The 47708-nt window shown below is 49.6% G+C and carries 37 protein-coding genes, 1 tRNA gene and 2 pseudogenes; 22 read left to right on the top strand and 18 right to left on the bottom strand.

Features of this window, described 5'->3' with window-relative positions:
* Window positions 1–55: 55 nt before the first annotated feature.
* Both NGM62_RS01925 and NGM62_RS01930 read left to right on the top strand, forming a co-directional pair.
* A complete protein-coding gene (locus NGM62_RS01925; protein WP_262245499.1) occupies window positions 56–433 on the top strand; it encodes a DoxX family protein in 378 nt (125 codons plus the stop codon).
* A gap of 2 nt (window positions 434–435) precedes the next feature.
* On the top strand, window positions 436–885 hold the full coding sequence (locus NGM62_RS01930) for an SRPBCC family protein (protein ID WP_262245500.1): 450 nt from the start codon (window positions 436–438) through the stop codon (window positions 883–885).
* 323 nt (window positions 886–1208) lie between these two features.
* Here NGM62_RS01930 and NGM62_RS01935 read toward each other — a convergent pair whose 3' ends face one another.
* Entirely contained in the window at window positions 1209–2639 is a 1431-nt protein-coding gene (locus tag NGM62_RS01935) for a Gfo/Idh/MocA family protein (RefSeq protein WP_262245501.1), read from the bottom strand.
* Between the two features lie 119 nt (window positions 2640–2758).
* Here NGM62_RS01935 and NGM62_RS01940 point away from each other — a divergent pair, with 119 nt between their 5' ends.
* The gene (locus NGM62_RS01940) at window positions 2759–3190 is read left to right on the top strand and encodes a hypothetical protein (RefSeq protein WP_262245502.1); all 432 of its coding nucleotides are present in this window, start codon (window positions 2759–2761) and stop codon (window positions 3188–3190) included.
* A 226-nt stretch (window positions 3191–3416) separates the two neighbouring features.
* Window positions 3417–4832 (top strand): sensor histidine kinase, encoded by a 1416-nt coding sequence (locus tag NGM62_RS01945; RefSeq protein WP_262245503.1) that lies wholly within the window; start codon window positions 3417–3419, stop codon window positions 4830–4832.
* 178 nt (window positions 4833–5010) lie between these two features.
* Here the strand turns inward: NGM62_RS01945 and NGM62_RS01950 are convergent, their stop codons facing one another.
* On the bottom strand, window positions 5011–6030 hold the full coding sequence (locus NGM62_RS01950; RefSeq protein ID WP_262245504.1) for a GntR family transcriptional regulator: 1020 nt from the start codon (window positions 6028–6030) through the stop codon (window positions 5011–5013).
* A gap of 403 nt (window positions 6031–6433) precedes the next feature.
* Here NGM62_RS01950 and NGM62_RS01955 point away from each other — a divergent pair, with 403 nt between their 5' ends.
* The 6 genes from NGM62_RS01955 to NGM62_RS01980 all read left to right on the top strand — a co-directional run bounded on the left by NGM62_RS01955 (window position 6434) and on the right by NGM62_RS01980 (window position 19592).
* Entirely contained in the window at window positions 6434–9628 is a 3195-nt protein-coding gene (locus tag NGM62_RS01955; RefSeq protein ID WP_262245505.1) for a SusC/RagA family TonB-linked outer membrane protein, read from the top strand.
* Window positions 9629–9645: 17 nt separating this feature from the next.
* Window positions 9646–11250, top strand: coding sequence for a RagB/SusD family nutrient uptake outer membrane protein (locus NGM62_RS01960; RefSeq protein WP_262245506.1), 1605 nt, complete (start codon window positions 9646–9648; stop codon window positions 11248–11250).
* A 128-nt stretch (window positions 11251–11378) separates the two neighbouring features.
* Window positions 11379–14060, top strand: coding sequence for a hypothetical protein (locus NGM62_RS01965; RefSeq protein WP_262245507.1), 2682 nt, complete (start codon window positions 11379–11381; stop codon window positions 14058–14060).
* 31 nt (window positions 14061–14091) lie between these two features.
* A complete protein-coding gene (locus NGM62_RS01970; RefSeq protein ID WP_262245508.1) occupies window positions 14092–15576 on the top strand; it encodes an SGNH/GDSL hydrolase family protein in 1485 nt (494 codons plus the stop codon).
* A 63-nt stretch (window positions 15577–15639) separates the two neighbouring features.
* Complete coding sequence (locus tag NGM62_RS01975; protein WP_262245509.1) at window positions 15640–17937, top strand: FAD-dependent oxidoreductase; 2298 nt, start codon at window positions 15640–15642, stop codon at window positions 17935–17937.
* Complete coding sequence (locus NGM62_RS01980; protein WP_262245510.1) at window positions 17934–19592, top strand: sodium:solute symporter family protein; 1659 nt, start codon at window positions 17934–17936, stop codon at window positions 19590–19592. The genes NGM62_RS01975 and NGM62_RS01980 overlap by 4 nt, the downstream gene beginning before the upstream one ends.
* Window positions 19593–19635: 43 nt before the next feature.
* Here the strand turns inward: NGM62_RS01980 and NGM62_RS01985 are convergent.
* Window positions 19636–19821: pseudogene (locus tag NGM62_RS01985) on the bottom strand (IS982 family transposase); the annotation flags it as partial.
* Window positions 19822–20285: 464 nt separating this feature from the next.
* Here NGM62_RS01985 and NGM62_RS01990 point away from each other — a divergent pair.
* From NGM62_RS01990 to NGM62_RS02005, 4 genes are all read left to right on the top strand, one after another.
* Window positions 20286–21389, top strand: coding sequence for an FUSC family protein (locus tag NGM62_RS01990; protein ID WP_262245511.1), 1104 nt, complete (start codon window positions 20286–20288; stop codon window positions 21387–21389).
* A 109-nt stretch (window positions 21390–21498) separates the two neighbouring features.
* Window positions 21499–22473, top strand: coding sequence for a Gfo/Idh/MocA family protein (locus NGM62_RS01995; RefSeq protein ID WP_262245512.1), 975 nt, complete (start codon window positions 21499–21501; stop codon window positions 22471–22473).
* Entirely contained in the window at window positions 22466–23701 is a 1236-nt protein-coding gene (locus tag NGM62_RS02000; protein ID WP_262245513.1) for a Tm-1-like ATP-binding domain-containing protein, read from the top strand. Before NGM62_RS01995 ends, NGM62_RS02000 begins: the two co-directional genes overlap by 8 nt.
* 83 nt (window positions 23702–23784) lie before the next feature.
* Window positions 23785–24645: a phosphoenolpyruvate hydrolase family protein gene (locus NGM62_RS02005; RefSeq protein WP_262245514.1), complete on the top strand. Its 861-nt coding sequence runs from the start codon at window positions 23785–23787 to the stop codon at window positions 24643–24645.
* On the opposite strand, the gene NGM62_RS02010 is transcribed toward NGM62_RS02005, so the two are convergent.
* Complete coding sequence (locus tag NGM62_RS02010) at window positions 24623–25654, bottom strand: SMP-30/gluconolactonase/LRE family protein (RefSeq protein ID WP_262245515.1); 1032 nt, start codon at window positions 25652–25654, stop codon at window positions 24623–24625. The genes NGM62_RS02005 and NGM62_RS02010 overlap by 23 nt on opposite strands.
* 392 nt (window positions 25655–26046) lie before the next feature.
* On the opposite strand from NGM62_RS02010, the gene thrA reads away from it, so the two are divergent.
* The 3 genes from thrA to thrC are packed head-to-tail and all read left to right on the top strand — an operon-like array spanning window position 26047 to window position 30770.
* Window positions 26047–28494, top strand: coding sequence for a bifunctional aspartate kinase/homoserine dehydrogenase I (gene thrA / locus NGM62_RS02015; protein WP_262245516.1), 2448 nt, complete (start codon window positions 26047–26049; stop codon window positions 28492–28494).
* 13 nt (window positions 28495–28507) lie between these two features.
* A complete protein-coding gene (locus NGM62_RS02020) occupies window positions 28508–29449 on the top strand; it encodes a homoserine kinase (protein WP_262245517.1) in 942 nt (313 codons plus the stop codon).
* A gap of 13 nt (window positions 29450–29462) precedes the next feature.
* Window positions 29463–30770: a threonine synthase gene (gene thrC / locus NGM62_RS02025; protein ID WP_262245518.1), complete on the top strand. Its 1308-nt coding sequence runs from the start codon at window positions 29463–29465 to the stop codon at window positions 30768–30770.
* An 8-nt stretch (window positions 30771–30778) separates the two neighbouring features.
* On the opposite strand, the gene NGM62_RS02030 is transcribed toward thrC, so the two are convergent.
* Window positions 30779–31384 carry a hypothetical protein gene (locus NGM62_RS02030; protein ID WP_262245519.1) on the bottom strand — a complete coding sequence of 202 codons (606 nt, stop codon included), beginning with the start codon at window positions 31382–31384 and terminating at the stop codon, window positions 30779–30781.
* 27 nt (window positions 31385–31411) lie between these two features.
* Window positions 31412–31591, bottom strand: coding sequence for a hypothetical protein (locus tag NGM62_RS02035; RefSeq protein WP_262245520.1), 180 nt, complete (start codon window positions 31589–31591; stop codon window positions 31412–31414).
* Window positions 31592–31815: 224 nt separating this feature from the next.
* Here NGM62_RS02035 and NGM62_RS02040 point away from each other — a divergent pair, with 224 nt between their 5' ends.
* The 4 genes from NGM62_RS02040 (at window position 31816) to NGM62_RS02055 (ending at window position 34269) form a co-directional block, all read left to right on the top strand.
* Complete coding sequence (locus NGM62_RS02040; protein WP_262245521.1) at window positions 31816–32832, top strand: sensor histidine kinase; 1017 nt, start codon at window positions 31816–31818, stop codon at window positions 32830–32832.
* 18 nt (window positions 32833–32850) lie between these two features.
* The gene (locus NGM62_RS02045; RefSeq protein ID WP_262245522.1) at window positions 32851–33567 is read left to right on the top strand and encodes a LytR/AlgR family response regulator transcription factor; all 717 of its coding nucleotides are present in this window, start codon (window positions 32851–32853) and stop codon (window positions 33565–33567) included.
* Between the two features lie 59 nt (window positions 33568–33626).
* Window positions 33627–33700 (top strand) — tRNA-Pro (locus NGM62_RS02050).
* Between the two features lie 353 nt (window positions 33701–34053).
* The gene (locus NGM62_RS02055) at window positions 34054–34269 is read left to right on the top strand and encodes a dodecin family protein (protein ID WP_262245523.1); all 216 of its coding nucleotides are present in this window, start codon (window positions 34054–34056) and stop codon (window positions 34267–34269) included.
* Window positions 34270–34362: 93 nt separating this feature from the next.
* On the opposite strand, the gene NGM62_RS02060 is transcribed toward NGM62_RS02055, so the two are convergent.
* The 4 genes and pseudogenes from NGM62_RS02060 to NGM62_RS22150 form a co-directional block, all read right to left on the bottom strand.
* Window positions 34363–35106, bottom strand: a complete 744-nt coding sequence (locus NGM62_RS02060; RefSeq protein ID WP_262245524.1) for a carboxypeptidase-like regulatory domain-containing protein — start codon at window positions 35104–35106, stop codon at window positions 34363–34365.
* A 23-nt stretch (window positions 35107–35129) separates the two neighbouring features.
* Entirely contained in the window at window positions 35130–37100 is a 1971-nt protein-coding gene (locus tag NGM62_RS02065; RefSeq protein WP_262245525.1) for a M1 family metallopeptidase, read from the bottom strand.
* Window positions 37101–37121: 21 nt separating this feature from the next.
* Window positions 37122–37466, bottom strand: a complete 345-nt coding sequence (locus NGM62_RS02070; RefSeq protein WP_262245526.1) for an ArsC family reductase — start codon at window positions 37464–37466, stop codon at window positions 37122–37124.
* A gap of 62 nt (window positions 37467–37528) precedes the next feature.
* Window positions 37529–38070, bottom strand: a pseudogene (locus NGM62_RS22150) (outer membrane beta-barrel protein).
* Window positions 38071–38187: 117 nt separating this feature from the next.
* Between NGM62_RS22150 and NGM62_RS02080 the strand changes: the two are divergent.
* On the top strand, window positions 38188–40032 hold the full coding sequence (locus NGM62_RS02080) for a DNA polymerase III subunit gamma/tau (protein WP_262245528.1): 1845 nt from the start codon (window positions 38188–38190) through the stop codon (window positions 40030–40032).
* A 14-nt stretch (window positions 40033–40046) separates the two neighbouring features.
* On the opposite strand, the gene NGM62_RS02085 is transcribed toward NGM62_RS02080, so the two are convergent.
* The 8 genes from NGM62_RS02085 to NGM62_RS02120 are packed head-to-tail and all read right to left on the bottom strand — an operon-like array spanning window position 40047 to window position 47670.
* Complete coding sequence (locus tag NGM62_RS02085; protein WP_262245529.1) at window positions 40047–41789, bottom strand: ABC transporter ATP-binding protein; 1743 nt, start codon at window positions 41787–41789, stop codon at window positions 40047–40049.
* A complete protein-coding gene (locus tag NGM62_RS02090) occupies window positions 41786–42529 on the bottom strand; it encodes an LOG family protein (protein ID WP_262245530.1) in 744 nt (247 codons plus the stop codon). The genes NGM62_RS02085 and NGM62_RS02090 overlap by 4 nt, the downstream gene beginning before the upstream one ends.
* A gap of 8 nt (window positions 42530–42537) precedes the next feature.
* The gene (locus NGM62_RS02095; protein ID WP_262245531.1) at window positions 42538–43371 is read right to left on the bottom strand and encodes a restriction endonuclease; all 834 of its coding nucleotides are present in this window, start codon (window positions 43369–43371) and stop codon (window positions 42538–42540) included.
* A 54-nt stretch (window positions 43372–43425) separates the two neighbouring features.
* Window positions 43426–44544 (bottom strand): ABC transporter permease, encoded by a 1119-nt coding sequence (locus NGM62_RS02100; protein WP_262245532.1) that lies wholly within the window; start codon window positions 44542–44544, stop codon window positions 43426–43428.
* Window positions 44541–45725, bottom strand: a complete 1185-nt coding sequence (locus NGM62_RS02105) for an ABC transporter permease (protein WP_262245533.1) — start codon at window positions 45723–45725, stop codon at window positions 44541–44543. The genes NGM62_RS02100 and NGM62_RS02105 overlap by 4 nt, the downstream gene beginning before the upstream one ends.
* Complete coding sequence (locus NGM62_RS02110) at window positions 45664–46410, bottom strand: ABC transporter ATP-binding protein (RefSeq protein ID WP_262245534.1); 747 nt, start codon at window positions 46408–46410, stop codon at window positions 45664–45666. The genes NGM62_RS02105 and NGM62_RS02110 overlap by 62 nt, the downstream gene beginning before the upstream one ends.
* The gene (locus tag NGM62_RS02115; protein WP_262245535.1) at window positions 46407–47378 is read right to left on the bottom strand and encodes an ABC transporter ATP-binding protein; all 972 of its coding nucleotides are present in this window, start codon (window positions 47376–47378) and stop codon (window positions 46407–46409) included. The genes NGM62_RS02110 and NGM62_RS02115 overlap by 4 nt, the downstream gene beginning before the upstream one ends.
* On the bottom strand, window positions 47335–47670 hold the full coding sequence (locus tag NGM62_RS02120) for an HlyD family efflux transporter periplasmic adaptor subunit (RefSeq protein ID WP_262245536.1): 336 nt from the start codon (window positions 47668–47670) through the stop codon (window positions 47335–47337). The genes NGM62_RS02115 and NGM62_RS02120 overlap by 44 nt, the downstream gene beginning before the upstream one ends.
* Window positions 47671–47708 lie beyond the last annotated feature (38 nt).

The following is a 47708-nucleotide window of genomic DNA, read 5'->3' on the forward strand; positions in this document are numbered from 1 at the left end:
TTTTAAATGAATCAATGCGAAATGGCTTGTTTATAAATAATTAATAACCAATGAAATGAGAAAGAATAAAATAATCTTTTGGGTGGCCACCATCATCATCGTGGCTTGGGAAGGCGTTATGCCACTTAGTGCACTGATTTTTTCACCGGATCAAGCCACTGTAGGTACTAAACCTTTGGGCTATCCCGATTACTTTGCGTACACCCTGATTATCTGTAAAGTACTCGGTGTTTTTGCCATTTCTTACCGTAAGACACCCCCTACGTTGAGGGAGTGGGCTTATGCCGGCCTTACATTCAATTTAATTTTTGCTTTTATCAGTCATGCAGTGGTCGACAAGAACTTGGGCTTTATGATCATGCCGCTTGTCGTGTTGGGCGTCCTGATGGTTTCTTACATTTATAGTAATAAAATTCGAACGGAGGAAAAATAACAATGGAAAATCAAACTATTTCATTACATCGGGTCATCAAGGCAAGCCCGGAAAAGGTATTTCGGGCATTTGCGGATCCATTAGCGCATGCTACCTGGCTGCCGCCTTATGGTTATATATGCACGGTACAACATATGGATTTCAAGGTAGGTGGAACGTATAGCATGGCATTCATTAATTTCAGTACAGGGAATAAGCATTCCTTCGGTGGGTCTTATCTCGAAATAAAACCTAATGCGTTTATCAAATACAGCGACAGGTTTGATGACCCAAATATGCCCGGAGAAATGACAACCACGGTATGGTTGAACGCGGTTTCGTGCGGTACGGACCTTAAAGTGGTACAGGAAGGTGTTCCAACGTTTATACCGGCAGAAATGTGTTACCTTGGTTGGCAAGATTCATTGGATAAGTTGATCAAACTGGTGGAACCTGAAATCCCAGACGCTTGATGTGGCTTGTATTGAATAAAAGCAGTTATTTAACAACTTTTAACACTTGCCTTGTAACAAAACGGGGCTTGGTGCGTTATATAGATAAACATTAGTAAAGTTTGTCTTTTCATAATTAGGTTTATAATTGGTTAGTTTGAAGGCCCCGATTCTCCCCGTTTCGGGGCTTTTCATTTCCCGCCTTTTGTTTTTCCACGAAACCATCAAAAAATGATTTCCGGTTAAGAAAAAGAATATTACCTTTGTGTTAGGTTTAGGTTGATGGTCCCAATCCCTTGGGGCGGATTCCCGTCTAGTTTTAAACGAGACGGGTTTCTTTTTTTCTAAAACGCCCTGTACTCGCCCGTCAGATACTGATTTGCTTTTTCTTCTTTGAATCTTGCGTTTTTTGCATCCCAGTGCAAGGTTTCGCCAGGAAAACGCCCGGCAATGGTACCCAAAAGGATAGTCTCTGTCAACTTTGAAGCATATTCGAAGGGTGCGGAGCACTCCCCTTTTCCCAGGCACGCATCTACAAATTGGTGGTAATGCTTTGGCCCCTCTGTGTCGTAGTTACGGATAGGCTCACCCAAACCATGCTCTTTGCTCACCTTTTCAATTTCAGACGAAATATCGACATACTTTCCCTTCACAATTTTACGGGGCAGTTGCATGAAGTGGGGCAGCAATAACCGGCCTTTGCTTCCGACGAACATAGCACCCTGGTCGGGCAACTCATAATCACCGGCTATCTTCGGGTCTAGCGAGACTTTGCCAGGGGTTTCTGTATTTGCGTTTGCTTTTTTCTTGTCCCCTTGGCTATCCATCCCCGGCAGCACAAGGTCCTCATGCATTGGTGGGGCACCTGGGCCATCGTACCAGATCCATTTTAGCGACTTGGCGGTGTATTTGGTGCCTGGAAACTCATAGGTTACCGTATTGTGTTCGGGGAAGCCGAAACCATTTGGAGGGCGGCATTCATTACTGACCGTGCGCGGTACATCCAACTGAAGGGCATTGTAAGGGGTGTCAAAAATATGAACACCCATATCGCCTAGGGTGCCGCAACCATAGTCCATTAATTTCCGCCAGACTCCGGGATGGTATACCCCCGCTTTGTAAGGTGGCTTGGGTGAAGTGCCTGCCCAAAGGTTCCAGTGCAGTTCTCTCGGAATCGGGTCTTCGCCTTCCGGAGGGGGGCCGTCATAGCCGTGGTTTTTAGGCGACCAGGCATGAACGGTATGTACTTTCCCGATAATGCCCGACTGAATCAAGAATGTGGCCAGTTTGTAGTCATAAAAAGAATGCACCTGGATGCCCATTTGCGTAACCAGTCCTTTTTCGGTAGCAACTTTCTTCATTTCCCGAGCTTCAGAGACATAGTGACTGAGTGGCTTCTGGCAATAAACAGGTTTGTTCATCTGCATGGCCAGCAAGGAAGCGGGAGCGTGGGTGTGGTCTGGCGTGGATACGATGACTGCGTCAATTTCATCACCCAGCTCGTTTAACATTACACGGTAATCAAAAAACACACGGGCCCCGGGGTGGAGTTTGTGGGCGGCTGATAAATTCAGGGCGTCCACATCGCAAAGTGCCACCACGTCTACATCGGGATGGGATGAAATGGCCTTCAGGTCTTCTGCCCCCATGTTTCCTACACCGATATGGGCAGTGCGCAAACGCTTCCCTGCGGGGAAAGCTTTCAATAGTGAGGGGACCAGCATGGCACCCAGAGCACCCAGCGTGCTCGTTTTTAAGAATTCACGTTTATTCATAACTTAGTATCAATCTTCTTCTTTAATTGTAGCCGAAAGTAAAACTATTGTCGGTTTATTCCAAGCCATTTTGAATAAAGATGTCTAGGTGGCACGTTTTTGGCGGGATTTTACCTGCTATGGAAAGAAAAACCATTACACATCTGTTGTTAAGCATCATGCTGCTGATTGGAGCAGGGGCTTGTGAAAAGAAAGAGCAGATCCTTACCGGGACGAAGGAAGGTGACGAAGAAAAGCTCCGGGAGCTGCGGGAGAAAATAGATTCGCTCTCACTGATGTATCCTTGCAGTGATGCGGCTGAGTGGCGGTTCACCGCGGTCGGTAAGAAAGCTTGCGGCGGCCCTACGGGGTATGTGCCTTATTCGACCAGATTGGATACGGCAGCCTTCCTGAAAATCGTGGAAACCTATACCGAGCTTCAAGATGCATATAACCGTGAATACGGTGTCGCGTCGGATTGTGCCTATGTAACCCCACCCAGTGAGGTAGTCTGCGAAGACGGCAAACCGAAGTTGGTGTGGGAAGGGCGTGCGTTCGAGCCATTAAAGTGAGCTGACAAGATTTTTCAGGCATTGGCTGACCTGGGGCAGGTGGGAGGACGGTCCGAACCGGCGGGCCCGTTAGTGCAGGAACCTATGACTTGGCTGATGCGCAGCAAACCCTACAGCCTTTTCTTGGCCGAATCTCCTGTTTTACTTCGTCTTAATTTGTTGTCAGGTATTTAAAAATTGATGCTTTTAAGTTATATTTGTATTTCCTTGTAAGCTGGGTGTTTTGTTGAGAAATAAATTATTGGATTCGATTGCCAGCGCACGCTGGCGATATTGGAATAGCCTGGTAGGTAAACCTGATGAACTGCCGCGACAAAACCGTGGGTTTAATGTGGTGTCGACACTCGCATTCCTGCTGTTGGCGATTTTAATACCGCTCGACTGGTATTTGGGGCTGACGGAAATCGCCATGGTGCTCCTCGTTACCGAAGGGATGCTTCTCGTGATGTATTTCCTTTCGCGGTATCGCGGATGGTACCAAACGGGCCTGCAGGTGTACATGGCTTGGAGTTACCTGCTGATCACGTTTGTTTTTCTGTATAACGGCGGGAGTGATGGACCTGCACTTTATTTTTTCCTGCTTTCTTACCAGCTCATCATCGTTTTTGCCAGTGAACGCCTGCAAGCGGTAGGCATGATGTTACACCTTATTTTTCCGGTTGGCCTGTTGGTGCTCGAGTACGTCCATCCAGCTATTGTTATGGCTGGTTACGAATCCGAAAGCGCGCGATACATCGACCTCATCACTTCGCTGCCCATTATCGTGGTTTCTATTTTTCTAACCACACGGTATCTCCGGAGAGCATACGACCGTGAGCGGACGGCGGCCGAGGAACGAGCCAAGTTGATTGAACACCAGAGTGAACGCATCAAGAACCAAAACCGGTTGCTGCAGGAAGCCAATCGCGAAAAACTGGGGCTAATCTCTATTTTGGGTCACGACCTGCGGAATCCCCTGAGCGCGATTACAGGCACGCTTGAAATCCTATCGGAAGAGGAGCTCCCGGCTATGGAGGAGCGGAAGCTGAAGGAGGACTTGTTGATTACGGCACGAAATACCTCTGACCTGCTGAATAATGTGCTTTCTTGGGTACTCGCTCAGGTAAAAGGAATTCATCCGGTATTTACTGCGGTGGAACCGATGGCCGTGATCGATCGCGTATTGGCCGTACAGCGGTTTATCGCCGAAAAAAAAGGAATAGCCATTCGAGTGGATGCAGCCGGTGATGCACCGGTGGTTGCCGATATGGAGATGCTGGAATTGATTATCCGCAATCTCGTCAGCAACGCCATTAAATTTACGGGGCAGGGTGGTGTGGTAACGGTGGGTGTAATCGAGAATGCCGATGGGGAAGAATGCACCATCTTTGTGCGCGATAACGGCGTAGGCATGACAGACGAAGACATCAAGGAGATTTTCAACGGGCAAATCCAATCGACCTACGGCACCGAAAGCGAAAAAGGAATCGGCTTGGGGTTGTTCCTGTGCCGGGAATTGACCCACCGGTTGAACGGAAGAATAAGGGTAGAAAGTGTGCTAGGAGCGGGTTCTACCTTCTATCTCACGTTGCCGGGGGCTCAGGCGGCGGAAGCCGATAACGAAGAGGCTACCGCTGTATCCAATGGCGAAGCTTATGCGTAGGTTGGGAAAAACTTCTTTTGCCATGCGCTGGTTGACGGCTTTGGAATATGGGGAGTGTGTCTGATCCCATGGCCTTTCGGATTTTTCGGTCAATGTGGTGGTATTGCTTTTGGGCTGCTTTGATGGGCAAACCAGTTTGCATGCCTGGTCGGCATTGGCCATTGCGAACGTTAACGAGTCACAATGAATTACGAACGATAACCCGCGTCGGGTTCCGTAATACAGTTGTTTCCCGGTTGATGATGGCATGGCTGACGGCCTTTCCCATAGCTTCGAAATCAGTTGAAATGACCGTAATGCCGTCTTCCAAAATTTCCTTAACAGCCGTATCGTTGTAAGAAATCAGACCGATGTCCTTGCCAAGCTTATAGCCTTTTCCCCGCGCCAGTTTGATCAGCGCCACATCATCCGTGTCGTACCGGCTGAACGTGATGTAAGCATTGCCTTTCTTGAAACTTCCGGCCTCCACTTCATGCTCAATGGCATATCGGTATCCATGCTCCATGCAAAATCGCAGGAAACCATCTACCACGTGGCGGGCATGAGTGGCCTCATGGGGCGCGATAAGGACCAATTTTTTATATCGGGAAAGTCGATCTTTCAACTGGCTTAGCCCATCAAAAAGATCGTGCTCATAATCTTGGAATATACATGAATATTCACCTTCAAGCTTTGGCTCGTTATAATCGATGATGATTCGCTTTTGTTCCGGTATAAGGTTGAGCACTTCGCTGGGGTCCTCTTTGAGGAAAGTGGCGATAACGAAATGGGTATAGTTGTGCAGGTTTTCGCGGATGAGGTTTTCAAACACCTTGAAGTTGTGATGATGAAAGTATATATCCACGTCAGCCATATCCCGCAGTTCATCGAACAGCGTGTGGTAAAACCGATCGCGCATCACGTTCATCTTGTCGAGTAGCAAGAATACGCGATAGGTGTGGTCTACCGATTTCTTTTTGACGTAATAGCCCTTGCGGTACACGGATTCGATGATGCCTTTTTCGAGCAGGTGGTTGAGCCCCTTGAGCAAGGTCTCTTTGCTCATACCTAGGTCCTTTTCTAGCTGTTTAAGTGAAGGTAAGCGGTCACCGATGTGGAGCTGGTCCGATTCGACAAGGCGATTGATGTGGTCGACTAATTGCATGTATTTCATGCGGTGGGTTGTTGGCCCGTTATTTTCCAGGAGCGCTGTTTGCATATGTCTGCAAAAATAATCTAAATACCATAACAAACCAAACCAGTGAAGTGCGGATTGAAATGTGATTAATGGGTATTAGTCGTTGATAATCTTATTTTTTTCAAAAAAAAGTAGTTAATATTAAGATAATACTGTATACTTGCAACGTGGTTTGTAAACCAGACCAGACCATACCAGATGTATTTGAAACCAGTTAGGTAGTCATCACAACATGAAGTTTGTTAAACACCGTATGTGAAATCGATTGTGATGGACTTAACTACCGGCAAGAGGATGCGAACGGCATGGGAAAGGCATACCCTTCGGTTTGTGATGGAAGCCGGAGCACCATTATGTGATTGAGTAATTTTTTTTCAGCAAAATAAAGTAGTAGATCAATTATCAATTTAACCAGAAACAAGTTATGAAGAATTATCGAGCCGTTTTTAGACGGGTATTATTAATTTGCCCTCCTGTGTTGAGGGCGCTGGTTATTAAATGTGTGCCGATTGTTTTTTTATTGGCGCATGTGCACTACGCCGCAATGGCGATGTCGCATTCCGTGGAACCGTCGTCAACCAACATCGTTCAGGCTAAACGAATCGAGGGGCGTGTGACGGACCAGGACGGAACGCCATTAGCTGGTGTAACGGTTGCGGTGAAAGGTACGTCTGCCGTTGCCATCACTGACGACACAGGCGTTTATCGTATCGTTGTGCCAGAGGGTGGAACCGTTTTGGTTTTTACCATTGTTGGGTTTGCATCCATTGAACGAACAATAAGCAATAATGCAATCGTCAACGTTTCGATGACCACTTCGATTAGCGATCTGGAAGAAGTGGTGGTTGTGGGGTATGCCACTCAGAAAAAAATTAACCTGACCGGTGCAGTAGAAAACATCAACCTCGAGGATGTACAGGATCGGGTGTTAACGGATGCCAGCCAGATTCTTCAAGGAAAGTCATCTGGGGTGCTGATTACGCAGGTTTCCGGACAGCCGGGAAGGGACCAGGCGGATGTCCGTATCCGTGGTATTTCATCTATTGACAATAATAGTAACCCGTTGATTATCATTGACGGCGTAGAGTCTTCTTTAAGTGACGTGAACCCGAATGATATCGCATCCATTTCGGTACTGAAAGACGCGTCTGCGGCATCTATTTATGGAAACCGTGCCGCGGGCGGTGTGTTGATTATTACCACAAAACAAGGGCGGAGCGGGTTGGACGTTAATTATGTGGGGACAGTTTCCGTACAGGAACCTACGCGGATTCCGGAGGCTGCTAGCGCTACTGAGTTTGCCAAGGCTTACAATGAGGGGCGGTTAAATTCTGGATTGCCAATAGGTTACACGGAAGAGGAAATTCAGTTGTTTGAAGAGGCGACGTTACCCGAATATAAAGGTGTTAATTTATATGATGAATATTTTTCAAACGCGCTGACCCAAAACCATTACCTCAGTGCCCGGGGAGGGCAGCCGAATAAGTATAACTTTTCAGTATCCGGCGGATACCTGGATCAAGATGGGATTTTGGTGGGTACAGATCAGCGTAAGATTAGCTATTCGGCGAACGTGAACACATTTTTCCTTGATGGCAAGCTCAAGGTCAGCGGCCGGTTGCTTGGATACGAGCGCAAGATGAACGAGTTGGATAAATCTACCGAGGGAATTTTACAGACGGTTGGTACAACACGTTCCACCGCATATTTCAAATCAACGACTGGTTTATATTCGTATCCGGCCATCAACTACAGCTCTTATGTGAACGGGGGCGGGACGTTTCGTAGCAATGGTAATTTAAAGTACCAACTGGGCCTCGAACTTAAGCCGGTAGAATCGCTGACTTGGACAGCGATGTATGCCAGTACGGGAAATTCACTGGATTTTACAAGATTCTCGCCCAATCAGTATACGGCGGGGAGCGTATTTGATGAAGACGGCGTGTACCGACCGTCGTCAATCAATCTGCAGCGGAGCTATTCGACCTTAAGAACATTTAATTCTACCCTGAGATTTGATGAATCGTTCGCAGAGACGCATAACTTTTCGGCGTTATTGGGTTATGAAGCGATTGCGTTCAAGACAGAAGGGTTCGGTGCCCAAGGGACAGATTTGTCGGCAAACTTGCCAATCCTGTCGTTAGCCGATCCAGCTTCTATCGCACCGATAGACATTGCCAATGCGCAGCGGACGTCATTGTCTTTCTTTGGCCGGATTAATTACAATTACGACGAGAGGTACCTTTTGGAAGCGAATATCCGTCGGGATGGTTCGTCGCGTTTTATGGCAGGCAAGCGTTGGGGTACATTCCCGTCGATTGCAGCGGGATGGGTAGTTTCGAAGGAATCGTTCTTGTCGTCAGTGGATTGGCTGGATTTGTTGAAAATCCGGGGCTCTTGGGGGCTCCTTGGAAACTCGGGAATTGGAACAAACTATGCGGCTTCGGATGTCTTGTCTGCTGGTCTGGATTACAATTTCGGAGGTACCATTGTGCCCGGAACGGCCATCTCTTTGCTGGCCAACAGGAATACCACATGGGAAACCACCGAGCAACTTAATATCGGGATCGATGTATCCGTTTTAAACCGGCTGAATATCAATGTCAATTACTTCGACAAGAAAACCTCCGATATTCTGGCCCGTATCACGATTCCGGGATCATTGGGTATTTCCGGTACGCCGTACCAGAATGTGGGCACCATGACGAACAAAGGTGTGGAGTTGGGTGTTGAGTATAACAGCGACCCCGCGAAGGCGTTTCAATACCGTATCAATGGCAATGTTTCCTACCAGAAAAACCGGGTGGTTGATATTGGTCCTTTACCCTATATTTTCCATAGTGCAGTATCTGGCTACGCGCCCCCGGCAGGGGTAATCCGTTCCGTTGTGGGCGAGTCATTTGGGTCCTATTTTGGGATGGTAGCGGACGGGATCTATCAGGTTGATGACTTCACTTGGCAAAACAATAGCGACCCTAGTATCGATTTTTATGATCGGGAGTTCGAATTGAAAGAAAATTATGCCGATCCGTCTGGCATTATGCAAAACCCGATGCCGGGGGATATCCGCTTTAAGGACCTCAACAAAGATGGCGTAATCGATGATGGCGATCAACAGATAATCGGTAAACCAATGCCCGACTATATTTACTCGCTAAACCTCAATGGGCGCTTTAAGAATTTCGAACTGAATATACTCGCGCAGGGTGTGCTAGGAGCCGATGCGTATATTATGGGGGCTATGGTGACACCTTTTTGGAACGGGACCGGCAGTATCTCGAAAGAGCTATATGAAAATCGCTGGACACCCGACCGACCCAGTGAAACCTGGCAGCGACTGTACGACGATCGCACCCGTTCTGGCCTGATATCTTCTTATTACCTGCAGAACGCTGCCTATTTGAGGTTGAAGAACATTACCTTGGGGTATGCAGTTGATCCGGGCCTGTTGCATCGATTGAACGTGAAATCATTAAAATTATTTCTTAGTGTCGAGAACCTCTTCACGGTTACCCGGTTGAATAAAGGTTTTGATCCCGAGAAAAGCTTTAATCGGATTACTTCTGATTTTCATCCACAAATACGAACCACCGCATTAGGATTGAACATTGGTCTATAAACCCGTTTTTAACCAACATGATTAAGATGAAAAGCAAAACACTAACTATAGCCCTATTCGTTGGCATATTGTCTTTTGGAGGATGCTCTGATTTTTTGGAAACCGAGCCTATGGATTTTGTAAGTCCGGATAATTTCTCCACTGAAAATGATATTATTTTGGCCTTGAATGGCAGTTACCAAGCACTAATGGCTGATAAACGAAGTCCAATCAGTATCGATTTTATCACCGACAACGGAATTGTAACGTTGGCGAACACTGGAGAAATCGAATTCTGGGACCAGACCCAGACACCTATTTCGGCTCCGGCACTCCGGAAGTGGGAACAGAATTATGCCGGCATATTGCGGGCTAACACCGTACTCAAGTATATTGTTAATGTGCCTATTGAGGAGAGTAAACAGCAACGGTATACAGGCGAGGCGCTTTTTTTACGTGCTTATTTTTATGCGGACCTTGTCGATTTTTATGGCGATGTGCCTTTCCGGACCGAGCCCGAGGGTTTAGAGAAAAAAGATTCTCCCCGTGTGGATAAGTCGATTATTGTAGATGCTATTCTGGCAGACCTGACGCAGGCAGCGGCATATCTTCCCAATCCGGGGACCTACAGCGGTAGCGACGTTGGCAGAGCAACCAAAGGGGCTGCATTGGCGCTGAAAGCTAAGGTAGCGTTGTACAATGGACTTTGGGAAGAGGCCATATCGGCTTGCCAACAAGTAGAAGAGCTGGGGTATTACTCACTATATCCCGATTTTTATGCCATGTTTAGTGGCGAAGCCGCTGAAAACAACCCGGAGGTCATTTTTGACATCCAATATATGCAAAACCAGGCGAGCAAAGGGATGTCTCATCAGTGGAAAACGTTTTTTAACAGTTGGAGCTCATACATGGCCCTACAGAACTTGGAGAAAGAATACTATATGGCCAATGGAAAACCCATTGACGATCCTTCTTCGGGATACGATGCTAGTCGCCCGTGGGAAGGGCGCGATCCGCGTTTGGGTTATACTTTTGTGTTGCCGTATTCGATGGATGGGCATACTGTTGCTGGCGCGGTAAAGTATTATTTCCCCATCCAAAAACGATCCGCTAATTTTTCGAGTTTACGAATCCGGAAATGGGTTGACTACTCCGACGGAAGTGTCAATAGCATTTCGGGTAACAATATTATACTGCTCCGGTATGCCGACGTACTGTTGATGCATGCGGAGGCATTGTTGGAGTCGGGTACTTGGGCGAATAATAAGGCGGAAATCTTGCGTTTGGTTAACCTGGTCAGGCAACGACCGGGCGTAGAAATGCCCACCATTGAAGAATCGGAAGGCGAGGATGTAGGCCGGTCCGAACTGCGGGATATCATCCGCCATGAACGGCGGGTGGAATTTGCTTTCGAAGGGACCCGCCTGAGTGATATACGCAGGTGGGAAATCGGAGCGGAAGCATTTACGGACGCGATAGGCTATCGTCCTGAACTTCTCACTACTAACGAAAGCAACGCGGTCTATGAAACGTACGCTTTTCGGAATCGCAACTTCAACACAAATAAGGGGTATTTGTGGCCTATCCCTGAAGAAGAAATACAGGCTAATTTGGCGTTAACAGGTAATAACCCGGGGTATTAGGGGTTCTATGCGAGCATCGGTAAATGCTGAATACATTAAAATTGATGATTATGAGATTGAGAAAGTTAGGCGTTGTATGTGTTGTTTCTATGCTTCTTTGTCCCGGTTGCGCCAATAGCCAGGACATAATGAGTGGCTTTCTGCCCCATTTCACCGTTTTATACAGCCCGGATGACCCTAACCTAGCTATGCGGTCTGCGGGTATAACCGATGTCAACTATAACGTGGCCACATGGAAGACCTATCCCGGAAAGGTCTCGGACCTCCCGGTAAGCCAAAAGAATGTGGCAACGGCCGGCGATGGCTTTGACGACCGCATCTTGGAAGCCAAATCATCTGGGCGAACCGTGAGCCTGAGCCACGCTGCGGCTGAGGTGATCGAAGTGCGGGCTACCGACAGCGAGCGGCGTGGAGATACCTTGTTCTATCATTTTCCATCGACCGACGGCTTTGCCCTTAAAGCTTACCTCTTAGTGGAGGATAAGCCATATCCTAAATTGCACTTTGACTTTCAAGCGAAACAGGATGGCTGGTATACCGTCGGGTATACCGGTGCGCCGGCCAAGGGATTGGATGAGGTGGAAGAAATATGGCAACCACTGATCTGGCAGGAGAAGCGTTTTCCGGATAAGCCCTATTTGACGCTTGCTTATCGTTGCCCCATCCCGTCGGCGTTGGTTGAGGCGGATGATTGGACCGTGGGTGTTTTGGCCGCTCCCGAGGAGTTCCCCTTCGATCCACTGCCATTATTGCAAAACAGCCGATTCGGTATAGCTGTGAGAGATAGTCGTGGAAATGCGCAGCCGCAATTGTGGGCACCGGTATTCGGAGGGGTAGGGTCCGAGATGAAAACGGGTGATCAGTTTGGGTTTACGTGTTTGCTGCCAGCTATCAAGCAATCACTCACGTATGCCTATGAGGATATTGCCCGTGAGGCTTTCGGGTTTCAGGCGATGCGTAAAAATGAGATTAGCTCGTTGAATCAGGTCATCGACAGGATGACAGACTATGCGCTTTCGGAGTATGCTTGGTTCATCGACTCGCTCAAAGGATGTGCCTATTCGACGGATGTGCCTGGGGCTGTAAAGAATGTTTCCAGCCTGAGCCCCTTAAACGTTGCTACCGTGCTTGATAATCCCCGGATGTTTGAGGAACGGGCGTACCCAACGATGGAATATATGTTATCCAGAGAAAAGTTCTTGTTTGCCCTCGATAAAGAACAGAAGATCCAGAACCCCTCACGAAAATTGGCGGGACCGGTAGCGCCCATATCCGAGCTCACTGCGTTATACACCGTATTCGGAAAGCGTAACCCATTTTTACTCTCGCTTGCCGAACAAGAGTTTGGTAGAAGCCGCATTCGCAATCTGGATGTGGCCGAAAAGAGCGATAATTGGATAAATGCGATGTACTTATATCGGGCCACAGGAGATGAACGATACCTACAGGCCGCCATTAGCGGTGCCGATCAGTACATAAAAGACCGGATAGATGAGAAACAACGGAAGTTCGATGACCCGTTTGCAGGTGGCTTTTTCTTTTGGCCTGCTTTTACGAATCGCTGGATCGAATTGCTGGAGTTATACGAAATAACCCAGAATCAGGCATACCTCGAGGCGGCGCATGATGGCGCCCGTCATTATGCGCAATTCTGTTGGATGTCACCGGCGGTACCCGATCATGGGGTTACCGTTAACGTAGGTGGCAAAGCACCCATGTATTGGTATCTGAAATCGAAAGGGCATAAACAGATGTACTTCCCCGAAGAAACCGTACCGGCCTGGCGGGTCTCGGAGATCGGTCTCACACCCGAATCGTCAGGGACTTCAACTGGCCACCGCGCGATATTCATGGCGAACTATGCACCCTGGATGCTGCGACTGGGATATTACGCAAAGGATAATTTTCTACAAGAGATAGCGAAGGATGCGATTGTAGGCCGTTATCGGAATTTCCCGGGTTATCATATGAATACAGCACGGACAACGGCCTATGAAAAAGCGGATTATCCGCTGCGGCCACACGAAGAGCTCAGCGTTAACTCTTTCCATTACAACCATATCATGCCCATGATTTCCATGTTGTTGGACTATTTGATTACGGATGCCTACGTGAAATCCGAAGGCCGGATAGATTTCCCCTCGGAGTATATCGAAGGGTATGCCTATTTACAGAATAAGATGTATGGCCACCACCCCGGGAAGTTTGAAAACGAAACCTGCGTTCAACTTTGGATGCCTTCGGAGTTGCTCGAAATCGATGAGGTTGAACTCAACTACCTCTCTGCTAGAAAAGGCAATAAGTTATACCTGGCATTCATGAACCAATCTGATCAGCCTGTTTCTGCACGCGTGCTTGTCAATGATGCGCTCGTCCGCTGCGACGAGCCTGGCCAATGCAGTTTTACCGTTGAGGTAGGACCATCGGGCATTGAAACGGTGGTCTTGGAAAATGTGGAAATAAATCCAGCGATCCAAGATAAGATCATTGCGAAAACTGATGGTGAGGTGGGAAATGACTACCTCGAGATACGACCCGGGAATGCCAAAGCGATGTTGATGCGTTTAAGTGACGTGGTAAATACGGTATACTTGTACCTGTCTGACGATGAAAGCAGTGTCCGGTCTGCGCGCGTGACCTATACAGACGTCGCCGGTAAGGAGCAGACGATTGTCGATCATAGTTACCCCTATGAGTTTACGATTCCGCTTGATATGCAACAGAAGGGCTTGCTTTTCTGTCTTGAGGTAACGGATACGGATGGACGTGTAACGCGTGCTGAGAACTTAAGGTTGGGACGTTCGAAGTAAGCACAGGCACCCGTTAATTAACTAAAACTAAGTGAAGAGAGAAGGGAAAGGAATGAAGGTTAACGCGTTGAAAGTGCCTGTGCAGTTCGTTATCGGATACTTAGTCTTGACGAACTACTGTTTTGCGCAGATCGAAAAGCCTATGACGGGCGATAGTAATGATTTCGTTAAAATTGCTGCTTCTCAGGGGAGCAGTTCACCCTTATTATTCACGGTTCCCGAAACGGGGGTTCCTTTGGTCGGCATGGGTTCTTTCTACCGTGAAGATGAATGCACTACGCGGGATGGAATACCTAATTTCCTAGATAAAGCTGGCAAAGGCGGGCAGGTAACCGTGGCATTTATTGGCGGAAGTATTACCCAGGGTAAACTTGGCTATCGTATGCAAGTGGCTCGGTATATGCAGCATTTATTTCCTGAAACCGAGTTTCTTTGGGTGAATGCCGGTGTGTCGGGTACCGGCACGGATCTCGGGGCATTCCGTATCAAAGAACATGTACTTCGCCATCAGCCCGATCTCGTTTTTATTGAGTTTGCTGTCAATGGAGCATACCAAGCTGGTATGGAAGGTATGATTATGCAGATTATCGAAAATAACCCTTATACAGATATCTGCCTCATCTATACCATAAAAAATGGTCAGACTGCTAGTTACCAGCAGTTCAAAATTCCCGACAATATCTTGGGATTGGAGCGTATTGCACAACATTACGCGGTTCCCTCTATTCATTTGGGAATGGAGGCTGCAGAATTAGAGGCCCAAGGTAAATTAATTTGGAAAGGAGACCCGCGACAGAAAGCCGACGGGTTGTTGTTTTCTAAAGATGGCATTCATCCACTTGAGGCTGGTGGTAACCTCTATGCTGCAGCCATCGCGCGGGGTCTTCGAAAACTGAGCGCGAACACTTCACCTTGCCCACATCATCTTGTTGATCCGCTATTCGGTGATGAATGGGACTATGCGAATATGTATGCTCCGTGGCAGATTGCCTCATTCGATAGAAACTGGAATGTAAGGCCCATTCAGCAATCGCACCTCACAAAATTTGAAGGGTGGTTTGACTCCCTGATGACCGCCGATAAGCCCGGTGCAACGTGCACATTCTATTTTGAGGGTGACATGTTCGGCGTTTTCGACATCGGCGGACCGGAAGTTGGCCAGCTTACGATTTGGGTTGATAATCAATTGGTCGCTTTAGAGACAGTAGATGATCGTAATTATCGCCTTTACCGGGTTGCCGATAATAGTGGGGACACGACATTGAATCGATTTAATGGCTTTTGTAACAACCGCTATCGCGGGCAGTACGATGTCATTCAATTGCCATTTGGCCGGCATGAGGTGACCCTGAAAGTCTCTTTCGAGAAAGCGGATAAGCACGCGATTCTGGGGCCAAAGAGGTTAGATGATATTATGGCAAACCCGGCGAAATACGATCGGTCGGCAATTTATCTAGGTAAAATCTTGCTACGCGGAATACCAGTTACCATAACCGAGGATGCACAACCGGAGTAAATAAACAAGTGGAACAAATAAACCGGACTGTTTTTATATAGCTATTTTTAACATATAATATTTATGAAGTTACTAGAGGGGTTTAGGAAGGAAGGAAGAAATAGTCGTCTAGAGATGATAACCGCCGATCTCGTCATCACCGGCGGCGGCCTATCGGGTGTATGCTCGGCCATCACCGCCGCACGCCAAGGTTTAAAGGTAGTACTGGTTCAGGACCGTCCCGTACTCGGCGGCAACGCCTCCAGTGAGGTGCGCCTATGGGTATTGGGCGCCACCTCGCACATGGGCAACAACAACCGATGGGCCCGGGAGGGAGGAGTAATCGATGAACTATTGGTGGAGAACATATACCGCAATCCCGAAGGCAATGCCATCATATTCGATTTGGTGTTGCTCGACAAAGTGATCCAGGAGCCGAATATTACGCTGTTGCTTAACACGGCCGTGTACGAAGTGGAAAAAGATGGTCCGGAACGCATACGCGCATTGCGGGCTTTCTGTAGCCAGAACTCCACGGAATACCGCCTGGAAGCACCCCTTTTTTGCGATGCATCGGGCGATGGGATCGTAGGCTTCCTCGCCGGTGCAGCGTTCCGAATGGGGGCCGAAACGCGAGAGGAATTTGATGAGCTGATGGCTCCTGATGCGGACTACGGCGAGCTGCTTGGCCATTCACTGTATTTTTACAGTAAGGACACGGGCAAACCGGTACAGTTCATCCCACCATCGTTTGCCTTGGACGTGTCCAAGGAAATCCCCCGGTTCCGCAATTTCAAAGCCAACGAGCACGGCTGTCAGTTGTGGTGGGTGGAGCACGGTGGCCGCTTGGATACGGTGCACGACACCGAACGAATCAAGTGGGAGCTTTGGCAGGTGGTATACGGCATTTGGGATTACATCAAGAACTCCGGGGAATTTCCCAAAGCGGAAACGATGACGCTGGAATGGGTGGGGATGATACCGGGCAAGCGGGAGAGCCGACGGTTCGAAGGGGATTACATGATGTCTCAACGCGACTTGATCGAACAGCGTGAACATCCCGATGCAGTAGCCTATGGTGGCTGGTCCATAGACCTACACCCTGCCGACGGCGTATTCAGTGAGCGGCAACCCTGCAACCAATGGCATAGCAAGGGCATCTTCCAGATACCCTATCGGACATTGTATAGCAAAAACATAAAAAACCTGTTCCTCGCCGGGCGGATTATCAGTGTGAGCCACGTGGCTTTCGGCGCTACGCGGGTAATGGCAACCAGCGCCTACACCGGGCAGGCAGTGGCGGTAGCGGCATCGATTTGTAAACAATACGGTATTGCACCGGCCGAAATCTATAGCGAGGGACATATTGTCCTATTGCAACAGGAATTGATGAAAGCGGGCCAATACATTCCGGGGCTTGTGCTCCGAGATGACGCGGATAAAGTACAGCAGGCGACAGTTTCCGCGTCCAGCGAGTTGGCGTTTTCGGGCTTCGACAACGCGGACACCACATGGCGTCCACTCGATATTTCGGCTGCCCAGCTGATTCCGCTACCCGCAGGAAAAGTGCCAACCTTCACACTGACCCTCCAAGCTGAACGGGATACCGGACTGCAGGTAGAACTTCGCGTCAGCAGCCGGAAGGGCGGGTTTACGCCGGACACCATACTTGCCACAAAGGCCGTCGCGCTGATAACGGGCAATACGGAAATCCAGCTGGATTTCAATGTTGAACTTGGTGAAGCACAGTATGTGTTCTTGACATTCCTGAAAAATGAACACGTGCGCCTCCCCTATACCGAACAGCGGATCACCGGACTGCTCTCGGTATTCAATGGCGTGAATAAAAAAGTGTCTAACAACGGGCGGCAACGCCCCCCCGCTGATTCGGGCGTGGATGACTTTGAATTCTGGTGCCCACAGCGGCGGCCACAGGGGCAGAATATCGCCATTTCGATTTCCGAACCGGTAAACCTGTTTGGACCTGAAAATGTACGGAACGGGGTAGACAGGCCAACAACCGCACCTAATGCATGGGTAGCTGACCCGGGCGATGAAACACCGCAATTGACCCTTTCGTGGGAACAACCGCAGTCGATCAGTCGTATCGACTTGGCGTTCGACACGGATTTTGACCATGCGATGGAATCGGTGTTGATGACCCACCCCGAGCGGGTGATGCCTTTCTGCGTTCGCAACTATCGGATAGTGGATGCGAACGGCCGGGTTGTTTACCAGCAAACCGACAATCACCAAACCCGGAATGTCGTTACCTTTGACGAACCCATGATGACAGACAAGTTGACGATTTATGTGGAGCATCCTTCCAAAGAAATCCCGGCGGCATTGTTCGCCGTACGATGTTATGGAGGTGACCAATGACCACGCTTGACTACTGGGTAATCGCCATTTTTTCCGTCGGCATACTGGTGGCGGGGCTCTCGATGAGCGATCGCAAGGCGGATATGAAATCGTACTTCGGAGCTAGCGGCGCCCTCCCTTGGTGGATGAGCGGCCTATCCCTTTACATGGGCTTTTTTTCGGCCGGAACCTTCGTGGTATGGGGGGCGATTGCCTATGAGCAGGGCTGGGCGGCGGTCACCATCCAATGGACGATGGCCATTGCCGGGTTCCTCATTGGGCGGTTCATTGCGCCACGCTGGCGGCAAACCGGCGTATTGACGGGCGCCGAGTTTATGCAGCAACGTTTCGGTAGTACCGTACATAAGTTCTACACCTACGTGTTCTTGTTGATGAGCTTTGCCTATAACGGGGCATTTCTGTACCCGGTGGCGAAGTTGGTGAACGTCTCTACCGGCATGCCCTCGCATTGGGCGATCATCCTTTTTGGCCTGATGGCGGTGCTGTACACCACATCGGGTGGTCTGTGGGCGGTCATCGTGACCAACGTACTGCAGTTTGTGGTACTTACTGCAGCCGTGCTGATTGTGGTACCTTTGGCTTTTGACAACGTGGGTGGTATCGGCTCATTTGTGCAGTCGGCTCCCGAAGGCTTTTTCAACCTTACGGGAGGTGAGTATTCCATTTGGTTCATGGCGGCTTTTGGTTTTTACAACATGGTGTTCATCGGGGGGAACTGGGCCTATGTGCAACGCTATACGAGCGTACCCACCAAGCGGGAAGCTAAAAAAGTCGGCTACCTATTCGGTTGGCTCTATCTCATCAGCCCCGTGGTGTGGATGCTGCCACCCATGCTTTATCGACTGGTCAATTCCGATTTGGGTGGACTTGAAAACGAGGGTGCCTACCTGCTGATGTGCAAGGAAGTATTACCGGCGGGGATGATGGGCCTGATGATTACAGGGATGATCTTCGCGACCACCGATTCCGTGAATGCTTCGCTGAACGTCTCATCTGCCGTGTTTACCAACGATGTGTATAAGCGGTTGCAGCCCGCGGCATCCAACAAGTCGTTGATGTGGGTGGCGCGGCTCTCCACTTTAGGGTTCGGGGTGGTCACGGTGCTGGTAGCCTTGATGGTGCCTGCCATGGGGGGCATAGTGGAAGTGGTATTGAGTATTGGTGCGCTCACGGGCGTACCGCTATATGGACCGGCGGTGTGGGCGCTGTTTTCCAAACGGCAAACGGCGTTTTCGGTGCTGTTTGTTACCATTGCGAGCTTGGCGGTCAACGTATTCTTTAAATTTATATCCCCGGGGGTACTCGGAATTTCACTAGATCGTATGCAGGAAACGGTATTGGGCGTGTCCTTACCGATTATGTTACTGGCTATTTTTGAGGTCGTTTACCGCAACAGGTCGTATCGTGTGCCTGTAGTTGCTTCGGCAAACGAAGGTGTTGCGGATGGTGAAGAGGCCTTGCATGGTAAGCTTCAGGGAGCGTTGGCTGTAAAGACCATCGCGCTGGCTTTACTTGGCGTAGGTTCGTTGATTTTTATACTGGGCCTGATTGCCTCGCACGGCCAAGTGGCAGTGCTGATCATCGCTTCGGTAATCGTAATGCTCGGGGTCGCCTTGTTACTGTCGTTCCGAAGGGTCAAGCACATAAAAGAGTAGCTGGGCACCGAACGTGTTCGTAAAACCTAATGCGCAGCTATAGCTATTGGACTTGAACTTTCCCTGTACACCTTGTCAATATTATGGTTTTGAATCCATCAAATGATTTGGCATAATTACGGCTAACCATAAATTGGTCACATATTTGAGAAAACAATGTCTCAATCCGTTTTTTTGATTTTCTGAACAGGCTAAATTGAGGCTTGTATCCTTCGTGATTGAGTTGATTTGATGACGGAACGTAAAAAGAAGCACCTCGGGTTCAAAAAACTAAACACTGAACGGAAAAATGAGGCAAATAAGTGATTACTTCCGGCTCGCAAGCAATCGCTTGCGGGACGGAAGTAACGGTTTGCGAGTCGGAAGCAACGGTTTGCGAGCCGGAAGCGATCGTTTCCGAAGTGCAAGTAAGTTCATTTCAGTCCAAGTAAGTTCATCCTCGTCTAAAAAATTGAAGCGGTCGCTCCCCACCCTTGCAGACTGATGTCATCCAGGTAATGGGTATCATGTAGTTTGCCGGGGATAAGGGGTACCATTTGCTATAAAGTTGTTCATTCTAATTTGTTTGTAGTAAAAATAAATTACTGATTATCAGTGATATGAATAACTTTTTTCCTTTTGAAACCCTGAATCATAATGCACAGCGGGGTATGTAAATCCACTAATTTATTAGTAGCTTTGGCTGTATAATTAATGCAACGATTAGATAACGATTACGTGAAATCAGGTAGTTATTTCGCTCAGGTATTCACATTCAGAAGGACCAATAGAGCTTGGCACCTACCGCCCGTTGCGGGGCTTTGTGTGGGGGTGCCGTTGTTGCTGGGGCTCCTTGTTGATGACATTGAGGCAGGCAAACTGGCGTCGGTAGGGGCGCTTGTCATATTGTATACGCAGTCCAACAACCTGGTTAACCGCATGATGATTTTGATGGCTTGCGGTTTTGGGTTTATTTTTTCATTTACCGTAGGCATTGTCTTCTCGTTCAGCTACTGGCTGTCGCCATTGGTATTGGGCGTCTATACGTTTGGCTTGCATTATGCCTTGTTTAAGCTCGACCTCAACAGACCACCCGGTAATTTTTTCTTCACGATGATTGCATCGATGGCTATTTCGGCACCGAAAGATGTAGCTGCGATACCCACCGAGATTGGGCACGTTTCTCTGGGTGTGATGATTGCCTGTACAATTGGCTTGATATATAGCCTCCTCACATTAAAAGCGAACGAGCGGGATGAAACGCCTGCCCTCATCCATCAAAACAACTATGTGAACATCGTTGAATCGATCATCTTCGGTGTTACCGTTGGAGCTTCGTTGCTGGTGGCCAAATTGCTACAGATGGAGAATCCATATTGGATTCCGATTTCATGCATGGCGGTGATGCAGGGGATCTCCGTTAAGCACGTGTGGACACGGGCGATCCAACGGGTATTGGGCACAATCATCGGACTGATACTGGTGTGGGGAGTATTGCAATTCCCAATGACAGTATTGGGCGTCTGTATCTGCATCTTAGCATTGCAGATAGTCGTCGAATTTTTGGTGGTTAGAAACTATGCGATTGCCGCTGTTTTCATTACGATGCTCACTATCTTTTTGGCAGAGCCTAATATCGCTTTGACCCAGCAGCCCGGACACTTGATCCAAGCCCGGCTTTTGGATACGGTTATCGGTAGTGTGATTGGGGCATTAGGGGGATGGATGCTGTATCACGAGCGGATACATTTTTATACTAAAAAACACATACGTCGATCGAAGATTCTTTTGAAAAGAATGAAATCTACGATAAAGTAAGACGCAATTGGTAATTCCGAATCCCAGGGCAAAACTTATCTTTGCTTTCCCGCGGTTCCAAACTCGATTTGGCGCCGTGGGAAAAAATTGATCGTAAATAACGTGGATTATGGAAGTAAAATGGGGAATCATCGGCGTCGGGGATGTAGCCGAAGTGAAAAGCGGTCCGGCATTCAACAAGGTTGGGCATTCGCAGTTGGTGGCAGTGATGCGGCGGGATGCCGCGAAGGCAAAGAATTATGCCGAGCGGCATGGGGTGCCGAAGTGGTACGTCGATGCACAACAGCTTATTGATGATCCCGAGATCAACGCGATATATATCGCTACACCGCCCGATAGCCATCTGCACTATGCTACCGCCGCACTGCAGGCAGGAAAGCCGGTGTACCTCGAAAAACCGATGACATTGAATAGTGCCGAGGCCAAAGCGTTGGAAGCGACGCAACAGGCATGCGGGGTGAAACTATCCGTAGCGCACTACCGTAGGGAACAACCTTATTTCAAAAAGGTGAAAGAACTGGTTGACAACCATATTGGTACGCCACGGACTGCCAATTTGCAATATTATCAACCGCCGCTCACGGCAGATGTACTGCAGTCGCCGGGGATGCAGTGGCGCCTCACCCCGCAGCAATCGGGTGGGGGGTTGTTCCACGATCTGGCGCCGCACCAAATCGACCTGATGCATTATTTCTTCGGCAATGTTGCATCCAGCAGTGGTATGGCCCGCAACCAAGCGAAGTTGTATGGGGCCGCCGACGTTGTGTCGGGCCAGATTTGGTTTGACAGTGGCGTGCTTTTCAGCGGGCTGTGGGCTTTCAACGTAGCCGAGAAGCGCGACATGTGCGAGATAATCGGTTCGGAGGGGCGGGTGTCGTTTTCAGTATTCAATTACCTGCCGGTTGTATTGGCAAATGAACAGGGTACACAGCAATTTGATTTTGAGCCACTGCAGCATGTGCAGCAACCGATGATTGCTGCCGTAGTTTCTTATTTCCGCGGTATAGGCCCCAATCCGTGTAGCGTAAGGGAGGGGTGCAGTGTGATGCAGGTGTTGGATGATTTTGTAGAGGATTATGGCTGACACACGGAAATCCATTGTACTATTGGGTTGTTTTGATACAAAAGGGCCGGACTTTTCTTTCCTCCGAACCTGTATAATTAGGCATGGGGAGTCGGTGATTACCATCAATACAGGTACGTACATCAGCACGGGTGATTTTGTGGTCGATTTTGAAAGCGATCGGGTGGCAGCTGCTGCGGGCCACACCCTTTCGGAGTTGCGGGAGCGCAACGACCGTGGCTATGCGGTAGACGTGATGGGGCGCGGCGGTGCCAGCATCTTGAGGCGTCTCTATGACGCGGGAAAAATTAAGGCGGTGATGGGAATGGGTGGTGGTGGCGGTACCTACATTACGCTGGCTGCTATGCAGACCGTTCCACTGGGCATCCCGAAGCTCTGCCTCAGCACGGTGGCATCTAAAGACCTTTCGCGGCAAGTGGGCAGCAAAGATATTACGCTGATGCCATCGGTAGTGGATATAGCCGGACTGAACAGCATCAGCAGGAGGTTGATCCGGCAAGCAGCGGCAGCACTGTGTGGCATGGCTAATGCGCAGGTCGATCTCGGGATAGCTGATACCAAGGGCAGGATTGCTATCTCCATGTTCGGTAATACCACTGCCTGTGTAACTGCGTGTACCGAATTGCTGCAGGCGGGGGGATATGAAGTGTTCGTATTCCATGCCAACGGGGTGGGCGGGCAAACCATGGAGTCGCTCATAGATGAAGGGTGCTTCGACGGGGTATTGGACCTCACCACCACCGAGCTGGCAGATGAACTCTGCGGCGGAATCTGCAGTGCGGGCCCCCATCGGTTAGAAGCAGCGGTGCGTTGCAGTATCCCGCAAGTGGTAGCACCCGGCTGCCTGGATATGGTCAACTTTGCGCACCTCGACACCGTGCCGGCGCGATACAGAGGGCGTCGACTGTACAACTGGGCGCCCGATGTGACGCTGATGCGTACCGATGCCGATGAAAACCGACAACTAGGGGCGTTGCTTACCCGCAAGCTGAATCGGGCAACCGCCCCAGTAGCTATCCTGCTGCCCGCATACGGTCTTTCGCAGATCGACGCCAAAGGCGGTGTGTTTGAATATCCACAGGCGGACTGTGCGTTATTTGATGCGATACGCGAAACGGCAGCTAAGAACATCGAAGTAATCGAGCAGGCCGCCCATATCAACGATGAAACGTTTGCCAAGCAGGCGGTAGCCACGTTGCTCCGACTCATGGGGCACCGGAAGCAATAGTTACGCAGTGGTTATGCTGCCCCGCTTGCGTATGTAGGGAAACTTGCCGACCTTCGTGGCAAAGACAAAAAGCGATTTTAACTATGCCAAATCCTTGGACCGGGGTAGGTAACCCCTATACGAAGCAAGAAGTGAGGGAGCGTTTGCAACAGACGCTTGCCGAGAAGAAAGCCATCATTGCAGCCGGGGCCGGTACCGGTATCAGTGCCAAATTCATTGAGCGCGGTGGTGCCGACCTCATTATCATTTACAATTCGGGACGCTTCCGCATGGCGGGGCATGGCTCAACGGCCGGGATGATGGCGTATGGCGATGCCAATGCGGAAGCGTTGGAAATCGGCGAGTTTGAGGTGTTACCGGTGGTACAGGAAGTTCCGGTAATCTGTGGGGTGCACGGTTCTGACCCGCGCCGCCGCATGTGGCATCACCTGCTGAAAGTAAAAGACATGGGCTTTTCTGGCGTCAATAATTTCCCTACGCATTCCATCGTCGACGGGCATTTCCGTCAGGTTTTGGAAGAAACAGGGATGGGCTTCGACAAAGAAGTGGAAATGATAAGGTTGGCCACGAAGATGGATCTGTTTTCCATTGTGTATGTGGCCACGGCCGAGGAGGCCAAGCAAATGGCCGATGCGGGGGCCGATGCCATCATTTCGCATGTCGGCACTACGGTGGGAGGTTCTATCGGCGTGGTGAGTGCCACCCGTAGCATGGATTTCGCCGTGGAGCGCACGCAGGAGATCATCGAAGCGGGCCGGTCGGTAAACCCGGATGTGTTTTTCCTGGCCCACGGCGGGCCGATCAATACGCCGGAGGATGTCCGCTGGGTGCTGGACCATACTGATGTGCAGGGCTTCGTGGGTGCATCCTCGCTAGAGCGGATGGGCGTAGAAGAATCGCTCACCGAGTTGACACGTGCTTTTAAGGCGCTGACGTTAAAGTGACGCGCAGCACTTGCTGATGGTTGGTGATGTACAGCGTTTTTTCATCAGCCGATAAGGCAATATTGGATGCGGCGTCTTCCAGTTTGATTTTCCCGAGTACTTTGCCATTACGGTTGAATATCCAGACACCACCGGGGCCACTGGCGAATACGGTTCCCTTTTTTGTGATTTTCAGTCCGTCGGGCAGTCCCTTCAACCCCTCGCGCTCACCAGTCGCGCTGTAAAACAGGGAGGGCTTTGCTGGCGTATCCCCATCGATTTTGAGTAGGTACCAGTCGGCAGCGTTTGGATCCGAATTGGCGATCAGTAGGGTCTGTTCGCCGGGGAAGAAAGCAATCCCGTTCGGTCTGGTGATATTGTCGGTCAATAGGACGACATCACCGTTTTGCTTTACCTTGTATACGCCGTTGAAAGGGATTTCTTTTGTGGGGTCCTCGTCGTTTTGCGTGGGCAGTCCGTATGGCGGGTCGGTGAAAAACAGCTCACCTGAAGTATTGAATACCGCATCATTCGGACTGTTGAAACGCATTCCGTTATAGTCGTCAGCCAAAGAAGCGAATGTGGCAGCTGGTTTATCTAACGGTGCTTCCATACGCCCCATCTGCCGGTCGCCATGTTGGCATAGCACCAGGTTGCCGTTACCATCCAACAATAGTCCATTGCTGCCAGGCTCTTTACTTTGGCTGGGTTCGGTGCCGGTATAGCCACTGGGTTGGAGGTAGACCTCAGTGCCGTTTTTTTGGGTCCATTTGTAAATCGTATTTGCGGGGACATCGGAAAACAGCAACATTTGCTCACGTTCTACCCAAAGCGGTCCTTCGCTCCAAATAAAACCCTCGGCAATGATTTCAATCGTTGTGTTCGTGTCTAGTATGGTTTCTAGCGCCGGGTCGAGTCGTTCGATTGTCCCGGTAGTTTTATACGTTGTCTGATGGGATTGCTTTGTGTTGTTGCAAGCAGTAGTCATGAGGAGTGTAAGTGGAATGAATAAAGAAATTATGGCTTTCATATTCGTCAGTTTCTTCGCTAAAGGTATTAAAATTAGTTGATGATAAGTAATGGGACATCGGTAGGGGTGCGTAGGGGATTTCCGCTAAGCTACGTTGATAAGAAGTCCTAGCCAGGCCGTGGCTTGTCCTAGGCAGCTATAGGTAGAGATGAAGCTATGTTAAAAAAGGGAGATTTTTCTTGCAAATTTCAAAATAAAGGGTTTCCTTTGTCGCGGAAATATCAATCAAGGTGAATAGAAACACGACCATTACAACAACGATTACCACCGGGTATAATACACGGAGGAAGTAGTTTATGTTGTAGTCGTAACGATAAAAACCATAAGACGCCTTCCTTTAACAGAGGAGGGCGTTTTTAGTTTCAACGGCTAGGTATAGTATAGAACGAAATATGAAGGTACTCAAATTTGGCGGTACATCCGTCGGTTCCATCGAAAACATCCGTGCGGTACTCGAAATTGTGAAAAAATCACATGCAGCAGGCGAGCGGCCCATAGTGGTGCTCTCTGCCATGGCGGGGGTAACCAACCTGCTCACCCGGCTTGCCACAGACGCGTCGGAAGGCAAGGATTTCGTTGAGGGATTGAAAGACATGGAATCCCGTCATTTTTCAGTGGTGAAACAGCTTATTGCTGTAAAGCGGCAGAACCCGGTGTTTACCAAACTGAAAATCTACCTGAACGAGCTGGAGGACTTGTTGCAGGGTGTTTTTAACCTACGCGAACTTAGTTTGCAAAGCAAAGACCTCATTGTGAGTTATGGAGAGCGGTGCTCGGTGTTATTGGTCAGCAAAATAGCGGAGCAATATTTTCCGGAAGTGGCATTTGCGGATACCACAAAACTTATCCAAACGGATAGTCACTTCGGCAGTGCGCATGTGAACCAAGCAGCTTCTGAGCAATCCATCCGTATGTATGTAGCCGATAATGAATCGAAGTTGTTATTCTTTACTGGATTTATTGCGGCCAATGAGCAGGGGCGGGTGACAACCCTGGGCCGGGGTGGGAGCGACTATACCGCAGCTATTATCGGCTCGGCACTCGGGGCTGAGGCCATCGAAATCTGGACCGATGTGGATGGGATGCTGACCGCTGACCCCCGCATCGTAAAAAAAGCATTTTCACTACCCGTGCTCTCCTATACCGAAGCCATGGAATTGTCTTATTTCGGGGCTAAGGTCATTTATCCGCCGACGATGATCCCCGCATTCCTGAAAAAGATCCCCATCGTGATCCGCAATACGTTTAACCCGGAATTCCCCGGGACGGTTATCCAGCACGACAGCGGGAAAACAACACTGCCGATCAAAGGGATATCGTCTATCCCCGCCATCAGCGTGCTCAACGTGATGGGTGGGGGGATGGTGGGCCGTACCGGGTTTAGTGGCCGGTTGTTTACCATGCTTGCCCGGGAGCAGATTAACGTGGTGCTGATTACCCAATCGTCGTCCGAACATAGTATCACATTTGCGGTGCACCCGGATGACGCAAAACGAGCAAAAGCATTGATCGAAAATGAATTTGAGCTCGAATTGCAAGCCAATAAGTTATCAGAACCAGAGATAGAAGAGAACCTTTCCGTACTGGCAATCGTGGGCGAAAACATGAAGCAGACGCCGGGTATGTCGGGTAAGTTATTCCATGCCCTGGGGCGCAACGGTATCAACGTCCGTGCAATCGCCCAAGGCTCATCCGAGTACAATATTTCGGTAATCATCGGTAGGGATGATCTGGCAAAGGCATTGAATGCGGTTCACGACGCATTCTTTGCCAACTTGAACAAAACCTTGCACGTGTTCAACGTAGGCACCGGGAACATCGGGGCGACTTTGTTTAGACAGATCCGCGAACAACATAGCTTCTTGCTGGATAATAACGATATTGAAATCAAAATAGTCGGCATCAGCAATTCGCGCAAGATGCTTTTCGATGTCGACGGCATTGCATTGGACAGCTGGCAGACGCAATTGCACGAATCGGGAGAGCAGGCCGATCTAGCAGTATTCGTATCGCGGATGAAACAGATGAACCTTCCGAACTGTGTGTTTGTAGACAATACGGCAAGTGAGCAGCCCATCCGCTATTATGAAGGGATCTTCCAATCGAATATATCCGTCGTAACGTGCAATAAGATCGCCAACTCAGGCCCTTATGAGCAGTACCGGTTGCTACGGGATACGGCCCGGCGGCATGGCGTTGATTTCTTCTATGAAACCAATGTGGGCGCCGGACTGCCGATCGTAGGGGTGCTGCGCGACTTGATGATGAGTGGCGATCGGATTGTGTGTATCGAAGCTATTCTTTCGGGTACAATTTCCTATATCTTTAACAACTTTACGGGCGACTCGTCGTTTTACGACGTGGTAAAAAGGGCCCAGGAGCTTGGTTATACAGAGCCCGACCCCCGGGATGACCTCCGTGGTACCGACTTCATGCGCAAGATGCTGATACTGGCCCGCGATGCGGGTTATCCGCTTGAGCCGGAAGCGGTACAGTTGGATGCTATCTTGCCCGAGGCTTGCATCAATGCTGCATCGGTGGATGATTTCTACCGCGAGCTAAAGGCAGCGGATGCGCATTTCGATGCGCTGAAGAAAAAGGCGCAGCAGGAAAATAGTGTGCTCCGTTACATCGGTAAATTGGAGGACGGCAAGGTGAATATCACATTGGAAATGGTGGATGGCAGCCATCCTTTCTTTGCGCTGTCTGGTAGTGATAATATCATCTCGTTTACCACCGAGCGTTACAAAGAGCGCCCGTTGGTGGTGAAAGGGCCCGGCGCGGGTGCAGAAGTGACCGCTGCGGGAGTATTTGCAGATTTGGTGAATGTGGGTGCATAAACAGAGGGAATCAATGGAAAAAGATAAAGTACATGTATTTGCGCCCGCTACGGTGGCCAATATGGTCTGCGGGTTTGACATATTGGGGTTTGCGCTTGACGAGCCGGGCGACGAGGTGTACATGCGGCGGGTGGATAAGCCGGGAGTTAACCTTGTACAGGTAACGGGCGACGATGGGCGGCTACCGCGCGATACGGCGAAGAACACGGTCAGTGCAAGCGTGCTTACCTATCTGCAACACATCGGCCGGCCGGATGTTGGCGTCGAGATCGAACTGCATAAGCAGATGCCCATCGGTAGCGGGTTGGGTTCGAGCGCCGCCAGCACGGTGGCCGGGTTGTTTGCAATCAATACCTTGTTAGGCAATCCGCTGTCGCGGCAGGAACTATTGCCCTTTGCCGTGCTAGGAGAAGAGCTGGCTTGTGGCCATGGCCATGCCGATAATGTGGCTCCCGCATTGATGGGGGGGATCACGTTGATACGGAGCTATGACCCCATAGATCTGGTCAGTCTGCCGGTGCCGCCTTCCCTATTCGCGTCGGTCGTATTCCCCCATGTGGATGTGCCGACGCGCGATGCACGGCAGATGATCCGCACCAAGGTGGCACTTAAAGATGCGGTAACGCAGTGGGGAAACATCGCCGGATTGGTAGCAGGGCTATACAGTAATGATTATGAGCTCATTGGACGGAGCATGCACGATGTGCTTATCGAACCCACAAGGGCCATCCTTATCCCTGAATTTTATGAGATGCGCCGTGTCACCATGGAATCGGGAGCACTCGGATTCGGTATTTCGGGTTCAGGGCCATCGGTTTTTGCATTTTCGAGAAGTAAAGCGGTAGCCACACAGATTACGGCAGCGATAACGGAATTGTTGAACAAACACGGGATAGGAAGCAACGGCTACGTATCAGGCGTCAATGCCGACGGGCCACGCGAATTAGGTAATTAATAGGACGACAACCATGCAATTATACAGTACAAATAATAAGGAACTACGTGTGTCTTTCAAAGACGCTGTATTCAATAGCTTACCCGAAGATAAGGGTTTGTATATGCCCGAAAATATTCCCACGCTGGATGCTTACTTCATCCAAAACCTCTCACGTTATACGTTTCAGGATATTGCGTTCAGGGTTGCTTCGGCACTTATCGGCGATTCGCTACCTACCTCAGACTTACGCCGGATCATCGACGATGCGATAGATTTTGAGGCACCGGTACGTCCGCTAGACAGCGGGCTTGCGGTATTGGAGCTTTTCCATGGGCCGTCGCTGGCCTTCAAAGATTTCGGGGCCCGTTTTATGAGCCGGGTGATGGCAGCACTTTCACACGCGGATGAACGGGTGCTGGATGTGCTGGTTGCTACTTCCGGCGACACGGGCGGAGCGGTGGCGTTGGGCTTTTTGGGTGTGCCGGGTACACGCGTGACAATATTGTACCCGAAGGGAAAGGTAAGCCCGGTACAGGAGCTGCAGTTGACGACCAATGGGCAGAATATACGGGCCGTGGAAATCAATGGCACATTCGACGACTGCCAAGCGCTGGTTAAAGAGGCATTTAATGATCCCGAGCTCAAAGCTGCATTGCGGCTTACTTCGGCCAACTCGATCAATATTGCACGGCTTATCCCACAAACGTTCTATTATTTCTATGCGTACGCGCAATTACAAATTCAAGGCTTGGACGAAGTGGTTTTTTCTGTACCCAGTGGTAACTTCGGCAACATCGGTGCGGGGCTGTTGGCCTGTAAAATGGGCCTGCCCGTGAAGCAGTTCATCGCCGCTACCAATGTGAACGATACCGTGCCACGTTTTTTACAGAATGGCCGCTATGAGCCACGCCCATCGGTGCAGACGCTTGCCAATGCAATGGATGTGGGTAATCCGAGCAATTGGGTGCGTATCATGGATATATTTGATAATGATCCGGAGGCGTTGAAGCGGTTGGTTAGTTCCTATACAGTTACCGATGCGGAGACGCGGGAAGCTATCCGGTTGCTATTCGATCGGTATGGCTACGTCGCCTGCCCACATACGGCTATTGCGTGGCAGGCGGCCGACTGGTATCGGGCGGAACACGCGGGTTCCTATGCTACTGTGTTTCTATCGACGGCCCACCCTTGCAAGTTTCCCGAAGTTTTCCCAGATGATATTGCGACGCGGATTTCCATCCCTTCCCAGGTAAGCCAGTTGGAGGGCCGTGAAAAGCAGGCACGGCCCATGGATGTAGATTTTGGTGCGTTTAAACGTTACCTGCTGGATGTAAGTTAAGCATTCTTCTAATCGAATTTCATCCAAACATCTTCGTCGCGGCCGAAGAAAAACTGTTTTGGGTAGAGTATTTCGGCTAAGATTTCGATATCGTCGGCAATGAGTGCCCCCGGCTGCCGCAAGTGGTTGGGATGGTGGATGATATACGCCGGTACGGTAAACAGCCCCGGTAATGTGGCTAATAACTGTGGGATGGGTTTGTCGTTGATTATGACAATCACATCGGCGGCAGCCTCTGCTGCCGACGCGTGGGTGGCTTGGATAGGGATGCCTCCTGCAAATCGCGTAATGGTTTCGAGGTACGCATCATAGATGGGCCGCATCGGCGATACGTCTGCTAGGAATAATACGTTCGGCTTACTTTCTTCGGTGATGAATTTGAGTTTATGGGTAACGATGTTGATGCGCTCCGCTAAGTCGTCCGCTAACCTGTCGGCTTTTTCCTGAGCGTTGAGTATGTCACCTATGGTACGGGTGGCTATGTAGATGCTTTCGGGTGTATGGGCCCGCAAAAGGTCATCGCGTGCAGGCGCCTGCTCCAATAGGGGCAGGCAAGCCGCATCGAGGTCAAGAGCGGTCAATATGCTTTGGAGGGATAGCCGTGTACTTTGCATGTGGACAAAGGTACACAAGTGCTCGCATTATCGCCATAAGAATGCCTTAAAAACATTGAAGTCGGGCAGCGAGATAAAAGACGCGTTCAGTTGGATACGCTCCTGGACAACTTCAATCTGTGGTTGCTTTGCCACTAGAATCAAGCCCACAAAAAATGGAATGATAAGGAGCAGGAAGGGTGAAATGTTACTGATAAACTTCTTCATCTTTCGTTATGTTTGTAGGGTTAGCCAATCACATCAATTTCTTTTGCACAGTACAAATAAACGGAATACTGATTGGCGGCGGAAAAGTTTTAGACCAACGGTAGGATTTTCTAGACCAACGGGATATGGGCATTCGTCTGCCATAATGCGGAGTTCGCCGAGCATAAAAGGGTATTGGTCGATAAGCGCCGACTATATGGATACCTACTCCTATATTTGTAATTATGCTTAAAAACAAGGCGCTTTTGGCTCATGGACTGGTGTGGCTGGTGCTGTTGGTGGTTTTGTTTCTTGTAAATGTAAGAGATGAGGCCTATCATGCCGTTATCATTATCCTACTCTATGGTGCACTGAATATCATCATATTCTACGTGCACTATTTCCTTATCAATCCGCTATTGATCGGTACGGGTCGATACTGGCGTGCGGCGGCATACATCGCTATTGTTTTGGTTATTTCGATGGTAGTGAAATATGGGATTGCCGTTCATTATGACGACATCATCCTGCAATACCGCGATAGCGACAACCAGCAACAAACCCTGACACCCATACGGTATATGTTTGCAGCGTTGATTACGGGCTTGTTTTTCATGTTATTAAGCACCGCGGTGTACGTGATTTCGTCTAACGTCAAGACCCGGGAGGACCGTAAGAACCTGGAAACGGAGAAGCTCAACGCAGAGTTGGCATTCCTGCGATCGCAGATCAATCCCCATTTCCTGTTCAATTCGCTGAATAACATTTATTCGTTAGCTTACAGGAAATCGGATAAGACCCCTGAAGCAGTCCTCAAGCTATCGGAGATTATGCGATATATGCTGTATGAAAGCAACGAAGAATGGGTGCTATTGGAAGAAGAGATAAACTACTTGAAGAATTATATTGAATTGCAGAAGCTGCGGTTTAAGGAGAAGGTCTACGTGGATTTACGTGTGGACATCGAGGGAGAAGGCCACGTTATCATGCCTTTGCTGCTTATCTCGTTTCTCGAAAATGCATTCAAACACGGAGTATCTACGGATGTAGAAAAGCCTATCCGGATTGATATCAGCGTGCAAAAGGGGCGACTGCATTTCAAAGCTGAAAATGCCAAAAACCAGCAAAATAAGGACGATACGAAAGGTGTGGGTCTTGCTAATCTTAAGCGGAGACTGCAATTGGGATATCCCGATCGGCATACCATCAACATCGTAGAAACCGAAAATTATTACAGTAGCGAACTTTTCATATATTTATAGCTTCAAAAAAGACATGCCATGGTACGATGTATTGCTGTAGACGACGAGCCGCTAGCGTTGGACATCATCTCTGACTACGTTGCCAAGGTGCCTGAACTAACGTTGGTGGCCAGTACAACAAATGCCATCGAGGCGCTTGCCATGGTACAGAACGGTGAGGTGGATTTGGCGTTTTTGGACGTGCAGATGCCCGAGCTGACTGGCATACAATTTCTGAAAATAATCAATGGAAAATGTGATGTGATCCTCACCACGGCCTATCCGCAGTATGCGCTGGACGGATACGAGCTCAACGTAGTGGATTACCTGTTGAAGCCGATAGCGTTTGATCGATTTTACCGCTCGGTGCAGAAAGTGCTAAATGGTCGCCAGCAACAGGGCCAACAGCCGCCCGCAATACCCCTGCCCAGCGACGCGGTCGATTTTATCTTTGTGAAGACGGAACATAAGATACAACGGGTTGACCTCGACGGCGTATTGTATATCGAGGGGCTCAAGGATTATATTTCGATCTATACGGCAACCGAGCGGATTGTCACCCTCCAGAACATGAAAAAGATGGAAGATATACTGCCTTCCAATCGCTTTGTACGGGTGCACCGATCTTACATTGTAGCCCTCGATAAGATTGCTAGTATCGAGCGTGGCCGCATCTTTATCGGAGACAAGGTCATCCCCGTGGGCGATACCTATCGCGATACATTCTATAAGTACATCGGCGATAGGAACGGTTAACCGACGTTACTTTTTTATCTGATCTGAATCGAAAATTTTTATATCTTTGCACACCCAATCGGGATGTAGCGTAGCCAGGTATCGCGCCAGCATGGGGTGCTGGAGGTCGTGGGTTCGAATCCCGCCATCCCGACTTGACGGGACAAAGTAGGAAAATCTACTTTTGTCCCGTTTTTTATTGCTTATAACTTTTTGTTAATCAGGTTGATATATTGAATGAAATCGTTCTGTCTTGTGATTCGAACTTTGTTGTTATCAAATTGCATCTTTTCAGCGTAAATCGAACCAATATTCATTTCTGATATCCATTAAGCTTCCAGTTTCAAGGTTATAGTTGACCACACCGTTGTCTGAGGTGGTTCAGAACGCGTTAGCATAACAAGAACAATGTGTTCCATCGGTGGCCGGCGGTAGTAATTCTCGGCACATCAAAACAAATTTGCCTTGATGGTGTTTATTTCGACGTAAACATTAAATAAATCCATTATGGCTATTGTAAAAGTTATTGAGGTAATTGCCTCGTCCACCTCCAGTTTTGATGATGCTATCCGCAATGCGGTGAAAGAAGTGTCGGCCACCGTTTCCAATATCGATTCAGTGTATGTAAAAGATTTCAAGGTACACGTTAAAGACGGCGAAATTGCCTCCTATGGGGCAATCTGCAAAGTAGCGTTCCGAGTGGAGCGTGGCGGCGATGTTTAAAATGACCTCAACGTCTGAATTTGGCAATAGCATGGCTATTGGGATGAGTGTTAACACGGGGAGCCGCGTTTCGTTGGCTGTATTGGAAAACGGCTATTTGTTGCCCGTATTCCCATCTCCTGTAGGAGCCTTGATTTCTTTTCGCTGCTCAGGCGTCAATGTTTTGAATTCGGCATAGGTGTCTATGATATAAAGTTGAAGTGTAGACTCATTGGCCGTAGAGAGAAACTCGGCTGTCGGCCGGTACTTCGTCATGTAAAGATCGAGGTCCTCCCCCGCCAGCGGGGTGAGGGCCGTAATGGCTTCGCGGGTGAAGCGGGCGTCGATTTGTCTACGCTCCTTTTCGGCAAGTAACAGTTGGTAACGTTGCCGGGCTTGCCGTCCGGATTGACCGAACCACCGCGAAGGTGATATGCGGATGCCGCCCCGGTGTTGTGATGTTTCCGCAAATTCACCCTCGGCCTGGGCCCGTTTAATCTCGGCGTCCAACCGGCTGTCAGTCATGGCCTGTATTTGCACTTCGTCCAGTTGGATACTGGTACCATCTGGGGTGAGGTAAACCCGTTTCATGCCGAATTCGATGACTACCAGCGTATCGGTACGGTAGCCGGGATATTCAAACCGGAGGCGTTCGTTTTTATTAACCTGAATGCGGAAAGAGCCGTCCTCCAAACTCTCGGCCAGCACCCCGGTATTCAAATTCTCAATCTCTACATACCGCAGCGGTTCACCGCTGCCCAGCTCAAGGACATATCCGCTCAGGACACTGTCTTGTACTGTTGCATGGGCAGCGAATGCCCACAAGAAAAATAAAAGATGCAGCGCTCTTGCAACCATAACCAGTTGACAAAAATTGACTGTTATTGTTCGGTAATATCCCACCGATTATTATCGGGATTGTGGTCAGGATAGACCTTGTCGGGGTCTAGCTGCACGGTCACTATCTTCTCGTCCGTAGGCGCTTTGAACGTCCATGTATTGTTACGTTCCCATATTTCAACAGGCAATTTTACCCGGTGTACTTTGCCGCTTTCTGTGGTGATATCCACTACGACTGGCATTGGCATTTTTTCAAAGTTTTCGATGGTGATGTATCCGCGATCGTTCGGATTGCTTGCGTCGGTTATGACCATTACAATGCCTTGATCGAATCGCCAGTTGTTTTTGAACCAACCCCGCCAAAACCAGCTCAGATTTTCCCCTGCTACATTTTCTATGGTGCGGAAGAAGTCGTCTGGCGTGGGGTGCTTATATGCCCATCGGTGTAGGTACGTTCTAAAGGCCCGGTCAAAACGTTCGGGGCCCAGTATTTCGTTGCGTAAGAGGGTGAGGCCGAAACCAGGTTTGTAGTATGCCAATGCGCCTATGTTGCGTTCCTGCATATTTTGGGGTGTGGTCATCACCGGCTCAAGGTCCGGCCGCGTTAAGGCTAATGCCATCCGGTTGGCGTCTCCGCTGGCCCGGTGATATTCGCCATTGTTGAACGCTGCCGTCGATAGATCGTTGATGAAGGTATTGAACCCTTCGTCCATCCATGCGTGGAGGCGTTCGTTATTGCCAACAATCATCGGGAACCAGATATGGCCGAATTCGTGGTCGGTCACACCCCACAGTCCGCGGCCCTTGGACTTATAGCTGCAAAAAACGATCGCCGGATATTCCATTCCGCCGACATCGGCCGCAACGTTGATTGCCACGGGATAAGGATACTCCATGAGCATGTTTGAGTAGAACTCGATGGAGGCCTTGGTATATTCGGTGGAGCGTTCCCAGCCGTTGCCGCCATCACTTTCTACGGGGTAGGCGGATAGTGCGAGGGAAGTATTGCCGCTGGGGAGGTTGATCTTTGCACCGTCTATGATGAATGCGGGCGATGAGGCCCAAGCCACGTCGCGTGAATTTTGGAGCTTGAACTTCCAGGTGAGCTCGCCGTCGCTTTTTGGCCGTGAGTTGGGTTGCGTTACCTCTTCGGCCGATCGGATGATGACCGTTTCATCACTTTTGCGGGCTTGGTCCAGGCGTTCAACCTGTTCCGCTGTGTAAACCTCTTCGGGGTTAAGTAGCTCACCCCCCATGACCACGATGTGATTGGCCGGCGCAGTTATTTCTACGTTATAATCGCCATATTCCAGGTAAAACTCTCCCGGACCGGTATAGGGTAGCGTATTCCAGCCCATGATGTCGTCATACACGGCCACGCGGGGGAACCACTGTGCGATGGCAAAAATCTTCCCGTTTTGTGTTTCGAGTACTCCCGTGCGGTCGGCCCCATAGTTGGGCACGGTATAGGAATAATCGATGGTTAGCGTGGCCTTACCACCATTGGGCTGCAATGGTTCTGGCAAAAAGACCTGCATGCGGGTATCGTTGATAAGGTATTCGGCGGCCCTGTTGTTTGCCAGTGCCACGGATTGGATGTCATATCCGCCATCGAAATCAGAACGGGCATTTCCATAGCGGCTCTTGGTAAGCGGAACGATGAGGTGGCCCCGGCCTTCTTGCGTAAACATATTCTGGTCAAGTTGTAGCCAAATGAAATCCAATTCGTCCGGGCTGTTGTTGGTGTATTCAAGGATTACCGTGGCGGTTATTTCATTGGTCTGGTCATTCAGCCGTGCACTGATGTTATAATCGGCAGCGTTCTGCCAGTATTTAGGTCCTGGCATCCCGCTTGCCGATCGGTATTCGTTTCCGTTATTCGTGTAGAAAAAAGGATTGAATGCTTCGGTGTAGTCGTAGTTGCTTTCCGCATTTTGCGTCCATCCAGTCAGCGGCGAAAACCCCACTAACATCACTGTAACTGCTAGGTAGGCTGTCCGTAATTTATTCATGTTGTCTCTTGGTTTGCTGTGCTATTTCAACTTGGCTTCATACGCTTCGGCATCGAATCCCAATAAGAGACCTTCCGATGTTTCAATGATAGGTCGTTTGATAACGCTGGTCTTTTCCTGCATTAAGGCGTTTGCAGACGCCGCATCCACAACGGCACGTTGCGCTTCGGGCGAAAGTTGCCGCCACGTGGTACCGCGCTTATTAACCAGTGGTTCCCATCCGATTTCTTGCTCCCATGCTTCCAGTTTGCTCAAGGAGATCCCTTCTTTCTTGAAATCGTGAAATGTATAAGGGACATTGTTTTCCGTAAGCCATGTGAGCGCCTTTTTCACTGTGTTGCAATTTTTGATTCCATATACGTGCATATTCGAAGCTTTTTTGCAAACAAACTTAAAATTAAATATCCGCTTGCCAAAAAATCACCTGGTTAATTTCCTCCCTGTTGGCCACCACCTCCTGAAACGTCGTCATTTTTGATACCGCGGCGATTTTTTCTGATTTCGTCTTTCAGACGGCCAAAGCGATAAGACAAACTTATATTGAAAGATCGGTAGTAATTTTGGGAAAATGAGGACTGCGTGAAGTTGGGCCCCGTCATGTCATTGATGTAATTACGGTATTTGTTAAACGGGTTTGATATCGATCCCGAAATACTCAATTTCTCTTTAACCAGGTCTTTGGAAGCACTGATGCCGTAATACCATTTATCCGCCATCCATCTTCAAATCGGTAGCTCACGCCGCCGTACATATAACCGCGTAATCCTGAGTTGCTGGTCGCTTTGCCATCTACCACACCATCCAGCCAAATGTAGCTCATATCGCCACTCATGTTCAAGTTTAGTTTTTTGGTGATGGGATAGTTAATACTGATATTGGTACCCAATGATTTGTTCTTGCCGATGTTTTCGTAAGTAAAACGAGAAATGCCGGTTTCCTCATCGTAACTAATGATTCCCTCCCTGCATATTCGAAGTTGGGGTTAGAGCGGTTTACAAACGGGTTGAGGTTCCAGATCCCGGGTGATTTCTCCATCTGCCGAAAAGTCCGATAGCTAGTTTGAACCAAAATTTCTATCTTCGTACCGATGGATAATTTTATCGTTTCTGCCCGGAAATACCGCCCCGCCACGTTTGATACGGTGGTTGGCCAACAACATATCACCGTTACCCTAAAGAACGCCATTAAAAACAAGCAATTGGCTCAGGCGTTTCTATTTTGCGGTCCGCGCGGTGTGGGTAAAACAACCTGCGCCCGTATTTTGGCCAAAACCATCAATTGTGAACACCTGCGTGATGATATGGAGGCCTGCGGGCAGTGCGATAGTTGCAAATCATTCCAGCATGGCAACTCTTTCAGTATCCACGAGCTGGATGCGGCTTCCAACAATTCGGTAGACGATATCCGTAGCCTGATCGACCAGGTGCGGATCCCGCCGCAGACGGGTAAGTATAAGATTTACATCATTGATGAGGTGCACATGCTGTCGCAGCAGGCTTTCAACGCCTTTCTGAAAACGCTTGAAGAACCGCCGGCTTATGCGATATTCATTCTAGCCACCACAGAAAAACACAAAATCCTTCCAACAATCCTCTCGCGATGCCAGATTTTCGACTTCAACCGTATCAAGGTGATCGATATGGCCAATCATTTGGCTACAATCGCAGATAAGGAAGAAGTGTCTTATGACCCCGATGGACTGCATATCATCGCACAAAAGGCCGATGGGGGGCTACGCGATGCGTTGTCAATGTTCGACCAGATTGTGAGTTTTTCCAACAAGGAGTTGACTTACCAGGCCGTTATCGACAACCTCAATATCCTTGACTACGAGTATTACTTCAACCTGACAGATGCAATCATACAAGAAGACGCTGCAACAGCATTGCTTATTTTCGACGAGATACTCGCCCACGGTTTCGATGGCAGCCACTTTATCGGCGGACTAGGCTCGCACTTCCGCGATTTATTGGTAGCGAAAGAACCCGCCACGTTGATGTTGCTGGATACCAGCGATACCATCCGCGATCGATACCTCCAGCAGTCGCAGCAACTGTCGTCCGGACTGTTGCTTTCAGCACTCAATATTGTTAACCATTGTGAGGTCAACTACCGCACCAGCAAGAATCAGCGACTGCAAGTGGAGCTGGCACTGTTGAAAATGTGCCACGTTGCATCGGCCATCCAACTGGCCAGAAGTGGTGCCGTGCAGCCACAAGCCGAAGTGGCTGAAAAAAAAAAGCCAACACTAACGCAACCGTCGGTTGATAGTCCACGAACAACCGCTGCAGATAATCTGCAGCCTAAAATTGAAGAGCGGAAGCCGTTATCCGCCGGCAACTCGTCGCCGTCCACAGACGGCCGCCAGCAGGTTCCCAGCCACGGATCAGCGGACAGCACCCCCCGCACGGAACCTCCCGGGCCCCGCCCACAGGAACAGCCTAACCGCTCTTGGGGCAACGTGAAGCTCAGCAATGCCATCCCCGACCTTAATCGTATTTTTGACGATCAGCAGCCTGATGAACCATCGGTAGACGAACCCGAGCTGCTCAGCGGCACCGAGCGGCAGCCATTCACCCATGAAGAACTGCTCCCACATTGGCATGCGTTGGCAGACAAGCTGAAGGCCGAGAATAAAATCAACTTATTTACACTGATGACAGCCCACCCGCCTGAGCTGCAGCCGGAGTTCAAAATCGGGGTGGTAATTGAAAATCCGATCCAGCTTGACCTGCTGAACAACTCTAAAATCGATATCCTGAACGAACTACGGACTAATCTACGGAATTTTGCAGTCGATCTGGTACCGATGGAAGTGAAGGCTGATACAACCAGGAAGCCCTACACTGCACAGGAGAAGTACCAAGCAATGGCTGCCAAGAACCCGATGCTCGATGTGCTGCGAAAAACATTTAATCTGGGATTGGAGTAACGAAAGGGAACGTTTTACCGGCGCTCGCCAATTTGTTGCCGCCACATGGCGTAGTATAATCCCCGTGCATCCACCAATTGGCCGTGTGTTCCCGTCTCGGCTATTTTCCCTTTCTCCAACACGATAATGCGGTCTGCATGCATAATGGTCGACAAACGATGTGCAATCAGCACCGTAATTTGATCCCTTTCGCCCGAGAGTGCTCTTACCGTTTCGGTGATGGCCTCTTCCGTGAGTGAGTCGAGGGCGCTGGTAGCCTCATCGAAAATCAACAGGCGGGGATTGCGTATCAATGCCCGGGCAATGGAGATACGCTGTTTTTCGCCGCCAGACAATTTTAAACCACCTTCGCCCAATACCGTATGGATCCCCTTTTCACTGCGTGCCAGCAGTTGCGCGCAACTGGCTTTATACAAAGCTGCCAACACCTCCTCTTCCGTAGCATCGGGTTTTACGAAAAGTAAATTATCTTTTATAGTGCCTGCAAACAGCTGGGTATCTTGCGTTACAAAACCGATCTGCCGTCGCATCTCATTATACCGTACCGTTTCGGCAGGGATATCATTGAATAGGATACGGCCCGATACCGGGCGGTACAACCCCACTAGTAGTTTGACGAGGGTCGACTTACCCGATCCCGATGGACCGACGAATGCAATGGTTTCGCCACTCTTTACGGTAAATGAAATATCGTCAATCGCATTCTGTGAAGCCGTTTTGTGCCTGAATACCACACGGTCGAAAACTACCGACTCCAAATCGCCAATAGGAACCGGGTTCTCGGGCCGCTGCTCTATCGGCTTACGCATCAAGCCGTCAAACAGCTGGATGGAAGCCTCAGCTTCGCGGTATTGCACAATGATGTTGCCGATTTCCTGCAACGGCATAAAAATCGACGTGGAGATGAACTGCATGGTGATGAGCTCACCGGGGGTCAATACATCGCGGAAGATGAGCCACAGCAGCGTGAACAGGATGGACTGGCGGAGCAGGTTGAGCGTGGTCCCCTGTAGGAAGGAAAGAAAACGGACACGCCGCGTTTTGGTCATTTCAAGGTCGAAGATCGTTTGTGTATGACCGCGCATCCGCCGTATTTCGGGAAACGTTAGCCCCAGGCTCTTGACTAGCTCGATGTTGCGGAGCGACTCGGTGATGATGCCCGACATGCGTGTTGTTTCGCGGTTGATGCTACGTTGTGTTGTTTTTATTTTCCGGCTCAACATACTGGTAATGGAACCGATAACCACGAAGCCGATCAGGAAAATCGGGATCAGCGCCCAATGCTTGGTAATGGCATACCAGATCAGGAAGCCGAACCCTACCAACGAAGAAAATAGGATGTTAATGGCCGAATTGATGAAGCGTTCGGTATCGGTACGCACTTTCTGCAGTACGGCCAGCGTTTCACCGCTGCGCTGCTCTTCAAACTCCTGGAACGACAGGCGTAAGGTTTGCCGTAGCCCTTCGTTGAATATCTGCATGCCAAACCGCTGCACGGCAAGCCGCATCACATAATCCTGGAAAGAACGCGCCAACCGCGCCAATAAGGCGACAGCGATAGCGATGAATAGCCAAAAGAGCACACCTTGAACCAGCTCTTCCTCAGTACGGCCTTGGCGGTTATTTGCATAATCATCGATGATTTTTCCAAAGATGATAGGGTCGATCATCGAAAGCAACTGCGCTGCCGCTGCAAGAAGCAGGGCGAAATAGATATACCTACGCTGTGGCTTGAGGTATTTCCAAAGGATTTTCATGCACGTTTCAGCTTCCGCTCGCCCAATGCCCAAGCAGCCTTGCGGGGCGGATTCAGCTTGATGCTCGGAGAACCCTCGGCATGCTTGCGGATATGCGCCACCACTTCATCCACCGAGTCGGTGAAGAGCAAGAGGTCCATATCTTCGGGGCTGATTGTTTTTTCATCCATCATGCGTTGGACGTGGGCAATGATTTCCTTGTGGAAGCCCACACCCATTACCACAATGGGAAACCGTTTGATTTTTCCCGTTTGGATAAGCGTAAGCGTTTCAAAAAACTCATCCAGTGTGCCAAAGCCACCCGGTAGTACGATGAACGCGAACGAATACTTGCGCAAAAGTTCTTTACGGACGAAGAAGTACTCCATCGTCACGAACCGGTCCAGGTAGGGATTGTGCGCCTGTTCGTGGGGCAGCACAATGTTGCATCCTACCGAGAGTGTACCACTTTCTTTGGCGCCCCGGTTTGCTGCTTCCATGATGCCGGGGCCACCGCCGGTCATGATGGCGAAGCCCAGTTTGCCGATCTTGGCCGAAACCTGGCGGGCCAGCTCGTAATATGGGTGGTCTTCTTTGAACCGTGCCGAGCCAAACACCGTGACGCAGGGGCCGATGAAATGCAGGCCCCGGAATCCTTTGAGGAACTGTATCACCACACCACCCACATATTTAAGTTCTTTCCAGCGCGCGCGAGCGCCTTCCATGAATTTATGTTCTTCCTTTATAAAAGCGTTGTTCATTATCTCATTTATTTTTGATGGTTAACCAGTTCGATAGCTTCCTGCGTAATCCGGCTTTTCTTGCGGGGTGCACAATCCAAACTGTCTAATTGCGATATATCATCTACGATGTCTTTCACTAGTATGCATCCTTGCTTCAACAGGATGTCTTTTTCCGCCTTGTTAATAGTGGTTAGGCAGGTGACCGGGTACAGGCCGGCATTGTCCACCCGTCTCTTTATGCTGCTTTCTTCCGGGTAATTCCAAGCCAGGAGGTTGAGATGGTAGTATGCCGAGAAGTTGATGGAATCTGTGGTCATATAGGCGTTGGTAACAAGCCAGCCTGCTGTAAATTCCATCTCCTTGCCGAAAAATGAAAACGTGCGTCCGGCGAAGTCGTTGACGCGCGACAGGAAATACATGGGGGTGGTCACCGTGATTTTGGCATCCTCAGTATTTCGGAACTTGCATTCCACCAATAGCAGCTCGTTGTCTTTCTGTGCCACCACGTCTACCTCATGGGTTACCGAGTTGCCTTCAAGCAGTTGGCCCGTGAGGGTCTGGTAATTGGCGTGGTTAAACAGCCTGGACACCCATTGTTCAAAATAATAGCCGGCCGGCCCCAAGTCCTTCAATGCACGTTTGAGGCTATAACGGGCAGCGAACGAGTCGGCCTCCCTTTTCAGTAGGCGGAAAGCCAGCCGGTATAATTCGCGGGTATCTATGCCGTCATAGACCATGGGCTTCATGCGCTCCCATACGTCGTCTACCACATCGGGCGATGCGCCCGATTTGGAGAGCGAGCCCTTCAGGCGGCCCAAGTCAAACTCAACCAGCTCGCCGGAATATTTCTTTACTTGCATTTAATTGACCTTTGGGCAACTAATATGCGAATTTTTCGGGAAACCAGCTCCCCATCAATTGGTTTTTCGGTAATTCCATACCGCCCATCCATTAAGTATAACGGCAAAGCCAGATATCGCACCCAGATGGGGGAGGATGGCCTTCCAGCCACTCCCCTTGAGGATAACCATCCGCATCACCTCTACGAGGTAACTCACCGGATTGAATGCCGAAATCACTTGTGCCCACCCGGGCATGCTATCGATTGGCGTGAATAGTCCACCCATGAGGATAAAAACCATCATAAAGAAAAACATGATAAACATGGCTTGCTGCTGGGTATCGGTGTAGGTAGAAACCAATAGCCCGAAACCAAGCAAAGCCAGTAGGTACACCCAAACGAAGCCATACATGGCCGCGATACTGCCTTGTGGAAATATGCCGTAGATAAGCCAGGATACCAACAGGCCCAAGGTGAAAACGACATTGCCCAGAATCCAGAAAGGGATAAGTTTACCGAGGATGAAATGATGTTTTCTGATTGGCGTTACGTTGATTTGCTCAATGGTGCCCACTTCTTTTTCCTTCACGATATTCAATGCCGATAGAAAGCCTCCGACCATGGTGAGCAAAATGGCCAGTATGCCGGGCACCATGAAATATTGGTAGTTGAGCATCGGGTTGAATCGGTTGCTGGGTATTACCTCAACGGTGGGCAGGGTACTGAAACGCATGGGTTCTACCTGTGCCACGCGTATGTCCCGGCTATAATTGCCGATGATCTCGGTAAGGTATGCGCCGCCTAATCCGGCTTTGGTACCATTGATCGCATTGATGGCAATAAAAAGCGTTTGTTCCCCTTCGCGGATCAAGTTACGTTCAAACCCGCGCGGTATTTCAAGTACGAGGTCGGCCCGGCCCTCTTCTATGAGTCCGTACGCCGCCTTAACTGAGGTATGATACCCCTGCAGTTTGAAATAGCCGGAGGCAGTGATTTCGGATATCAGCAGCCTCGAATACGGCGAATGATCGTGGTCTACCACCGAGAGATTTATATTCTTGATTTCGTAGTCAGCAGCAAATGGTAAGATGATCAATTGCATGACGGGCATCACCAGGATGAGCATCAGGATGGCACGGTTCCGGAAAATCTGCCGGAATTCTTTTTGTAAAAGGAATCTGATTGTTCTCATTCCAACCGTATTTTAAAACTCTTTAAGCTCACCACGAAAAGGATTAGGGTAATGCCGCACAAGATGGCCGTTTCTTTCCACACCCCTTCTATCCCTACACCCTTAATCATGATGGATTTCACAATGCTATAAAACCATTTGGCGGGTACGATATTGGATATCCACTGCAAAAGAACCGGCATATTCTCTATGGGGAACATGAAACCGCTGAACATGACCGTAGGTAGCAACATACCCATCAGCGATACCAGCATAGCTACCTGCTGCGTCTTTGTTTTGATCGAAATGAATATGCCCAGGGTTAAGCAAGTAATGATAAATAGTGCACTCTCGGCAAATAGCAGGAGCCAGTTGCCCTCCACCGGTACCTGCAATACGAATACGCTCATCAATACGATAGACAGTACGTTGACGAGTGAAAGGAGTAGGTACGGGACGGTTTTCGATAGGATGACCCATACCGGCTTGAACGGCGATACCAGCAGCACTTCCATGGTGCCGGTTTCCTTTTCCTTAACGATGGATATGGCTGTCATCATGACGGAGACCAACATCAATACCAATGCAATGACCCCGGGCACAAAGTTGGGGGCGCCCCTGAGCTGTGGATTGTAAAGCATCCGGATTTGGGGTGTAATCTGGTAGGGTAGGGGCATCTGTCCGCTGAGCTCCACCTGGTAATCGCGGATAATGGCCGAGATGTAGTTGGTTAAGGTAGTTGCGCTGTTCGGGTCTGATGCGTCGGCAATCACCTGTACCTGTGCGTGATGTTGGCGGGAGAGGTTATCTTCGAAGTTGGCCGGAAAAACTAAAGCCAATTTGATGTCGCTTGTTTGGAATGCCGTTTCCAGACGGTCTTCATCCATGATATCCTCCTGGATTCTGAAGTAGTTGCTTGCTGCTATCCGGCCGATGAGGTGCCGGGAGGCGTTGTCTTTTGCGTGGTCTATAATGGCAATCCGTGTATTTTTAATTTCGTTTGTCAGTGCGAACCCAAAAATGAGGATCTGGGCAATGGGCATACCGATCAAGATAAATAAGGTGCGCCGATCACGCAGTACGTGAAGGAACTCCTTTTTTACGAATGTGGCAAATTGCTTCACTTCTTTTAATTGATAACTATCCACTGTTTTTTGCTTTCCGCGCCAGTTGATAAAACACCCCATCCATGGACTGTTCATTTAGTTGTGCTTTCAAAAGCGCGGGTGTCCCTAATGCTTCAATGCGGCCATCCACCATGATGGAGATACGGTTGCAGTACTCGGCTTCGTCCATGTAGTGGGTGGTAACGAACATGGTAATACCGCGGCCCGCCGCCTCATAGATCATCGCCCAGAATTGCCTGCGCGTTACGGGGTCCACGCCACCGGTAGGTTCATCGAGGAATAGGACGTTCGGCTCGTGGAGCAGCGCAACCGAGAATGCCAGCTTCTGTTTCCAGCCCAAGGGCAGGTCGCCCACCCGTTTTTTTGCCTGAAATTCCAAGCCTAGCCGTTCAATGAGTGCGTCACTTTTGGATCGGAGCTGCCGGTTATCCAATCCATATATCCCGCCGAAGAATCGGATGTTTTCCTGTACGGTAAGGTCTTCGTACAACGAAAATTTCTGGCTCATGTAGCCGATGTGCTGTTTGATTTGTTCGGTTTGGCGATACACATCGAATCCGGCAACGGTTGCCTTGCCGGATGTCGGCCTGGACAATCCGCATAGCATCCGCATCGCCGTCGTTTTGCCAGCGCCGTTGGCGCCTAGGAAGCCGAATATTTCGCCTTTATAGACTTCAAATGTAATTTCGTTGGTTGCGACGAAATCGCCAAACTGTTTGGTCAGCTTTTCGGTGCTGATTACTGTTTCTGTGCATGTCATGTGGTAAGCATTTTAATGAAGCAATCTTCTATGGTCGGTGTAATCGGCTTCACTTCGATATCCCTGAGGCCGGCCTTTGTCAGGACATTCCTTAGGTCTGTTGCCGCGTCTCGGCTAGCAGCACCCTGAGAGTCCACGTGGATATATTCGCCGAATATATAACCAGTAAAAGGTGGCTCATGAGTAGCCAATACTTGGTTAACACGAGGCATGTCAGCGGCTTTAACGGCGTACAGCACGCCGGGGTATGTGCTTATGATACCTTCGGGCGAGTCGATAGACAGTATCTTACCGTGCTGGATAAGCGCGATACGGTCACATATCGCCGCTTCGTCCATGTACGGGGTGGACACCACTACGGTAATGCCCTGCTTTTTCAGCTGCCTGAGTATTTCCCATAATTCCTTGCGCGACACCGGGTCTACCCCTGTGGTCGGTTCATCGAGAAAAAGTACGGTCGGTTTGTGGATAAGTGCGCAGCAAAGGGCGAGCTTCTGCTTCATCCCTCCTGAGAGCTTGCCCGCGCGGCGCTTCTTGAAAGGCTCCAGCTGCACGTAGATGTCTTCGATGAGGTGGTAATTTTTTGCTACTGTGGTATTGAATACCGTTGCGAAAAACCGGATGTTCTCTTCCACGGTCAGGTCCTGGTATAGGGAGAAGCGCCCTGGCATGTAGCCTACCTGGTTCCGGATATGGCGGTAGCCGCTTACCACGTCGTAACCCGCTACGGTAGCCTGGCCGCTGTCCGCCCGCAACAGGGTGGCCAATATCCGGAAGATGCTGCTCTTACCCGCACCATCCGGTCCGATGAGACCGAATAATTCCCCTGCCTCTACTGTAAAAGAAACATCCGTTACCGCCTTTACAACCCCTTTGTTGTAGGTCTTTGTAATGTTGCTTAATGTAACCATTTCTATTGCCGTTTCAAAACCGAACTTCCCCGTACATGCCGATTTTAAGCAGTCCATCGTTCTTTACGTTGATTTTGGTAGCATAAACAAGGTTCTCCCGCTCGTCTTTGGTTTGGATGGTCTTGGGTGTAAACTCTGCTTTATCACTTATCCAAACCAACGTTCCCGGATATTCCCGGTAACCTCCATCCGCATCATCTACCAATACGGTTACTTGTTGGTTTAGCCGGAGCCGGGCAAACTGTGGACCGGTAACATATGCCCTTAGGATGATAGAAGATAAATCCGCCAGTTTATACAACGGCTTTCCTATGGCGGTAGTTTCGTTGGTTTCCGCATATTTAGTCATCCCTTAAATTCTGTACAACACACTAACAATCAGTAAAA

Origin of the sequence: Parapedobacter soli, assembly GCF_025460835.1 — a bacterium.
Lineage (GTDB): Bacteria > Bacteroidota > Bacteroidia > Sphingobacteriales > Sphingobacteriaceae > Parapedobacter > Parapedobacter soli.

Coding starts and splice junctions, on each gene's coding strand:
- NGM62_RS01925 (WP_262245499.1), top strand. CDS start 56: ATGAGAAAGAATAAAATAATCTTTTGGGTGGCCACCATCATCATCGTG.
- NGM62_RS01930 (WP_262245500.1), top strand. CDS start 436: ATGGAAAATCAAACTATTTCATTACATCGGGTCATCAAGGCAAGCCCG.
- NGM62_RS01935 (WP_262245501.1), bottom strand. CDS start 2,639: ATGAATAAACGTGAATTCTTAAAAACGAGCACGCTGGGTGCTCTGGGT.
- NGM62_RS01940 (WP_262245502.1), top strand. CDS start 2,759: ATGGAAAGAAAAACCATTACACATCTGTTGTTAAGCATCATGCTGCTG.
- NGM62_RS01950 (WP_262245504.1), bottom strand. CDS start 6,030: ATGCAAACAGCGCTCCTGGAAAATAACGGGCCAACAACCCACCGCATG.
- NGM62_RS01955 (WP_262245505.1), top strand. CDS start 6,434: ATGAAGAATTATCGAGCCGTTTTTAGACGGGTATTATTAATTTGCCCT.
- NGM62_RS01960 (WP_262245506.1), top strand. CDS start 9,646: ATGATTAAGATGAAAAGCAAAACACTAACTATAGCCCTATTCGTTGGC.
- NGM62_RS01965 (WP_262245507.1), top strand. CDS start 11,379: ATGAGTGGCTTTCTGCCCCATTTCACCGTTTTATACAGCCCGGATGAC.
- NGM62_RS01975 (WP_262245509.1), top strand. CDS start 15,640: ATGAAGTTACTAGAGGGGTTTAGGAAGGAAGGAAGAAATAGTCGTCTA.
- NGM62_RS01980 (WP_262245510.1), top strand. CDS start 17,934: ATGACCACGCTTGACTACTGGGTAATCGCCATTTTTTCCGTCGGCATA.
- NGM62_RS01990 (WP_262245511.1), top strand. CDS start 20,286: ATGCAACGATTAGATAACGATTACGTGAAATCAGGTAGTTATTTCGCT.
- NGM62_RS01995 (WP_262245512.1), top strand. CDS start 21,499: ATGGAAGTAAAATGGGGAATCATCGGCGTCGGGGATGTAGCCGAAGTG.
- NGM62_RS02000 (WP_262245513.1), top strand. CDS start 22,466: ATGGCTGACACACGGAAATCCATTGTACTATTGGGTTGTTTTGATACA.
- NGM62_RS02005 (WP_262245514.1), top strand. CDS start 23,785: ATGCCAAATCCTTGGACCGGGGTAGGTAACCCCTATACGAAGCAAGAA.
- NGM62_RS02010 (WP_262245515.1), bottom strand. CDS start 25,654: ATGAAAGCCATAATTTCTTTATTCATTCCACTTACACTCCTCATGACT.
- thrA (WP_262245516.1), top strand. CDS start 26,047: ATGAAGGTACTCAAATTTGGCGGTACATCCGTCGGTTCCATCGAAAAC.
- NGM62_RS02020 (WP_262245517.1), top strand. CDS start 28,508: ATGGAAAAAGATAAAGTACATGTATTTGCGCCCGCTACGGTGGCCAAT.
- thrC (WP_262245518.1), top strand. CDS start 29,463: ATGCAATTATACAGTACAAATAATAAGGAACTACGTGTGTCTTTCAAA.
- NGM62_RS02030 (WP_262245519.1), bottom strand. CDS start 31,384: ATGCAAAGTACACGGCTATCCCTCCAAAGCATATTGACCGCTCTTGAC.
- NGM62_RS02035 (WP_262245520.1), bottom strand. CDS start 31,591: ATGAAGAAGTTTATCAGTAACATTTCACCCTTCCTGCTCCTTATCATT.
- NGM62_RS02040 (WP_262245521.1), top strand. CDS start 31,816: ATGCTTAAAAACAAGGCGCTTTTGGCTCATGGACTGGTGTGGCTGGTG.
- NGM62_RS02045 (WP_262245522.1), top strand. CDS start 32,851: ATGGTACGATGTATTGCTGTAGACGACGAGCCGCTAGCGTTGGACATC.
- NGM62_RS02055 (WP_262245523.1), top strand. CDS start 34,054: ATGGCTATTGTAAAAGTTATTGAGGTAATTGCCTCGTCCACCTCCAGT.
- NGM62_RS02060 (WP_262245524.1), bottom strand. CDS start 35,106: ATGGTTGCAAGAGCGCTGCATCTTTTATTTTTCTTGTGGGCATTCGCT.
- NGM62_RS02065 (WP_262245525.1), bottom strand. CDS start 37,100: ATGAATAAATTACGGACAGCCTACCTAGCAGTTACAGTGATGTTAGTG.
- NGM62_RS02070 (WP_262245526.1), bottom strand. CDS start 37,466: ATGCACGTATATGGAATCAAAAATTGCAACACAGTGAAAAAGGCGCTC.
- NGM62_RS02080 (WP_262245528.1), top strand. CDS start 38,188: ATGGATAATTTTATCGTTTCTGCCCGGAAATACCGCCCCGCCACGTTT.
- NGM62_RS02085 (WP_262245529.1), bottom strand. CDS start 41,789: ATGAAAATCCTTTGGAAATACCTCAAGCCACAGCGTAGGTATATCTAT.
- NGM62_RS02090 (WP_262245530.1), bottom strand. CDS start 42,529: ATGAACAACGCTTTTATAAAGGAAGAACATAAATTCATGGAAGGCGCT.
- NGM62_RS02095 (WP_262245531.1), bottom strand. CDS start 43,371: ATGCAAGTAAAGAAATATTCCGGCGAGCTGGTTGAGTTTGACTTGGGC.
- NGM62_RS02100 (WP_262245532.1), bottom strand. CDS start 44,544: ATGAGAACAATCAGATTCCTTTTACAAAAAGAATTCCGGCAGATTTTC.
- NGM62_RS02105 (WP_262245533.1), bottom strand. CDS start 45,725: ATGAACAGTCCATGGATGGGGTGTTTTATCAACTGGCGCGGAAAGCAA.
- NGM62_RS02110 (WP_262245534.1), bottom strand. CDS start 46,410: ATGACATGCACAGAAACAGTAATCAGCACCGAAAAGCTGACCAAACAG.
- NGM62_RS02115 (WP_262245535.1), bottom strand. CDS start 47,378: ATGGACTGCTTAAAATCGGCATGTACGGGGAAGTTCGGTTTTGAAACG.
- NGM62_RS02120 (WP_262245536.1), bottom strand. CDS start 47,670: ATGACTAAATATGCGGAAACCAACGAAACTACCGCCATAGGAAAGCCG.